This is a genomic window from Neisseria weaveri (genome assembly GCF_900638685.1).
Taxonomy (GTDB): domain Bacteria; phylum Pseudomonadota; class Gammaproteobacteria; order Burkholderiales; family Neisseriaceae; genus Neisseria; species Neisseria weaveri.
Map to the genome: position 1 here is coordinate 1,956,559 of NZ_LR134533.1, position 57,507 is coordinate 2,014,065.

Annotated in this window: 48 protein-coding genes and 3 tRNA genes (2 of these 51 cut by a window edge); 33 read left to right on the forward strand and 18 right to left on the reverse strand. The window is 48.1% G+C overall.

Annotated features, from left to right (window positions below; all coding sequences use genetic code 11):
• Window positions 1-1,226: the 5' portion of an NADP-dependent isocitrate dehydrogenase gene (gene icd, locus EL309_RS09405; RefSeq protein WP_004284814.1), read on the reverse strand. 13 nt of this gene lie to the left of the window's left edge; the window shows 1,226 of its 1,239 coding nt (coding positions 1-1,226); the start codon lies at window positions 1,224-1,226; its stop codon lies off the left edge, out of view.
• Between the two features lie 147 nt (window positions 1,227-1,373).
• Between icd and EL309_RS09410 the strand changes: the two genes are divergently transcribed.
• Window positions 1,374-1,931 carry a pseudouridine synthase gene (locus EL309_RS09410; RefSeq protein WP_004284813.1) on the forward strand — a complete coding sequence of 186 codons (558 nt, stop codon included), beginning with the start codon at window positions 1,374-1,376 and terminating at the stop codon, window positions 1,929-1,931.
• Window positions 1,932-2,011: 80 nt separating this feature from the next.
• On the opposite strand, the gene lgt is transcribed toward EL309_RS09410, so the two are convergent.
• Window positions 2,012-2,866, reverse strand: coding sequence for a prolipoprotein diacylglyceryl transferase (lgt, locus tag EL309_RS09415; RefSeq protein WP_004284812.1), 855 nt, complete (start codon window positions 2,864-2,866; stop codon window positions 2,012-2,014).
• A 317-nt stretch (window positions 2,867-3,183) separates the two neighbouring features.
• Between lgt and ilvD the strand changes: the two genes are divergently transcribed.
• Entirely contained in the window at window positions 3,184-5,046 is a 1,863-nt protein-coding gene (gene ilvD, locus EL309_RS09420; RefSeq protein WP_004284809.1) for a dihydroxy-acid dehydratase, read from the forward strand.
• A 204-nt stretch (window positions 5,047-5,250) separates the two neighbouring features.
• Here ilvD and EL309_RS09425 read toward each other — a convergent pair whose 3' ends face one another.
• Window positions 5,251-5,934 (reverse strand): ArsR/SmtB family transcription factor, encoded by a 684-nt coding sequence (locus EL309_RS09425; protein ID WP_081463205.1) that lies wholly within the window; start codon window positions 5,932-5,934, stop codon window positions 5,251-5,253.
• 114 nt (window positions 5,935-6,048) lie between these two features.
• Here EL309_RS09425 and EL309_RS09430 point away from each other — a divergent pair, with 114 nt between their 5' ends.
• The 4 genes from EL309_RS09430 to EL309_RS09445 all read left to right on the forward strand — a co-directional run bounded on the left by EL309_RS09430 (window position 6,049) and on the right by EL309_RS09445 (window position 8,780).
• The gene (locus EL309_RS09430; RefSeq protein WP_004284806.1) at window positions 6,049-6,951 is read left to right on the forward strand and encodes a DMT family transporter; all 903 of its coding nucleotides are present in this window, start codon (window positions 6,049-6,051) and stop codon (window positions 6,949-6,951) included.
• Between the two features lie 181 nt (window positions 6,952-7,132).
• Complete coding sequence (locus EL309_RS09435) at window positions 7,133-8,473, forward strand: deoxyguanosinetriphosphate triphosphohydrolase (RefSeq protein ID WP_004284803.1); 1,341 nt, start codon at window positions 7,133-7,135, stop codon at window positions 8,471-8,473.
• A 142-nt stretch (window positions 8,474-8,615) separates the two neighbouring features.
• Window positions 8,616-8,692 (forward strand) — tRNA-Arg (locus EL309_RS09440).
• 13 nt (window positions 8,693-8,705) lie between these two features.
• A tRNA-Glu gene (locus EL309_RS09445) sits at window positions 8,706-8,780 on the forward strand.
• 384 nt (window positions 8,781-9,164) lie between these two features.
• On the opposite strand, the gene EL309_RS09450 is transcribed toward EL309_RS09445, so the two are convergent.
• Window positions 9,165-9,863 (reverse strand): VIT1/CCC1 transporter family protein, encoded by a 699-nt coding sequence (locus EL309_RS09450; RefSeq protein ID WP_004284802.1) that lies wholly within the window; start codon window positions 9,861-9,863, stop codon window positions 9,165-9,167.
• A gap of 216 nt (window positions 9,864-10,079) precedes the next feature.
• On the opposite strand from EL309_RS09450, the gene EL309_RS09455 reads away from it, so the two are divergent.
• Together EL309_RS09455 and rho are read left to right on the forward strand one after the other, a co-directional pair.
• A complete protein-coding gene (locus EL309_RS09455) occupies window positions 10,080-11,762 on the forward strand; it encodes a glutamine--tRNA ligase/YqeY domain fusion protein (RefSeq protein WP_004284801.1) in 1,683 nt (560 codons plus the stop codon).
• Between the two features lie 395 nt (window positions 11,763-12,157).
• On the forward strand, window positions 12,158-13,426 hold the full coding sequence (gene rho, locus EL309_RS09460; RefSeq protein WP_004284800.1) for a transcription termination factor Rho: 1,269 nt from the start codon (window positions 12,158-12,160) through the stop codon (window positions 13,424-13,426).
• Window positions 13,427-13,548: 122 nt separating this feature from the next.
• On the opposite strand, the gene recN is transcribed toward rho, so the two are convergent.
• Window positions 13,549-15,219 (reverse strand): DNA repair protein RecN, encoded by a 1,671-nt coding sequence (gene recN / locus EL309_RS09465; RefSeq protein ID WP_004284799.1) that lies wholly within the window; start codon window positions 15,217-15,219, stop codon window positions 13,549-13,551.
• A 309-nt stretch (window positions 15,220-15,528) separates the two neighbouring features.
• On the opposite strand from recN, the gene EL309_RS09470 reads away from it, so the two are divergent.
• The 3 genes from EL309_RS09470 to EL309_RS09480 are packed head-to-tail and all read left to right on the forward strand — an operon-like array spanning window position 15,529 to window position 17,824.
• Window positions 15,529-16,353: an amino acid ABC transporter substrate-binding protein gene (locus tag EL309_RS09470; protein WP_004284798.1), complete on the forward strand. Its 825-nt coding sequence runs from the start codon at window positions 15,529-15,531 to the stop codon at window positions 16,351-16,353.
• Window positions 16,343-17,059, forward strand: coding sequence for an amino acid ABC transporter permease (locus EL309_RS09475; protein WP_040670026.1), 717 nt, complete (start codon window positions 16,343-16,345; stop codon window positions 17,057-17,059). Before EL309_RS09470 ends, EL309_RS09475 begins: the two co-directional genes overlap by 11 nt.
• A 9-nt stretch (window positions 17,060-17,068) precedes the next feature.
• Window positions 17,069-17,824 (forward strand): amino acid ABC transporter ATP-binding protein, encoded by a 756-nt coding sequence (locus EL309_RS09480; RefSeq protein WP_004284796.1) that lies wholly within the window; start codon window positions 17,069-17,071, stop codon window positions 17,822-17,824.
• Window positions 17,825-17,890: 66 nt separating this feature from the next.
• On the opposite strand, the gene lolA is transcribed toward EL309_RS09480, so the two are convergent.
• Window positions 17,891-18,511: an outer membrane lipoprotein chaperone LolA gene (gene lolA, locus EL309_RS09485; RefSeq protein WP_004284795.1), complete on the reverse strand. Its 621-nt coding sequence runs from the start codon at window positions 18,509-18,511 to the stop codon at window positions 17,891-17,893.
• A 364-nt stretch (window positions 18,512-18,875) separates the two neighbouring features.
• Between lolA and EL309_RS09490 the strand changes: the two genes are divergently transcribed.
• The 3 genes from EL309_RS09490 (at window position 18,876) to EL309_RS09500 (ending at window position 21,777) form a co-directional block, all read left to right on the forward strand.
• The gene (locus EL309_RS09490) at window positions 18,876-19,703 is read left to right on the forward strand and encodes a ferritin-like domain-containing protein (RefSeq protein ID WP_040670033.1); all 828 of its coding nucleotides are present in this window, start codon (window positions 18,876-18,878) and stop codon (window positions 19,701-19,703) included.
• A 66-nt stretch (window positions 19,704-19,769) separates the two neighbouring features.
• Window positions 19,770-20,417 (forward strand): HAD family hydrolase, encoded by a 648-nt coding sequence (locus EL309_RS09495; RefSeq protein WP_036494325.1) that lies wholly within the window; start codon window positions 19,770-19,772, stop codon window positions 20,415-20,417.
• A 169-nt stretch (window positions 20,418-20,586) separates the two neighbouring features.
• Window positions 20,587-21,777 (forward strand): amino acid aminotransferase, encoded by a 1,191-nt coding sequence (locus tag EL309_RS09500; RefSeq protein ID WP_004284789.1) that lies wholly within the window; start codon window positions 20,587-20,589, stop codon window positions 21,775-21,777.
• Between the two features lie 124 nt (window positions 21,778-21,901).
• Here the strand turns inward: EL309_RS09500 and EL309_RS09505 are convergent, their stop codons facing one another.
• Window positions 21,902-22,747 carry a 23S rRNA (adenine(2030)-N(6))-methyltransferase RlmJ gene (locus EL309_RS09505; RefSeq protein ID WP_004284788.1) on the reverse strand — a complete coding sequence of 282 codons (846 nt, stop codon included), beginning with the start codon at window positions 22,745-22,747 and terminating at the stop codon, window positions 21,902-21,904.
• 507 nt (window positions 22,748-23,254) lie between these two features.
• Window positions 23,255-24,382, reverse strand: a complete 1,128-nt coding sequence (locus EL309_RS09510; RefSeq protein WP_036494248.1) for an extracellular solute-binding protein — start codon at window positions 24,380-24,382, stop codon at window positions 23,255-23,257.
• Window positions 24,383-24,670: 288 nt separating this feature from the next.
• Here EL309_RS09510 and alaS point away from each other — a divergent pair, with 288 nt between their 5' ends.
• On the forward strand, window positions 24,671-27,295 hold the full coding sequence (gene alaS, locus EL309_RS09515; protein WP_040670060.1) for an alanine--tRNA ligase: 2,625 nt from the start codon (window positions 24,671-24,673) through the stop codon (window positions 27,293-27,295).
• 250 nt (window positions 27,296-27,545) lie between these two features.
• On the opposite strand, the gene EL309_RS09520 is transcribed toward alaS, so the two are convergent.
• The 4 genes from EL309_RS09520 to EL309_RS09535 all read right to left on the reverse strand — a co-directional run bounded on the left by EL309_RS09520 (window position 27,546) and on the right by EL309_RS09535 (window position 29,439).
• Window positions 27,546-27,860, reverse strand: coding sequence for a hypothetical protein (locus tag EL309_RS09520; RefSeq protein WP_004284877.1), 315 nt, complete (start codon window positions 27,858-27,860; stop codon window positions 27,546-27,548).
• Between the two features lie 325 nt (window positions 27,861-28,185).
• Window positions 28,186-28,261, reverse strand: a tRNA-Asn gene (locus tag EL309_RS09525).
• 85 nt (window positions 28,262-28,346) lie between these two features.
• Entirely contained in the window at window positions 28,347-28,907 is a 561-nt protein-coding gene (locus EL309_RS09530; RefSeq protein WP_004285375.1) for a hypothetical protein, read from the reverse strand.
• Window positions 28,900-29,439 (reverse strand): DUF2062 domain-containing protein, encoded by a 540-nt coding sequence (locus EL309_RS09535; protein WP_036494247.1) that lies wholly within the window; start codon window positions 29,437-29,439, stop codon window positions 28,900-28,902. Before EL309_RS09535 ends, EL309_RS09530 begins: the two co-directional genes overlap by 8 nt.
• Before the next feature lie 146 nt (window positions 29,440-29,585).
• Here EL309_RS09535 and aroD point away from each other — a divergent pair, with 146 nt between their 5' ends.
• A complete protein-coding gene (aroD, locus tag EL309_RS09540) occupies window positions 29,586-30,359 on the forward strand; it encodes a type I 3-dehydroquinate dehydratase (protein WP_004284871.1) in 774 nt (257 codons plus the stop codon).
• Between the two features lie 40 nt (window positions 30,360-30,399).
• Here the strand turns inward: aroD and EL309_RS09545 are convergent, their stop codons facing one another.
• On the reverse strand, window positions 30,400-31,782 hold the full coding sequence (locus tag EL309_RS09545) for a phosphomannomutase/phosphoglucomutase (protein ID WP_004284870.1): 1,383 nt from the start codon (window positions 31,780-31,782) through the stop codon (window positions 30,400-30,402).
• A 301-nt stretch (window positions 31,783-32,083) separates the two neighbouring features.
• Here EL309_RS09545 and gshB point away from each other — a divergent pair, with 301 nt between their 5' ends.
• The 5 genes from gshB to EL309_RS09570 all read left to right on the forward strand — a co-directional run bounded on the left by gshB (window position 32,084) and on the right by EL309_RS09570 (window position 36,016).
• A complete protein-coding gene (gene gshB / locus EL309_RS09550) occupies window positions 32,084-33,043 on the forward strand; it encodes a glutathione synthase (RefSeq protein ID WP_004284869.1) in 960 nt (319 codons plus the stop codon).
• Window positions 33,043-33,429, forward strand: coding sequence for a diacylglycerol kinase (locus tag EL309_RS09555; protein WP_004284868.1), 387 nt, complete (start codon window positions 33,043-33,045; stop codon window positions 33,427-33,429). Before gshB ends, EL309_RS09555 begins: the two co-directional genes overlap by 1 nt.
• 3 nt (window positions 33,430-33,432) lie before the next feature.
• Window positions 33,433-33,837: a diacylglycerol kinase gene (locus EL309_RS09560; RefSeq protein WP_004284867.1), complete on the forward strand. Its 405-nt coding sequence runs from the start codon at window positions 33,433-33,435 to the stop codon at window positions 33,835-33,837.
• Between the two features lie 145 nt (window positions 33,838-33,982).
• The gene (locus tag EL309_RS09565; RefSeq protein ID WP_036494243.1) at window positions 33,983-34,468 is read left to right on the forward strand and encodes a copper chaperone PCu(A)C; all 486 of its coding nucleotides are present in this window, start codon (window positions 33,983-33,985) and stop codon (window positions 34,466-34,468) included.
• Window positions 34,469-34,798: 330 nt separating this feature from the next.
• The gene (locus tag EL309_RS09570) at window positions 34,799-36,016 is read left to right on the forward strand and encodes an MFS transporter (protein WP_004284864.1); all 1,218 of its coding nucleotides are present in this window, start codon (window positions 34,799-34,801) and stop codon (window positions 36,014-36,016) included.
• A 188-nt stretch (window positions 36,017-36,204) separates the two neighbouring features.
• Here EL309_RS09570 and cadR read toward each other — a convergent pair whose 3' ends face one another.
• A complete protein-coding gene (cadR, locus tag EL309_RS09575) occupies window positions 36,205-36,612 on the reverse strand; it encodes a Cd(II)/Pb(II)-responsive transcriptional regulator (protein WP_004364961.1) in 408 nt (135 codons plus the stop codon).
• Between the two features lie 95 nt (window positions 36,613-36,707).
• Here cadR and EL309_RS09580 point away from each other — a divergent pair, with 95 nt between their 5' ends.
• Genes EL309_RS09580 through EL309_RS09590 form a run of 3 tightly spaced genes read left to right on the forward strand, consistent with a single transcriptional unit; the run spans window position 36,708 to window position 39,431 of the window.
• Entirely contained in the window at window positions 36,708-37,604 is an 897-nt protein-coding gene (locus tag EL309_RS09580) for a cation transporter (RefSeq protein ID WP_004283022.1), read from the forward strand.
• A 3-nt stretch (window positions 37,605-37,607) separates the two neighbouring features.
• A complete protein-coding gene (gene lspA, locus EL309_RS09585; protein WP_040669628.1) occupies window positions 37,608-38,120 on the forward strand; it encodes a signal peptidase II in 513 nt (170 codons plus the stop codon).
• Window positions 38,121-38,141: 21 nt separating this feature from the next.
• Window positions 38,142-39,431: an ISL3-like element ISPpu12 family transposase gene (locus EL309_RS09590; protein WP_004283026.1), complete on the forward strand. Its 1,290-nt coding sequence runs from the start codon at window positions 38,142-38,144 to the stop codon at window positions 39,429-39,431.
• Window positions 39,432-39,891: 460 nt separating this feature from the next.
• Here EL309_RS09590 and ppsR read toward each other — a convergent pair whose 3' ends face one another.
• Window positions 39,892-40,710, reverse strand: a complete 819-nt coding sequence (gene ppsR / locus EL309_RS09600; RefSeq protein WP_036494331.1) for a posphoenolpyruvate synthetase regulatory kinase/phosphorylase PpsR — start codon at window positions 40,708-40,710, stop codon at window positions 39,892-39,894.
• 499 nt (window positions 40,711-41,209) lie between these two features.
• On the opposite strand from ppsR, the gene ppsA reads away from it, so the two are divergent.
• Window positions 41,210-43,603, forward strand: a complete 2,394-nt coding sequence (ppsA, locus tag EL309_RS09605; protein WP_004284833.1) for a phosphoenolpyruvate synthase — start codon at window positions 41,210-41,212, stop codon at window positions 43,601-43,603.
• 146 nt (window positions 43,604-43,749) lie between these two features.
• Here ppsA and EL309_RS09610 read toward each other — a convergent pair whose 3' ends face one another.
• Window positions 43,750-44,901, reverse strand: coding sequence for an extracellular solute-binding protein (locus tag EL309_RS09610; protein ID WP_004284834.1), 1,152 nt, complete (start codon window positions 44,899-44,901; stop codon window positions 43,750-43,752).
• Window positions 44,902-45,218: 317 nt separating this feature from the next.
• Here EL309_RS09610 and rpsT point away from each other — a divergent pair, with 317 nt between their 5' ends.
• The 4 genes from rpsT to aspS all read left to right on the forward strand — a co-directional run bounded on the left by rpsT (window position 45,219) and on the right by aspS (window position 49,523).
• On the forward strand, window positions 45,219-45,482 hold the full coding sequence (rpsT, locus tag EL309_RS09615) for a 30S ribosomal protein S20 (RefSeq protein WP_004284835.1): 264 nt from the start codon (window positions 45,219-45,221) through the stop codon (window positions 45,480-45,482).
• A gap of 155 nt (window positions 45,483-45,637) precedes the next feature.
• Complete coding sequence (locus EL309_RS09620) at window positions 45,638-46,825, forward strand: phospholipase A (protein ID WP_004285468.1); 1,188 nt, start codon at window positions 45,638-45,640, stop codon at window positions 46,823-46,825.
• 91 nt (window positions 46,826-46,916) lie between these two features.
• On the forward strand, window positions 46,917-47,594 hold the full coding sequence (locus EL309_RS09625) for a DUF502 domain-containing protein (RefSeq protein ID WP_004284837.1): 678 nt from the start codon (window positions 46,917-46,919) through the stop codon (window positions 47,592-47,594).
• Between the two features lie 120 nt (window positions 47,595-47,714).
• Window positions 47,715-49,523 (forward strand): aspartate--tRNA ligase, encoded by a 1,809-nt coding sequence (aspS, locus tag EL309_RS09630; RefSeq protein ID WP_004284838.1) that lies wholly within the window; start codon window positions 47,715-47,717, stop codon window positions 49,521-49,523.
• 239 nt (window positions 49,524-49,762) lie between these two features.
• Here the strand turns inward: aspS and EL309_RS09635 are convergent, their stop codons facing one another.
• Window positions 49,763-51,289, reverse strand: a complete 1,527-nt coding sequence (locus tag EL309_RS09635; RefSeq protein ID WP_004284840.1) for a porin family protein — start codon at window positions 51,287-51,289, stop codon at window positions 49,763-49,765.
• A 184-nt stretch (window positions 51,290-51,473) separates the two neighbouring features.
• On the opposite strand from EL309_RS09635, the gene EL309_RS09640 reads away from it, so the two are divergent.
• The 3 genes from EL309_RS09640 to EL309_RS09650 all read left to right on the forward strand — a co-directional run bounded on the left by EL309_RS09640 (window position 51,474) and on the right by EL309_RS09650 (window position 55,695).
• A complete protein-coding gene (locus EL309_RS09640) occupies window positions 51,474-52,478 on the forward strand; it encodes a Slam-dependent surface lipoprotein (protein WP_050793686.1) in 1,005 nt (334 codons plus the stop codon).
• A 20-nt stretch (window positions 52,479-52,498) separates the two neighbouring features.
• A complete protein-coding gene (locus EL309_RS09645; RefSeq protein ID WP_004284842.1) occupies window positions 52,499-55,021 on the forward strand; it encodes a TonB-dependent hemoglobin/transferrin/lactoferrin family receptor in 2,523 nt (840 codons plus the stop codon).
• Between the two features lie 71 nt (window positions 55,022-55,092).
• Window positions 55,093-55,695, forward strand: a complete 603-nt coding sequence (locus EL309_RS09650; RefSeq protein WP_004284844.1) for a biliverdin-producing heme oxygenase — start codon at window positions 55,093-55,095, stop codon at window positions 55,693-55,695.
• 69 nt (window positions 55,696-55,764) lie between these two features.
• Here the strand turns inward: EL309_RS09650 and gloA are convergent, their stop codons facing one another.
• Window positions 55,765-56,175, reverse strand: coding sequence for a lactoylglutathione lyase (gene gloA / locus EL309_RS09655; protein WP_036494333.1), 411 nt, complete (start codon window positions 56,173-56,175; stop codon window positions 55,765-55,767).
• Window positions 56,176-56,446: 271 nt separating this feature from the next.
• Here gloA and EL309_RS09660 point away from each other — a divergent pair, with 271 nt between their 5' ends.
• Window positions 56,447-57,507: the 5' portion of a Re/Si-specific NAD(P)(+) transhydrogenase subunit alpha gene (locus EL309_RS09660; protein ID WP_004284847.1), read on the forward strand. Its footprint extends 475 nt past the window's final position; only the first 1,061 of its 1,536 coding nucleotides appear in the window; the start codon lies at window positions 56,447-56,449; the stop codon falls past the right edge of the window.

A 57,507-nucleotide genomic window follows, 5' to 3' on the forward strand; every position in this document is an offset into this window, starting at 1 on the left:
ATCATCGCTTTGCCGAAAGCAGAGCAAGAGATCTCGTTTGCACCGTCCATCAAGCGCGCGAAGTCGTAAGTGACTTGTTTGTCGCCAATGGCTTTTTCCATAGCTTCGATAACCAAATCTGCAGCTTCGAACCAGCCTAAGTGACGCAACATCATTTCGGCAGACAGAATCAACGAACCCGGATTAACTTTGTCTTGGCCGGCATATTTCGGAGCAGTACCGTGGGTAGCTTCGAAAATAGCGTATTGGTCGGAAATGTTGGCACCCGGAGCAATACCGATACCGCCTACTTGTGCAGCCAAGGCGTCGGAGATGTAGTCGCCGTTCAAGTTACAGCAGGCAATAACGTCGTATTCGGCAGGGCGCAACAGGATTTGTTGCAGGAACGCGTCGGCAATGGCGTCTTTAACGATAATTTCTTTACCGGTTTTCGGATTTTTGAATTTGCACCATGGGCCGCCGTCAATCAATTCGGCACCGAATTCTTTTTGAGCCAGTTCGTAACCCCAGTCACGGAAACCGCCCTCGGTAAATTTCATGATGTTGCCTTTGTGTACCAAAGTTACGCTGTCGCGGTCGTTGTCGATGGCGTATTTGATAGCGGCGCGTACCAAGCGGCCGGTACCTTCTTTAGATACGGGTTTGATACCGATGCCTGAAGTTTCGGGGAAACGGATTTTTTTCACGCCCATTTCGTTTTGCAGGAACGCAATCACTTTCTTGGCCGCGTCGCTTTCTGCTTCCCACTCGATACCTGCATAGATGTCTTCGGTGTTTTCACGGAAGATTACCATATCGGTTTTGCTTGGGTCTTTCAATGGAGAGGGAACACCGTTGAAGTAGCGAACCGGACGTACGCATTGGTACAGGTCCAATTCTTGGCGCAATGCTACGTTCAGAGAACGGATACCGCCGCCGACCGGAGTGGTCATCGGGCCTTTGATGGAAACGGAATATTCTTTCAACGCTTCCAAAGTTTCTTCCGGCAGCCATACGTTGTCGCCGTAAACTCGGGTTGCTTTTTCACCGGCATATACTTCCATCCAGTGGATTTTTTTCTCCCCGCCATAAGCTTTGGCTACGGCAGCATCAATAACGTCTTTCATCACAGGTGTAATGTCTACGCCGATACCGTCACCTTCGATAAAAGGAATAATCGGGTTGTTCGGAATAGCTTGGCCGGCTACGATTTTTTGGCCTTCTGCAGGTACTTTAATGTGACTCATGGTGTCTCCTGTCTTTATTGGGTTCTTCTAGTTGTACGGTATAAGCCGTAATTGCCTGCCGATTATGCTTGATTTTTTGTTGTTACGCTAGGGGTTAGTCGGCTTTGGCGGTAGAATAGGGCATATTTTGATAAATTGACATATGAAATGAACGATTTAATTGCTTTTAACAAGCCTTACGGCGTGATTTGCCAATTTTCTGCCCATGAGAAATACGGCACGCTGAAAGATTATATCCGGCAGCCCGGGTTTTATCCTGCCGGCCGGCTTGATACAGACAGTGAGGGTTTGCTGCTGTTGACGAATAACGGACGCTTGCAGGCTCAGATTGCGGAGCCGAAACACGGTAAAGAAAAAACTTATTGGGCGCAACTTGAAGGCGGATATCACCCTGAAAAATTGGTTTTGCTGACAAAATGTATGGATTTGGGGGATTTTATCACCCAGCCCGCCGAAGTCCGCTTGTTGGAAGCAGGAGAAGCGGAATGCCTGTGGCCGAGAAATCCGCCGATACGCGAACGTAAAACTGTTCCGGATTTTTGGGTGGAAATTAAAATCAGCGAGGGTAAAAACCGTCAAGTCCGCAGGATGACGGCCAAAGCCGGCTATCCGTGTTTGCGTTTGGTTAGGGTTGCGGTCGGTAAGCTGAATGTTTTTGATTTGGGCTTGGGTTTGGGAGAGTGGTCTTTCTGCAGCAGACCTTGATAATTGAAATCAGTAAGTGAAAAAACGGAGCGGATTTTTTTGTGAAAATCCGCTCCGTTTTTTTGTGTGTTGCCAATCGGTTAAACAGTATTTTTTTTGCTGCCGAAATAAACGAATCCGATTGCGCCTAACACAATCATCGGTACGCTCAGCCATTGTCCCATAGACAAGCCTAAAGTCAGCAGGCCGAGATAATCGTCCGGTTGGCGGGCGAATTCGGCGATAAAGCGGAAGATGCCGTAACCTGCCAGAAACAGCGAGGCAACTTGGCCGGTCGGGCGTGCTTTTTTAGAAAACAGCCATACGATAATAAACAGGGCAATGCCTTCCAAAGCAAATTGGTACAGCTGGGAAGGATGGCGAGGCAGCATGCCGTATTGGTTGAGCCATTCAAGCCATTGCGGGTTGTGGGCGGCTGCGGTTAAGTCTTCGTAATGTGCTTGGGGAAAGCCCATGGCCCAAAATGCGTTGATGTCGGTGACGCGCCCCCATAGTTCGCCGTTGATAAAGTTGCCGATACGGCCGGAAGCCAAACCTAAAGGAACCAGCGGTGCGACAAAATCGGCAACACGTAGAAAACCCAATTTGTGTTTGCGTCCAAACAGCCACATGGCGGCCAATACACCTAAGAAGCCGCCGTGAAAAGACATGCCGCCTTCCCACACTTTGAAAATATCGAGCGGATTGGTCAAATAATCAGAAAGTTTATAAAACAAAACATAGCCCAGGCGGCCGCCTAAAATCACGCCCAATACGCCCCAAGTCAGGAAATCGTCGAGCATTTCTTTGGTAAACACGGTATTGCCCTGATTGATTCGGCGGCGGCCCAGCCAGATAAACAGGATAAAGCCGACAATATAACTGAGCGCGTACCAGCGGATGGCCAACGGGCCGATACTGACGAGAACGGGATCGAATTGGGGATGAATAATCATGGGTAAAACAGTCCGTTAGTGATTTCAGACGGCCATTATAGTCAATCGCCCCGGGTTTTACTATGTTGTTGCCGGTCGGCGTTGGCGGTTTGCGTGAAAATGCGTTGGGCCGTATGGACTTTTGAAAGCTTGATAACATCGCTGCAAGGTTGTTTTGTTGCTTTCTTAATTGTTGACAATTGGTATAGAATAACGCATATCGAATGATGTCGAACCGGTTTTTATATAATCTATTCCGGTTAATCCGAATTTCTTTACAGAGGCCGTCTGAAATTTCAGACGGCCTCTCATAGAACCAAAGACAAAAGGAACACACCATGCCAGCTTACCGCTCCAAAACCTCCACCCACGGCCGCAATATGGCGGGCGCACGCGCTTTATGGCGTGCCACCGGCGTGGCCGAAGAAGATTTTGGCAAACCGATTATCGCCATTGCCAACTCGTTCACCCAATTCGTGCCCGGCCATGTGCATCTGCACAATATGGGCCAGCTTGTGGCGCGCGAAATCGAAAAAGCGGGCGGCTTGGCCAAAGAATTCAACACCATCGCGGTGGACGACGGCATTGCCATGGGCCACAGCGGTATGCTCTACAGCCTGCCCAGCCGCGATTTGATTGCCGATTCGGTGGAATACATGGTGAACGCGCATTGCGCCGACGCGCTGGTGTGCATTTCCAACTGCGACAAAATCACCCCGGGCATGCTGATGGCCGCCATGCGCCTGAACATTCCCACCGTGTTCGTTTCAGGCGGCCCGATGGAAGCGGGCAAGGTCATCGGCGTGGCCAACATTACCGACACCCGCAAGCTCGATTTGGTCGATGCGATGGTGGATGCCGCCAACGATGAAGTGTCTGACGCAGAAGTGGCTGCTGTAGAACGCTCCGCCTGCCCGACCTGCGGTTCCTGCTCCGGCATGTTTACCGCCAACTCCATGAACTGCCTTACCGAAGCCTTAGGATTGTCGCTGCCGGGCAACGGCTCGCTGCTGGCCACCCACGCAGGCCGTAAAGAACTGTTTTTGGAAGCAGGCCGTCTGATTGTGGAAATTACCAAACGCTATTACGAGCAAGACGACGAGAGCGTATTGCCGCGCAGCATTGCCACCAAAGCCGCATTTGAAAACGCCATGAGTTTGGACGTGGCGATGGGCGGTTCCACCAACACCGTGCTGCATTTGTTGGCCGCCGCCAGCGAAGCGCAAGTGGATTTCAAAATGGCCGACATCGACCGCATCAGCCGCCAAGTGCCGTGTTTGTGTAAGGTTGCACCCGCCACGCAGAAATACCACATGGAAGACGTGCACCGCGCAGGCGGCGTGATGGGTATTCTGGCCGAACTCGACCGCGCCGGCTGCCTGAAAACCGATGTTTCCACCGTTCACGAAAAAACCTTGAAAGACGCGCTGGCGAAATGGGACATCACCAACCCCGCCAACGAAACCGCACATCAGCGCTACAAAGCCGCACCGGGCGGCGTGCGCACCACCGAAGCCTTTTCGCAAAACCGACAATGGCCTTCGCTCGACCTCGACCGCGAAAACGGCTGTATCCGCAGTAAAGCACACGCTTATTCGCAAGACGGCGGCTTGGCGGTGCTGTTCGGCAATATTGCCGAGCGCGGCTGCGTGGTGAAAACCGCCGGTGTGGACGACAGCATTCTCACATTCACCGGCCGCGCGCGCGTGTTTGAAAGCCAAGACTCTGCCGTGGCGGGCATTTTGGATAATCAAATCGTTGCGGGCGACATCGTGATCATCCGCTACGAAGGCCCGAAAGGCGGCCCGGGCATGCAGGAAATGCTCTATCCCACCAGCTACCTGAAATCCAAAGGCTTGGGCAAAGCCTGCGCCTTGCTCACCGACGGCCGTTTTTCAGGCGGCACTTCCGGCTTGAGCATCGGCCACGTTTCGCCCGAAGCGGCAGAAGGCGGTGCCATCGGTTTGGTAAAAGAGGGCGACACCATCGAAATCGACATCCCTAACCGCAGCATCCGTTTGGCCGTTTCCGATGAAGAGTTGACCGTGCGCCGCAGCGAAATGGAAGCGCGCGGAGCCAAAGCGTGGAAACCCGAAAACCGCGACCGCCACGTTTCCGCCGCCTTGCGTGCTTACGCGGCCATGACCACTTCCGCCGACACCGGCGCGGTGCGCGATGTGAGCCAAGTCGAGCGCAAATAAGCGTTGAATGATGAAGAGGCCGTCTGAATTTTCAGACGGCTTTTTTTTCAGACGGCCTGTTCAGGTAAACCAACTTCAGTCGAAAAGGATGTTGAGATTTGATTGGCGTAAACCGTTTGCTCTGAAAAACCGTTGATGTGTTGTGTATATTGGTTTTGGCAGAAACAAGAGGCCGTCTGAAATTTTCAGACGGCCTTATGTTTATCAATAATCCGGTTTATCCGTATCGAATTGCTGCAGACGGTTGATGTAGGCTCGACCGGCTTCGGTCAGTTGCAGGAAACGTGTTTCGTGTGAAGGTTGGTATACATAGCCTCTTGCAACAAAAGCGGCCAGCAGTTCGTGGCCGAGCCAGCCTGAGATGTGGGGGCGTTTTTCGGTCCAGTCGGTGCAGGCGGCGGTGTAGGGCGGATAGTCTTTGTCGTCGATATCCAAGCCGGTAAGCCAGTCGCGACCGCTATCGGTCAGGTCGAAGCGGTTGTCGACTTGGTTCCATACGATAAATCGGGCTTGGCAGAGTGCTTGGCTGATTTCTACGGCAATTTTGCCTGCCATGTGCCCGTAGCAAACGCGTAGGGTGTGGCTGCCGTGTTTGGGGGAAGGTACGGTGTGTTGCGGTGCGAGCATGGCCAATTGCTGTAAGGCGTTCATGATGTCGGGATGGCTGATGCGGTATAGGCGGCTTCTGCCTTGCTGTTTCATGCTGATGAGGCCGCCGTGAAGCAGTTTGCTGAGATGTACACTGGCGGTTTGGGCACTGATGCCTGCAGCTGCGGCCAATTCGGTTGCGTTGAGTTCTCCGCGTCCGATTAGGGCGTCCAGCATCATGGCGCGGCTGGGGTGACCGATAAGGTGGGCGGTGTGGGTGAAGTGGTGGGCAAGAGACATGGTTTTCCTTTTTCAGACGGCCTTTGAGTCGCGGCTTTGTCGGTATTTTAAAGGATGTTGCTGGTTTGTTATTTCGTTTTGCAACGAAATAAGTAAGGGGAGGTTTGTGCTAGCGTGTGGCTGTTGTTGCTTGATAGAGGGGATGTTATGCGTTGGCTGTTCGGTGTGGTGTTCAGTTTGTTGTGGTCGTCTGCGTTTATTGCGGGTAAATACAGTTTGGTCTATCTGCCGCCGATTGATGTGTTGAGTTTGCGTTTTTTGTCGGCCGGAGTGTTGATTTTGGCGGTGTGTTGGGGGATGAGGCGGCAGGAAGCGTTTGCAGCTTGGTGGACGGATAAGCGTTTGTGGCGGGACGGCTGGATATTGGGCTTGCTTAATTATGTTCTTTATCTCGGTTTTTCTTATACGGGTTTGCAGACGGTGTCGCCGGAATTGGTGGTGTTGTTGGTGTCGACCATGCCTTTTGTGACGGCTTTTGCGGTTTCGTGTATTACGCGGAAGTGGTCGTGGCTGCAATGGCTGGCGATTGGCGTAGGATTTGTAGGTGTGTATATCGTGTTGTCGGTGAGAATGCCGCAAGTGCAGGGCGGTGTGGGGATTGTGTGGACTTTGCTGGGTATGCTGGCTTTGGCGGGGGGAACTTTGTTTTATCAGTTTTATGCGGTCCGCCATCATGCTTTGCCGTTAACCGGTATTCAGAATTTGTTCGGCGGTCTGATTTTGCTGCCGTTGTCTGCGCCGGAAAAATGGCCGGATGCGGTGGCCTTGCCGGTATTTTCGTTGTCGGTCGGTTATCAGGTGGTTGTGGTGTCGGGCGTGGCGATGTTGATGTGGTTTCGGTTGGTGCGTTGGTTCGGCTCGGATAATGCTTCTGCTTTCCATCTGTTGAATCCGATTTTCGCTGCTGTTTTGGCTTGGTGGTTTTTCGGTGCGGATTTGGGTATGGTCGATGCGGTCGGTACGCTGCTGGTGGTGTCGGCTTTGGGGTTGCTGAATCGGGAGAGGCGCAGGGTGTAGATGGCGTGTGGGCTGGATACGAGGCCGTCTGAAAATTTCATGTATGCCTCAGTAAGGCGAAACTTGTTTCACTGTTATTTTTCAGACGGCCTTGCGGTTTTGCAGGTGTGGTCAGCTGATATTTTGTCGCAGCAGGAAAAATAACGTATATTGTTGGTTTTCAAATGACTTGGGAATCGATATGAATTGGCAGCAGTTGCTCAGCACGCAGCGGTTTAAAGTGGAAAATGGTGAAATCATTGCAACACATACGCCTTCGACTCAAGAGGGTATGGATGCGTTGCGGACGGATTTTCATATCGATTATGACCGTGTGGTTTTTTCAGGCGCATTCCGCCGCTTGGGCAGAAAAACCCAAGTGCATCCGTTTGCCGAGCACGACCATACGCACAACCGCCTGACGCACAGTGTAGAAGTGGCCAGCGTCGGCAGAAGTTTGGGTAATCGGGTGGGCGTGATGTTGCAGTCGGGCGGTTTTCTGCCTGCAGGCAATACGCCTAGCGATATCGGAACGGCAGTGCAAGTCGCCTGCTTGGCACATGATCTGGGTAATCCGCCGTTCGGCCACACCGGAGAGAGTGCGTTAAGGGAATGGTTTAGAGACGAAAAGCATGCCCCTTATTTGCAAACATTAACCGAAGCCGAGCGCAACGATGTGCAGACTTATGAAGGTAATGCCCACAGCCTGCGCATTTTGGCCAGTTTGGAGATGTATCATAACCGCGGAGGAATGCGGCTGACTGCGACCACGATAGGCGCATTGTTGAAATATCCTTGGACAACGCTGGATCCGCGCGGCAAACATAAATTCAATATTTACCAAACCGAGCTGCCGTTTATCCGTCGCGTGGCAGAAGAATTGGGATTGATACAGCTATCGCCGGATTGTTGGACACGCCATCCGCTCTCTTATTTGATGGAAGCGGCAGACGATATCTGCTATGCCTTGTTGGATTTGGAAGATGCAGTAGAAATCGGTTTGCTCGATGAAATTGAAGTGGAAAGCGTTTTATCGGAGCTGACTTTTGTAGAAAATACATGGCATGCGCAATCAAGCCGCCAGCGTTGTGCCATGCTGCGCGGCATAGCCATCGGTAAAGCGGTGGATGACGTCGCCCAAACTTTTATGATGCACCAATCCGATTTTTTAAGCGGAGAATTTAAAGGCAAAGATTTATTGGCATTGTGCAGTCCGAAAGTCCAAAACACCTTGGAAAAAGCCAAAGAATTGGCCAGAACGAGAATTTTCCGCCATCAAAGCAAGTTGATAACGGAAATTGCCGCTTTCCCGTGTTTGGGTTCGATTTTAGATTTATTGATTCCCGCTGCCCATACTTTGCTTACTGGAAATAAAGTAACCGTCCGGCAATCGCTGGCACTTGATTTGTTGCAGGAAGATCCGATTCGGACCACAGACAGTCTGTATCAGGCTTATATGAAGATTCTCGATTTTGTCGGAGGTATGACCGATAACGCTGCCGCACGAATGGCAAGAGATTTGTCCGGAGTAGGGATGTTATAAACTTCATAATTAAATTATATTTAAAATCATATGTATGGAAAAATTTTTAAAAAAGATGCAGCAAAAAGGTAGACAGTAAACCGGATGTTCTGTATTATTCGGTTCTCTTGATTCACGGCACTAACGAAGCGCAGTGAGGCACGCACCCGTAGCTCAGTTGGATAGAGTATCTGGCTACGAACCAGAGGGTCGGGCGTTCGAATCGCTCCGGGTGCGCCATAAAATCAAGTATGCGCCCATCGTCTAGCGGTTAGGACATCGCCCTTTCACGGCGGTAACCGGGGTTCGATTCCCCGTGGGCGTGCCAGTTTACTAAAAAGCTCCAAGAATTTTCTTGGAGCTTTTTGCATTTTTACAGATGTTGAACTGCTTCCAAATTTGCTAAGTAGTAGTTGTCATAAAATCTACGGAGATTGGCGCTTTTGAATTATTATGTATATACAGTGAGTTTGAATTTTTCATATACATAAAATGACTGTTCAAGTCGTTTTTTGAATTGCATTAAAACGGGTTGGCGAATTTTTGCTGATTGATACTTATGCAGTAAGTCTTTTAAACAAGGCCTCAACCGCCTTTAGGCGGTTGGGTATTAAAATGCTGAATCTGTCGTATATTTTATATACGTATGATAAGGCCGTCTGAAAATTCAGACGGCCTTTTTGTCTTTTAGTGTATCAGCCAAACCTGGCAATTAATTAGCGGTATCAAAGAAATATCCGATTAAGCCTGTGCAGGTAAGGGCGAAAATACCCCATAGTGTGGTTCGGATGATGGCAGGGATTGTGGGTGCACCTCCGAGTTTGGCTGCCGAATAGCCGAGTAATGCAAGTCCGGTAACGGTGCTGATGGCGAGAGCGGGTATGACTGTGGATGGGGAGCTGATTATGGATATGGCAAGAGGCAATATTGCGCCTATGCAAAATGCCGTGGCTGAGGCGGCTGCAGCTTGAAACGGTTTGGCCTGCATGGTTTCGGTAATGCCGATTTCATCGCGTGCGTGTGCTTCAAGGGCGTTGTGTCGGGTTAGGGCTTGGGCAACTTGTTGTGCCAGTTGTTGATTTAGACCGCGCCTGCGGTAGATTTCTATGAGTTCTTGCAGCTCGCGCTCGGGATGGTTTTTAAGTTCGTTGTGCTCTTTATGCAGATCGGCTTTTTCGGTGTCGGATTGGCCGGATACAGAAACATATTCTCCTGCCGCCATGGAAATGGCTCCGCCGATTAAGGCTGCGGTGCCGGTGAGAAGCAGGGTGGAAGTGTGCGGATTTGTGGCTGCAATACCCATCATCAGGCTTGCGGTGGATATGAGGCCGTCGTTGGCTCCCAATATGCCTGCTCTGAGCCAGTTATTGCGGCCGCTGAAATGAGGTTCTGTATGGCTGGTGTAGTTCATGAAATGGAAGTCCTGTGTCGGGGCTGTAATCGGTTGAGGTATGTTTAAGTTTGGAGGTGGTTTGTAAATCTTAATTCCGTTCTGCTTGAAACGGAAGCTTGAATTTCGGGTACAATACGCCCAATTGACTTATTTTTCAGACGGCCTTTAGAGTATGAATTAAAGGCTGTATGAAATACTTATTTTTAAAAAATTATTGATAAAGTTGTATCGACTATGAATAAAGAACAATTTGCCGATAATCATTTTATCCGCACCATCATCGACGAAGACCTCAAAAGCGGCAAGCACACCGCCGTCCAAACCCGTTTCCCGCCCGAGCCGAACGGCTATCTGCATATCGGCCACGCCAAATCCATCTGCCTGAATTTCGGCTTGGCTTATGTTTACGACGGCCTGTGCAACCTGCGCTTTGACGACACCAACCCCGAAAAAGAAAATCAGGAATACGTTGATTCGATTAAAGAAGACGTAGAATGGCTGGGCTTCAAATGGGCGGGCGAGCCCCGTTATGCATCCGATTATTTCGACCAGCTGTTTGATTACGCCGTCGGCCTGATTAAAGACGGCAAAGCCTTTGTGGACGACTTAAGCGCCGAAGAAATGCGCGAATACCGCGGCACGCTTACCGAGCCGGGCAAAAACAGCCCTTACCGCGACCGCAGCATCGAAGAAAACCTCGATTTGTTCATGCGCATGAAAAACGGCGAATTCCCCGACGGCAGCAAAACCCTGCGCCTGAAAATCGACATGGCCGCGGGCAACGTAAACCTGCGCGATCCGGTGATTTACCGCATCCGCCGAGCGCATCACCACAACACCGGCGACAAGTGGTGCATCTACCCCATGTATGACTACACACACGCCATTTCCGATGCCATTGAAAAAATTACCCATTCGCTGTGTACGCTCGAATTTGAAGCCCACCGCCCGCTGTATGATTGGGTGCTCGACAATATCCCGATCGACAACCATCCGCGCCAATACGAGTTTTCACGCTTGGAGCTGCTGTATTCCATCACATCCAAACGCAAACTGAGCCAGTTGGTTTCAGACGGCTACGTTACAGGTTGGAACGACCCGCGTATGCCCACTATCTCCGGCATGCGCCGCCGCGGTTACACGCCTGAAGGCTTGCGCCTGTTTGCCAAGCGCGTCGGCATTTCCAAGTCTGAAAACGTAGTGGATATGAGCGTGCTCGAAGGCGCGATTCGCGAAGAGCTGGAAAATTCCGCCCCGCGCATGATGGCCGTCTTAAACCCGATTAAAGTGACGCTCACCAATTTTGAAGCCGGCAAAACCCAAAGCCGCAGCGCGCCTTACCATCCGCACCACGAAGAAATGGGCGAACGCGAAGTGCCCATCAGCCAAACCTTGTATATCGAAGCCGACGATTTCAGCGAAAACCCGCCAGCCGGCTGGCAGCGTTTGACTTTGGGCGGTGAAGTGCGCCTGCGTTACAGCTATGTGATTAAGTGCGACGAAGTGGTGAAAGACGAAAGCGGCAACGTAATCGAACTCAAGTGCAGCATCGACCACGATACCTTAGGTAAAAAGCCCGAAGGCCGTAAAGTAAAAGGCGTGATCCATTGGCTTTCCGCCGAACACGCCGTGCCGGTGCAAGTGCGCCTGTACGACCGCCTGTTTACCGAACCGCGCCCTGATGCCGTTCGTGGCGAAGACGGCGAATACCTGCCGTTTACCGATTTCCTGAACCCCGAATCCATGAAAGAAATCACCGCTTACGCCGAACCCGTGGCCAAAACTTTGGAGCCGGAAAGCCGCTGGCAGTTTGAGCGTTTGGGCTATTTCGTGACCGACCGCTACGACCACAGCAAAGAAAAGCCGGTGTTCAACCGCACGGTAGGACTGAAAGACACTTGGCAGGCTGCTAAGTAAGATCCAACCAATCTGTCTGCTTTTTGCTGCGTCAAGCGGTATTGTTTAGGCAGCCGGATTGATTATGGATAACTGATTGTAGAGGCCGTCTGAAAAACATCTTATTTTCAGACGGCCTTATATTGTTTTTTTAAAAGGACAAGATTTCACTTGTTGAGTAAACAATCAGCATTTATTAGCTTTTTTTCTTACTATCGTTAAACCTTATTGCCGATTTTTGGTCAATCTGATTGACATTCAAAGGTCAAGCTGTCTAAAATCCGAATCTGACAATTTTACTGTCTTTTCTTTCGACTTTATCTTTCGATAAATTCTCCGATTCTTTTCAGACGGCCGCAGTTTAATTTGCCGCTATTTCAATTACAAAATCATCATTCATTACATTATTAATTATTATGCACGTTTCTGAATTACAGACCCGCCATATTTCAAAACTATTGGAGTTGGCTGAAGAGCAAGGCATTGAAAATGCCAACCGCTTGCGCAAACAGGACTTGGTATTTGCCATTGTCCGCCAATTGATGAAGCAGGGGGAAGCTTTCAATTGTTCCGGCACTTTGGAAATTCTGCCGGACGGTTTCGGTTTTTTGAGAAGTTCGGATACTTCTTATCTGGCCGGGCCCGACGATATTTATGTTTCACCCAGTCAAATCCGCCGTTTCAATCTGCATACCGGCGATACCATTGAGGGTACGGTTCGTGTTCCTAAAGACAATGAACGCTACTTTGCTTTGGTTCGTTTGGACAGTATCAACGGCGACAAACCGGAAGTCTGTAAACATAAAATTCTCTTTGAAAACCTGACCCCTTTATTCCCGACCAAACAATTCAAACTCGAGCGCGATATCCGTGCCGAAGAAAACATCACCAGCCGGGCTATTGATTTGGTTTCACCGATCGGCCGCGGACAGCGTGCGTTGTTGGTAGCGCCGCCCAAGTCGGGTAAAACCGTGATGCTGCAGAATATCGCGCACGCCATTACGGCCAATTATCCTGAAGTGGAATTGATAGTTCTGCTGATTGACGAACGCCCGGAAGAGGTAACGGAAATGTCGCGCAGCGTGCGCGGCGAAGTGGTGTCTTCGACTTTCGACGAGCCTGCCACACGCCATGTGCAAGTTGCCGAAATGGTTTTGGAAAAAGCCAAGCGCATGGTTGAACATAAAAAAGATGTGGTGATTTTGTTGGATTCGATTACCCGTTTGGCACGCGCTTACAATACGGTTGTTCCGGCTTCCGGCAAAATTCTGACCGGTGGTGTGGATGCGAATGCGTTGCATCGTCCGAAGCGTTTTTTCGGTGCGGCGCGTAATGTTGAAGAGGGCGGATCGCTCACCATTATCGCGACTGCTTTGGTAGAAACCGGCAGCCGTATGGATGATGTGATTTACGAGGAATTTAAAGGTACGGGCAATATGGAGTTGCATCTTGACCGCCGTATGGCCGAAAAACGACTGTTTCCCGCTATCAATATCAACAAATCCGGCACACGCCGCGAAGAGCTTTTGGTGCCGAACGACCAACTTCAACGCATGTGGCTGCTGCGTAAATTCCTGCACCCCATGGATGAAATCGAAGCAACCGAATTTTTGGTTGGCAAACTCAAAGACTCTAAAGACAATGATGATTTTTTTGAGTTGATGCGCGGTAAAGCCGCTAAATAAATTCCGCTTTATTGTATATTGAGGCCGTCTGAAATTTTCAGACGGCCTTTGTTTAATTCATCAATACGGAGTTTGTATTTGATCCTTTCGGAAAGGAAAATCAATTGCCGGAATTGACACGCTTATTTGGCATGATTTGCCGCCAATTCCAACAATTCCGCCGCATGTTCGCGGGTAGTTTGGGTGATGCTTTCACCGCCGAGCATACGGGCGATTTCTTCGATGCGCTGTTTCGGAGCGAGAATAGTAATATCGCTTACGGTTTGTTCGCCGCTGTCATGCTTTTCTACTTTCCAGTGGTGTTCTCCGCAGCTGGCGACTTGGGGGAGGTGGGTAACCGCTAAAACTTGGTGCTGCTTGCCTAAAGCCCGCAATGCTCGACCGACCATTTCTGCAACTCCGCCGCCGATACCGGTATCCACTTCGTCAAAAATCAGAGTGGGAACGTGGGTGTATTGGCTGGTTACGACCTGCAAAGCCAAACTGATACGGGCTAATTCGCCTCCGGAAGCCACTTTGTTCAACGGGCGTAAAGCCGAGCCTTTATTGGCTGCAACCTGATATTGGACTTGCTCCAGTCCGTAGGCTGTGGGTGATGACGGATTGAGTGCGATGTGGAACTTGGCACCCTGCATGGCGAGATGCTGCATTTGGTCGGAGGTTTCTTCGGCCAAACGCAAGGCTGCCTGACGGCGCAGTGCGGACAGGTGTTGGGCGGCATTCATGTATTCTGCTTCTGTTTTTTGAACGGCTGCTTCCAATGCTTCTATATCGGCGGCAGCTTGCAGTGAATGCAGGCTGTTTTCGATTTCGGTCAGTTTTTCCGGCAGATTTTCAGGGTTGGTGCGGTATTTTCTGGCCATCGACATCAGTTCGCCCATGCGCTTTTCCTGCTCGGCCAATTCATCGGGATCCAATTCGGTCCGCGTGCGGACGTCGCGCATATTGGTGCAGACTTCGCTTAATTCGGCTTCAACGCTGGCCAGCATATTCAGGCTTTCGGCAAAGCGGGGTTCGATATTTTGCAATGAGCCCAATAATTTTTGGCATTGGTAAATGGCGGATTGGATGCCTTGGTCGCCGTTGATCATTTCTTCCACTTGTTCTGTGGTTTGCAGCAGTTCGGCGGCGTGTGCCAGGCTGTTGTGGCTTTGTGAAAGGGTTTCCCATTCGCCGGCATAGAGTCCCATAGGGTTCAATTCGTTAAATTGCCATTCCAAGCGTTCGCGTTCGACGGCAAGCGTTTCGGCTTGGTTGTGTGCTTCTTGCAGTTTTTTCTTAGCCGTCTGCCAGTTTTGGTAATGCTGTTTGACGGTTTCGGCCTGCTGTTTGCTGCCGGCGAAGGCATCCAACAGGTTGCGCTGCTCGGATTCGTTGTTTAGGGAGTGATGTGCATTTTGCCCGTGAATATCGATTAACTGTTCACCGATATTTTTGAGTTGCGCCAAGGTGGCCGTCTGATTATTGATAAAGCTGCGGCTTTTTCCTTTGATGTCGATAATGCGGCGTATGCTCAGTTCGTCGGCGCCTGCTTCAAGCAGGCCTTGTTCTTGTAGTTGCGCTTGTAATACAGGCAAGTGCGAAATGTCGAATAGGGCAGACAAATGCGCTTCTTTGGCGCCGTTGCGTATTTGGCCGTAGTCGGCTTTGTCGCCCAACAGCAGGCCGATGGCATCTAAGGTAATGGATTTGCCTGCGCCGGTTTCACCGGTTAAAACGGTAAAGCCGGTTTGGAAATTCAGATTCAGCTGTTCGACAATTACAAAGTCCCGTAATGAAAGAGCCAGCAGCATAAGCCTTCCTTTGCTAAGATAAATTTAAATTAAACTAAATTTTTTCTTATTATAGATAATGTTTTCTAAACTTCAAATAAGATTTTGTATCAGTCTATAAAAATTTCAGACGGCCTGATGTGTTCTGCAGACAAACTTCACTTTGAATAAGGTTTGAGTAAGACGGTTGACTGTTTCAATTGTGTGTCGTTGGTTTGAAGAAGAAATCAGTGAATCGGCTATAAAGATAGAAGTAATGGTTCTTTATCCGGATAGGTATATTGCCGTACAATACGTTTTTCGCTTCATAAGCAATATAGGAATAAGAGAATGTTAAAGAAAATCGTATTGGGCGGCATTGCTGCCGTTGTGTTGGCTGCTTGCGGCGGTGAGTCTGCTCAAACTGCTGCTTCCGCACCGGTTGAAGCCAAAGCAGGCGCATCTTTAATCGAGCGTTTGAACAGCAAAGGCGTGATTACCGTGGGTACCGAAGGTACGTATGCGCCTTTCACCTATCATGACCAAAGCGGAAAATTGACGGGTTATGATGTTGAGGTAACACGTGCGGTGGCAGAAAAACTGGGTGTTCAGGTTGAATTTAAAGAAACCCAGTGGGACGCAATGTTGGCCGGTTTGAAAGCCGGACGTTTCGATATGGTGGCCAATCAGGTGAGTCTGACTACGCCCGAACGTCAGGCAACATTCGATAAATCCGAGCCGTACAGCTGGAGCGGTCCGATGATGCTGGTGCGTCAGGATGACGACCGTATCAAGCAGCCTTCCGACATTAAAGGCTTGAAGGCAGCGCAAACCTTAAGCAGCAATTACGGCGAGCGTGCGGTTAAAGAGCAAGCGGAAGTGGTGCCGGTGGACGGTATGGCTCAGGCTTTGACTTTGATTCAGCAGAAGCGTGCCGACGTAACCTTAAACGATTCTCTGGCTTTGTTGGATTATCTGAAGAAAAATCCGAACTCCGGTTTAAAAACAGCTTGGCGTGCTCCTGCCGAAGAGAAGCTGGGTGCAGGTTTGATTTTGAACAAAAATCAGGATGAAGCGATGGCTAAAATTAATGGTGCATTGGTTGAGTTGAAACAAGACGGCACATTGAAAAAGCTGGGTGAACAATTCTTCGGTGAAGACATCAGTGTTAAATAATTTTTTAGCATCATTACCGTTTATGACGGAAGCACGCGCTGATTTGGTAATCAGCGCGTTTTGGCCTATGGTTAAGGCCGGATTTTTAGTGTCGGTGCCGTTGGCGGTGGCCTCTTTTATCATCGGCATGATAATCGCGGTCGGTGTGGCTCTGTTAAGGGTTATGCCGCAAGGCGGCTGGCTGCACCGCATCGCTTTGGTCTTGGCCAAAATTTATATTTCCGCGATACGCGGTACGCCGATTTTGGTGCAGATCTGTATCGTTTTCTACGGTCTGCCTGCTTTGGGTATTTTTATCGATCCTATCCCTGCGGCGATTATCGGCTTCTCGATCAATATCGGTGCATATGGTTCGGAAACCATCCGTGCGGCTATTTTGTCCGTGCCTAAAGGTCAATGGGAAGCCGGTTTTTCAATCGGTATGACGTATATGCAGACCTTCCGCCGCATTATTGCGCCGCAGGCGTTTAGAGTGGCGGTGCCGCCGTTGAGCAATACGTTTATCAGCCTGTTTAAAGAAACGTCGTTGGCGTCGGTGGTAACGGTGACGGAGCTGTTTCGCGTTGCGCAGCAGGTGGCAAACAGTGCTTATGATTTCCTGCCGGTGTATATCGAAGCCGGTTTGGTGTATTGGTGTTTTTGTTGGGTACTGTTTTTGGCACAGGCCAAAATCGAGAAACGCTTGGATCGTTATGTAGCGAAATAAGGATGGGGCATGATAGAAATACGCGGTATCCATAAAACTTTCGGTTCCAATCCGATTTTGCGCGGCATCGATTTATCCGTTGCCAAAGGGCAGGTTGTGGTGATTTTGGGGCCGTCCGGATCGGGTAAAACCACATTTTTGCGTTGTTTAAACGCATTAGAAATGCCGGAACAAGGGCAGATTCGTTTTGACGAACCGAATCCGTTGAATATCGATTTTGCTGCCAAACCGGGCAAAAAAGAAATTTTGGCATTACGCCGTAAATCCGGCATGGTGTTTCAGCAATACAATCTGTTTCCGCATAAAACGGCAGCGGAAAATGTGATGGAAGGTCCGGTTGCGGTTCAGGGTAAGTCGGTTGCAGAGGCGCGGCGCGATGCGCTGGCTCTGTTGGAAAAAGTCGGCTTGGGAGATAAAGTCGACCTTTATCCTTTCCAACTTTCAGGCGGCCAGCAGCAACGTGTCGGCATTGCCAGGGCATTGGCGATTCAGCCTGATTTAATGTTGTTTGACGAGCCGACTTCGGCTTTGGATCCTGAATTGGTTCAGGACGTGCTGAATACGATGAAGGAGTTGGCAAAAGAAGGTTGGACGATGGTGGTGGTTACGCATGAAATCAAGTTTGCTATGGAAGTGGCGGATGTGGTTGTGGTGATGGACGGCGGTGTGATAGTGGAACAGGGTGCGCCGGAAGTGTTGTTTGCCAATCCGCAGCATGAACGTACCCGGCGTTTTTTACAGCAGATTCGTGCCGAACATCAATGATGGATTGTTTAAAGACAATACGAAAAAGGCCGTCTGAAATTTCAGACGGCCTTTTCGGTTTTGTGTTTAGTTGCTTAATACGTCCACGCCTTTGGGCGGTGTAAATTTAAATAAGCTGCGTGAAAGGTTGGGCTTGGAATTGACGTTGTTGAAGCGGATGGTGGTTTCGTTGCCGAAGCTGTCTTTCAGCTGCATGGCAGACAAGGTGTCGCCTTTGAAACCGATACGGATGTATTGGTAGCCGGCGTTGTTCTTTTTCGGTTGCGCCAATACATAATCGATGCCGTCTTTCGCACCGTCTTCTTTCAAAGTGTAGCTGCTGTCCAAGGCCGTTTTGTTGGAAAGAATCGATGCCGGACTGTCACCGATGGTTTGGTTTTGCGGAGATTTGGTTACTTGCGCCAGATCGATGTCGTAAAGCCAAATGGTTTGCCCGTCGCCGACGATGGTTTGTTTGTAGGGCTTGGTGTATTCCCATTTAAACAGGCCGGGGCGCAGGATTTGAAATGTGCCCGATGTGGTTTGGGTTTTCTTTTTGTTTTTGACGGTTTGGCTGAAGCTGCCGCTCAGGCCGTCTGCATCTTCGTTGAATTTTTTCAGGGCATCGATGGCACCGGCGTGGCTGATACCGATGGCGGCAGCCAGGCCGAATGCGGTTAAGGTTTTCAGAAAAGTTGTCTGTTTCATCAATATTTTCCTCGTTTATGACGGGGCGACTGGGGTCGCTGGTGTTTTCTAGGGTATAAGCATTACCGGTGTGCAAACAAGCCCTTGGCTTGCAATTTAAATGCGGCAAACAGTAAATTTATTTTTAGCCTTTTGAAAAGTATGCGGCTTTTTTCATGCAGATTCTATGAGTTTTTTTGAGAATCTGTATTATTTTTGTATCGGAATTCAGGCAAAATAGGGCGGTTTTTCTTTTTTGCAAGTATCTGTACAGACGGTAGGCGTTTGGAAGGCCGGTAGATTTTGAGCAAATAGGCTTATATTGGAAATCGGACGGTTTGTGTTGCGGTGGAAAAAGAGCCTTTTGCGTTGGTGGTTGGTTGTGATGACAGAAAGTATATATACGATATTGGAATCGGCTTTATTGGCCGATCATCCTGATGAAAAATGCCGTTTGACCGAGAAGGCGGCGCAAGCGTGCCAAACGGAAAATGTGTGGGGCGGGGCGGAAGGCAAACCTTTGGATTTCCGTTTTGCCGGCAGGCCGGCAAAGCCCGAGTTGGTGCCGCATTCTGAGGTTCGTGCGCGGAAAATGTCGACGCCGGAAGGCTATGCCGCCATGCTGCATGCGATTTGCCATATCGAGTTTAATGCGATTAATCTGGCTTTGGATGCGGCTTACCGTTTCCGGAAGCTGCCCAAACAGTTTGCACGGGATTGGATTCGCGTTGCGGCGGAGGAAGCACTGCATTTTTGCTTGATGCGTGCGCGTTTGCGCGAAGCGGGATTTGATTACGGCGATTTCGAAGCGCACAACCATTTGTGGGACATGGCTTATAAAACGGCTTTCGATCCTTTGCTGCGTATGGCTTTGGTTCCGAGAGTATTGGAAGCGAGAGGTTTGGATGTAACACCGGGCTTGCGTGCCAAAATCGCGCAAAAAGGCGATCAGGAAACCTGTGCGGTTTTGGATATCATTTACCGCGACGAAGTGGGGCATGTGAAAGTCGGGAATCATTGGTATCAATATTTGTGCAGGCAGCGCGGTTTGGACCCGATCGGGCTGTTTAAAACATTGATTTCAAGATATGACCTGTTTATTTTCCGCGGCTATGTGAATCTTGAAGCCCGGGAGCAGGCGGGATTCAGCCGTTTCGAGCTGGCTATGTTGGAAGATTTCGAGTTGGAAATGAGACAGCAGCAGGCAGGGTGAATCTGTTAGAATAACAGGCCGTCTGAAATTTTCAGACGGCCTGTATTGATTGCTAAGGAAGCGGCGATGATTGAAGCGGTATTGTTTGATTTGGACGGAACATTGGCCGATACGGCTCTGGATTTGGGCGGCGCATTAAACACTTTGCTGCGGCGCAACGGTTTGCCTGAAAAAAGCATGGCAGAGATACGTACGGTTGCCAGCCACGGTGCCGGCGGTTTGATTCTGATGGGAGCCGGAATCGGTGCCGACCATCCCGAATATGCGCGTTGGCGGCAGGAATATCTGGCGGAATACGAACAATGCTTCGACCGCGAGACCGTATTGTTTGAAGGCATTAATGCGCTGATTGGCGAGCTGGAGCGGCGAGGCATCAAATGGGGCATTATTACCAATAAACCTCATACTTTCACCCACCGTCTGGTACCGAAATTGGGTTTTGCCGTCGAGCCTGCGGTCGTGGTCAGCGGCGATACCTGCGGCGAAGCCAAGCCGAGTACCAAACCGATGTTTTATGCTTGCGGAAAGATCGGCGTGAATCCGGAAAAATGCCTGTATGTGGGCGATGCCGAACGCGATATGCAGGCCGGCAGAAATGCCGGTATGAAAACGGTATTGGTCGATTGGGGTTATATTGCCGCGACCGATCAGACGGAAACCTGGCCTTATGATTACCGCATAGGTACGCCGTCGGAACTGTTGTCCTGTCTTTAAAAAGAAGTCGGCCGTCTGAAAACAATCCTACTGTTTTCAGACGGCCTTTATTTTGCGGCGGTGCCGTTGTTTTCGGGATTCCGCTGTTTTCATTTAACGGTTAAAGGCGTAAGATTACGCTTGAAAATTACGTCTGTTTGTTTAATTTTTTATTTTGAAAGGTGTGTGTATGTTTGAACATATTCAGGCTGCGCCGGCAGATCCGATTTTGGGTTTGGGTGAAGCATTCAAAGCGGAAACCCGTGCGGAAAAAGTAAACTTGGGTATCGGCGTTTACAAAGACGCCCAAGGCCGGACTCCGATTGTAAAAGCGGTTAAAGAGGCGGAAAAACGCCTGTTGGAAACAGAAAACACCAAAAACTACCTGACCATCGACGGCGTGGCCGAATACAACGCGCAAACGCAAAAACTGCTGTTTGGTGCCGACAGTGAAATCATCGCTTCCAAACGTGCCAAAACCGCGCAAAGTCTGGGTGGTACCGGTGCTTTGCGCGTGGCTGCCGAATTTGTCAAACGCCAAACCAATGCAAAAAACGTGTGGATTTCCGCTCCGACTTGGCCGAACCACAATGCCATTTTCAACGCAGTAGGCATGAATATCTGCGACTACCGTTACTACGACAAAAACACCCACGGTTTGGATTGGGACGGTTTGATTGAAGATTTGTCCAAAGCCGAAGCGGGCGATGTGGTTTTGTTTCACGGCTGCTGCCACAACCCGACCGGTATCGACCCGACGCCCGAGCAATGGGAAACTTTGGCGAAAATGTCTGCCGAAAAAGGCTGGCTGCCCCTGTTTGACTTTGCTTATCAAGGATTTGCAAACGGCTTGGAAGAAGACGCCTACGGCTTGCGCGCGTTTACCAAACTGAATAAAGAGTTGCTGGTAGCCAGCTCTTATTCCAAAAACTTCGGTATGTATAACGAGCGCGTGGGTGCGTTTACCGTTGTTGCCGCCGATGAAGACACGGCCAACCGCGCCTTCAGCCAAGTGAAAACCATCATCCGCACCCTGTATTCCAACCCTGCTTCACACGGTGGTTCGACCGTGGCGCTGGTGTTGAAAGACGAAGGTTTGAAAGCGCAATGGATTGCCGAATTGGACGAAATGCGCGGCCGCATTAAAGAAATGCGCCAAAAATTCGTGGATTTGCTGAAAGAATACGGCGCAGAGCAAGATTTCAGCTTTATCATCGAACAAAACGGCATGTTCTCGTTCAGCGGCTTAACGCCTGAACAAGTTGATCGCTTGAAAGACGAATTTGCCATTTACGCCGTGCGTTCCGGCCGTATCAACGTGGCAGGTATTACCGAAGACAATATCCGTTATCTCTGCCAAAGCATTGTGAAAGTATTGTAATCGTTTGAATAAAAGCAAAAGGCCGTCTGAAAATTTCAGACGGCCTTTTTATATAGGTTTGCCGGTTTTACCGGTATGGCATTGCCGATTGTTTTGGCAGTGAATTATTGGACGGCATACGGTTTTACTTGATTTGGAAGTCCAAAACCGTTTTTGCTCCTTCGTCTTGAGCCAATGCCGTTTGCAGAGCGGGCAGGGCGGATTGCAGTTGCTCGGCAAGCAGGTAGGGCGGATTGATCACAAAGATACCGCTGCCGTGCATGCCGAAACCGTCTGCGCGCGGCGTATGCACGTGCAGCTCGGCATTCAGATACTGATCGGGCGACAGCTTTTTCAGCTGCTCCGGCAGCCTTCTGCTTTCTTCGCGGCTCAGGCAGGGATACCACACCAGATAGCAGCCTGACGCAAAACGTTTTTGTGCTTCCTTAAGCGTATGGATGACGCGGGTGTAGTCTTGTTTTTCTTCGTAAGGCGGATCAATCAGGATAACGGCGCGGCGGCTGGCCGGCGGCAGCAGGGAAATCAGGCCGTGATAGCCGTCTTCTTGGCGGATTTGGCCTTTGCGCCCCAAACAGGCTTCCCGCATATTGTGTTGCAGGTATTGGAAATCGGCGGGGTGCAGCTCGAACAGCCGCAGTTTGTCGCTCGGACGGGTCAAAGCCTGTGCCAGCCAGGGCGAGCCGCAATAGAGTTGTTTGTCGGGCAGAATGCGGTCGATTAAGCTGAGAAAAGACGATACGGTTTCGGGCAGGTTTTGCATGTTTTTCAGACGGCCTATGCCTTGTTTGAACTCGCCGACTTTTTGGGCTTCGCGGCTGCGCAAATCATACAGTCCGGCGCCGCTGTGCGTGTCGATATACCAATAAGGCTTGTCTTTGCGGTTGAAATACTCCAAGACCAGCGACAGGGTCAGGTGTTTGAGAACGTCGGCGTGATTGCCTGCGTGAAAAGCGTGGCGGTAACTAAGCATGATATTCGGATTCAACGGGATTAATCGGTATGGCCGCCTGTATTGTACGGATTCGCTTTAGGAGATGAAAGTAGGCCGTCTGAAAATTTAAAGCAAACAGCTTGGGTTTTACTTTTATATTTTCAGACGGGCTCAAATTTCAGACGGGCTCAAATTTCAGACGGGCTCAAATTTCAGACGGGCTCAAATTTCAGACGGGCTCAAATTTCAGACGGGCTCAAATTTCAGACGGGCTCAAATTTCAGACGGGCTCAAATTTCAGACGGGCTCAAATTTCAGACGGGCTCAAATTTCAGACGGGCTCAAATTTCAGACGGGCTCAAATTTCAGACGGGCTCAAATTTCAGACGGGCTCAAATTTCAGACGGCCTCAAATTTCAGACGGCCTCAAATTTCAGACGGCCTCAAATTTCAGACGGCCTCAAATTTCAGACGGCCTCAAATTTCAGACGGCCTTTAAATTTTCAGACGGCCTAATTTTTAGACGGCCTTAAATCAAATTTAAAGCTATTGGGGTGGCGAGTCTTTGATTTCCTGCCATTTTTCAGTGATATAGATAAATTTTTGCGGCGTAACCGGTGCCATGATAAAGCTGTTATAGAGATCTTCGTCGTTGGGGAAAATGGTGCGCAGGTTTTGATATTCTTTCGACATCAATTCTTTGGCGGGCATGCTGGTGGGTGCGGTGGCGGCGAAGTTGCCGTTTTTTGCGGCAATCTCCGGCTCTAAAGCGTAGTTGATGTAATGGTGTGCATTGAGCACGTTTTGGGCATTGGCGGGAATGGCAAAAGAGTCGACCCAAATGCCGACGCCTTCGGCCGGCATCATTACTTTCAGCTCGCCGACGCCGTTTTTCTGTGCTCGTTTCTGCGCCATGTGCAGGTCTCCGGCATAGCCGACGACAACGCAGGCTTTGCCTTCAGCCAGTGTGTCGGCGGCGGTTTGAGCTAGAAAATCCTGAACATGGGGGCGGTTGCGCTTCATCAGGTCGGTGGCTTCCTGCAGGTCTTTGTTGTGGCGGCTGTTGGGGTTTTTGCCTAAGTAGTTGAGCGCGAGCGGAAACATATCGGTAGGGTTGTCCAAATAAACGATGCCGCAGGATTTCAGTTTTTCGGTGTATTTGGGATTGAATACCATATCCCATTGTTTGAAAGGAAGGTATTGGGTTCCCAGCGTTTTTTTGACTTGCTCCGTGTTGATGGCGAAAGTGGTCACGCCCCAAAAGAAAGGAACGACGTGTTCGTTGTTGGGGTCGGCTTTCGCGATGAAGCTTAGAATTTGGGGATTGATGTATTTATAGTTCGGAATCAGGCTTTTGTCGATTTTACGGTAGGTGTCGGTACGGATGTGGTTCAAAATCAGGTTGTTTGAAGGGGCAATCAGGTCGTAATCGAGCTCGTTGCTGCCGATGGCTTCGTCGAGTTCGTTGTCGGTGTTGAAATGATTGTATCTGACGCGCACGTTGTAGCGTTTTTCGAAGTCGGTCAGGGTTTCCGGAGCCAGGTAAGACTGCCAGTTGAAAATTTTCAGCTCCGAGGTTTCTGCGTATGCCGGTTCCGGTGGTTTTTTGCTGTCGTCGCCACAGGTAGCAAGCATCATCAGTGCCGCAGTACAGAAAGGAATGGGTTTTCTCATCATTTCTAATGTTTAAGTTTGTTTTGTTTTTGTAAAAGTTATGTTGTTTATTATAAAACATAGTGTTAGTTTTAGATAGCCGGTTAAACGCCTGAAGCCAGAAAATTCGGAAAATGCCGCCTGAATTGTTGCTTTATGCAAAATTTATGGATTGGATAGCAGGGCTGAGAGTAGGCGCAAAAACAAAACTACGGTAAGATATTGCCGAATTTTATCCTGTTTTTTCAGACGGCCTCGATATAGCTCGGCAGGCCGTCTGAAACATTTTAACTTAGTGCAGAAACGATCATGAAAACCACTGAATTACGCCAAAAATTCCTCAAATTCTTCGAAAGCAAAGGCCACCAAATCGTGCGCTCCTCATCACTCGTGCCGCACGACGACCCCACCCTGCTCTTCACCAACGCAGGCATGAACCAATTTAAAGACGTATTCTTAGGCTTCGACAAACGCCCTTACAACCGCGCCACCACCGCACAAAAATGCGTACGCGCCGGCGGCAAGCACAACGACTTGGAAAACGTAGGCTACACCGCCCGCCACCACACCTTCTTTGAAATGATGGGCAACTTCTCGTTCGGCGACTACTTCAAACGCGATGCCATCCATTTCGCTTGGGAATTCCTTACCTCTCCCGAATGGCTGAACCTGCCCAAAGAAAAACTCTTGGCCACCGTTTACGCCGAAGACGACGAAGCCTACAACATCTGGCTCAACGAAATCGGCATGCCGTCTGAAAAAATCATCCGCATCGGCGACAACAAAGGCGAACGCTACGCCAGCGACAACTTCTGGCAAATGGGCGACACCGGCCCCTGCGGCCCCTGCTCCGAAATTTTCTACGACCACGGCGACCACATCTGGGGCGGCCCTCCGGGAAGCGATGAAGAAGACGGCGACCGCTTTATCGAAATCTGGAACTGCGTATTTATGCAGTTCAACCGCGACGAACAAGGCAATATGAACCCGCTGCCCAAGCCGAGCGTAGATACCGGTATGGGCTTGGAGCGCATGGCCGCCGTGATGCAGCATGTTAACAGCAACTACGAAATCGACCTGTTCGGCAACCTGCTCAAAGCCGCCGCCCGCGAAACCGGCACCGAATTCAGCATGGACGTGCCCAGCCTGAAAGTGATTGCCGACCACATCCGCGCCTGCTCGTTCCTGATTGCCGACGGCGTGCTGCCGAGCAACGAAGGCCGCGGCTATGTGCTGCGCCGCATCATCCGCCGCGCCGTGCGCCACGGCTACAAACTCGGCCAAAAAGGCGCGTTCTTCCACAAACTCGTGCCCGATTTGGTGGCCGAAATGGGCGAAGCCTATCCAGAATTGAAAGAAAAGCAAGAAGCCATCACCGAAGCCTTGCGCCATGAAGAAACCCGTTTCGCCCAAACCCTCGAAACCGGTATGGCTTTGCTGGAAAACGCCCTTTCAGACGGCCGCAAAATGCTGGACGGCGAAATCATCTTCAAACTTTACGACACTTACGGTTTCCCTTACGACCTTACCGCCGACATCTGCCGCGAGCGCGGTATCGACATGGACGAAACCGGTTTCGAGCGCGAAATGGAAGCCCAACGCCAACGCGCCCGTGCCGCGCAAAGCTTCAAAGCCGACACCCAGCTTGCCTACGACGGTCAAGATACCGAGTTCAAAGGCTATACCGAGCGCAAAACCGAAGCCAAAATCCTCGCCCTTTATAAAGACAGCGAACCCGTAAACGAATTGAACGAAGGCGAAACCGGCGCGGTTGTGCTGGACAACACCCCGTTCTATGCCGAAAGCGGCGGCCAAGTGGGCGATGTCGGCTTGATTAAAGCAGACGGCAACGTATTTGAAGTGCGCGACACCCAAAAAATCAAAGCCGCCGTATTCGGACAATTCGGCGTCGTATCATCAGGCCGTCTGAAAGTGGGCGACACCGTTACCGCCGAAATCGACAACGATATCCGCGATGCCAACATGCGCAACCACAGCGCCACCCACCTGATGCACAAAGCCCTGCGCGACGTATTGGGCACACATGTAGAACAAAAAGGCTCGCTCGTTACCGCCCAATCCACCCGCTTCGACATTTCCCATCCGCAGCCCGTTACCGCCGAAGAAATCGCTGAAGTGGAGCGCCGCGTCAACGCCGCCATCCTCGCCAACGTAGCCGTAGATGCTGACATTATGAGCATGGAAGACGCCCAAAAAGCCGGCGCCATGATGCTCTTCGGCGAAAAATACGGCGACGAAGTACGCGTACTGAAAATGGGTGATTTCTCCACCGAATTGTGCGGCGGCACACACGTTAAACGCACCGGCGATATCGGCCTCTTCAAAATCATTTCCGAAGGCGGCATCGCCGCAGGCGTGCGCCGCGTCGAAGCCATCACCGGCCTGAACGCCCTGCAATGGGCGCAAAACCAAGAGAGTTTGGTTAAAGACATCATCGCCGAAGTAAAAGCCCAAACCGAGCGCGACGTATTGGGCAAAATCCAAGCCAACGCCGCCCAAACCAAAGCGTTGGAAAAAGATTTGGCCAAAGCCAAAGCCGAGCTTGCCGTACACACCGGCGCAAAACTCTTGGATAACGCCAAAGACGTGGGCGAAGCCAAGCTCGTGGTGGCCAAAATCGAAGCCGACGCAGCCGCCTTGCGCGAAATCGTTACCGACCTTACCGGCAAATCCGATAAAGCCATCGTACTGCTCGCCGCCGTAAACGACGGCAAAGTTTCCCTGTGCGCAGGTGTTTCCAAACCCTTAACCGCCAAAGTGAAAGCAGGCGACTTGGTGAAATTTGTCGCCGAGCAAGTAGGAGGCAAAGGCGGCGGACGGCCGGATTTGGCGCAGGCCGGCGGTACGGATGCCGCTAAATTGCCCGATGCTTTAAATAGCATGAATGATTGGGTTAGCGGTAAGTTAGCTTGATTTCGGTTTGATTGAGAAAGGCCGTCTGAATGTTTCAGACGGCCTTTTGTTTGGATAATTAAAGATGGGTTAGGGAAGAATCTGTCGTTAAATGTGGATTGAGGCTCGTATCCGATTCCATGCAGCAAATAATCTTATCGGATTCGAAAATCGGGTCTATGTTGGTTTAAGAATGTTAGATAAGTAGCCGATAGGTAAGGTGGAGATATTCCTGCCTTACCTATGGAGTGATCAATACAGGCCGGTGATGTTAGTCGTCGCGGTCTCGGTCTTTATTGCGTTTGCGTCGATCGTCATCGCGATCGTCATCATTGTCGCGGTCTCGGCGGTCGTTTCTGTCGTTATCGCGGTCGTCATCGTCGTCACGGTCTCGGCGGTCGCTTCTATCGTTATCACGATCATCGTCGCGGTCGTTATCTCTGTCGTTGTCTCGGCGGTCGTCGCTGTCGCGTTCGTATTTTTGACCGCGTTCGCTGCGGTCGTTGTCTTCGTCGCCGAATCCGCAAGCGTTCAGGCTGAGGGCGGCGGTGAGGGCAAGAAGCAGTAATTTAATGTTTTGTTTCATGGTTTTTTCCGTTGTGTTGGCGTGTGGAATGATGAATCCGTTATTTTGAAAGTTATGGATTCGGTTGCTTAGGATTATAAGGGTAAGCGGCGGTATGTGATATATAAATATTTATCGGTGTTTTTTATACTGTGTATGGAAAGGCCGTCTGAAAAACAGGCCGTCTGAAAATTTCAGACGGCCTGTTGCTTGGGTGTGTGAGGGTTAAGTGGTTGTTGATGGAAATATCAGTATGAAACCATGCAGGTTGGGGTGCCGGTGTTTTTATCATAAACGGCTGATAGAAAAGGAAAAAGCCTAAGCGTTTGCTTAGGCTTTTAAAATCTGGCTCCCCGACCTGGGCTCGAACCAGGGACCTGCGGATTAACAGTCCGTCGCTCTACCGACTGAGCTATCGGGGAAGAAGTGAGCATTATATATTTTGACGGATTTTTGTCAATGCTTGTGAATAGGTATTTGAGGGTGTTTTATTTAGTTTTTTGAATTTTAATTGAATTTAGTTTGCCTGTGTTTTTGTTGGTTGCGGTAAAAATAGGCGGGAAGCAGGTTTTTATTGCCGGGGTTACAGAAAAGGTTGTTTAAGGCTGTCTGAAAAGCCGGGAGATCGGGGGCGAGATGGGGGAGGTTTAAGTGTGTGGCGGCGTAGTAATAGGCGATAAAGTCGGCTTGCTGCTCCATGTTGAGTTGGGAGATGCAGCTGAGTTTTTTGGGGTTGGGATAGCGGTAGCAGCGTTGTCTGAAGTAGCCGCCGCGAAGGGCGGTGATTAAGCCGCCAAGCCAGGTTTTATAGCCGTTTTGGTATTGCCAGACATGGGTGATTTCGTGGATGAACCAGATGTGATAGTTTGCCTGTGCTTGGGTAAAGTCTTCGGGACAGTGTTGGGCGGGGAAATAGATGTGTCCGTTGGGTGAAACGGCTTGTTTGTGCCATGGAAAAAAAGGCAGGCCGCGATAGATTTTGATGCGTGTGTAGTCGAGGCCGTCTGAAAAAATCAGGCGTGCGGCTCGGATTTCGTTTTCTGTAAGTCTTCTCCAGCGTTTATTCACGGTTTTCCCTGCGTTTTTTCCAGTGGTATAGGGTATGGAGTTTCCAAATGCCGAGTACGGCGAAATAGCCGGTAATGGCAAGGGTGCTGCTTAATACGGGTACGCCGACGAGTAGGGGTTTGCCTGCGCCTAAGAGCCAATGCCAGGATTCTTGCAGGAATTGGCCGCTACTGAGCGAGGGAAAGGTAAGGGTGTCTGCGCTGTCGATGCCGAGTATGAATTTGCCGATTTTGTAGGCAAGGTAATATAGCGGCATATAGGTAAGGGGATTGGTGTAGAGTGTGGAGAATATGGCTAGCGGGAGGTTGGTGCGCACGAGATAGGCAACAATCAGGGCGCTGATCATTTGGGTGGGGCCGGGCATGAGGCCGCAAAATAAGCCGACGGCAACGGATAAGGCGGCCTGTCTGCGGTTGAGTGTCCAAAAATAGGGTTTGTCGAACATGGGCGCAAACGGTTTGGTCCAGCGAGACGAGAAGATTTGTTCGCGGTTGGGGAGTTTGTGGCGGTATGATTTTCGGTTGGCGGGCATGGTGTTGTTTGTTGTGTGTGGTTTGCTTGGGGATATGGTTGCTTTTCCGGTATTTTAAAGTGCGGTTTGCGGCTTGTTCACAATCGGGGGGATAACCGATATGATGGGACTCTTTTAAACTTGGTTTTTCGGTTGGTAGGGAAAAGATGGAAATGAATCGTGTGTCTGTGCGGAATGTGGTTTTGGGTGAGGGTAAGCCTAAGGTGTGTGTGCCTTTGGTGGCGCGGACCGAAGGGGAGTTGACGGAGCAGCTGAAAAGTTTGGCCGGATTAAATTTCGATGTGTTGGAGTTTCGGGCTGATTTTTTGGATAGGGTGGAAGAAACCGGTTTTGTGTTGGCATGTTGCCGTTTGATTCGGAATGCGTTACCTGATGTGCCGTTGCTGTTTACGTTTCGGCGTGTCGAGGAGGGGGGCGAACATCCTTTAGAATCGGCAGCGTATTTCGGATTGCTGCACCAAGTGGCGGAATCGGGCTTGGCGGACTTGCTGGATGTCGAGTTGTTTACGGATGAGGCGCGTATTGCGGAAATCGTCTCGGCGGCACGGCAGCATGGTGTGAAAGTGGTTTTGTGCAACCATGACTTTGATAAAACGCCGCCTAAAGATGAAATTGTGCGTCGTTTGCGCAGAATGCAGGATTTGGGTGCGGATATTTGCAAAATTGCGGTCATGCCGCATTCGGCAGCGGATGTGTTGGTGTTGCTGGAGGCAACGCAGATGATGTTCAACTGTTTCGCCAAGCAGCCTTTGGTAACGATGTCGATGGGACGTTTGGGGATGGTGAGCCGTTTGTGCGGCGAAGTCTTCGGTTCAGCCATGACATTCGGGGCGGCAGGTAAAGCTTCTGCACCCGGCCAAGTGGCTTTGGACGATTTAAATCTGATTTTGGATGTGTTGTCTGATAAAAAGGCCGTCTGAAAATTTCAGACGGCCTGTGAGAGATATGCTGGCAATGGAATTATAAAGTCCAAGTTAAATCGGGATTGCTTTCAATCACTGCTTTAAATTGGTTTTGAATCCGCGCGATGGCTTCTTCGCTGTCGGCTTCAAAGCGCAGCACCAATACCGGCGTGGTGTTGGATGCGCGCATGAGGCCGAAGCCATCGGGGAATTCTACACGCAGGCCGTCGATGGTGATGATGTTTTCCGCGCCGTCGAAGCGGGCGGTTTGAGCCAATTCTTCAATCACTTTGTGGCCGTTGCTGCCTTCGGGTAAATCGATGTTCAGCTCGGGCGTGGAAATGCTTTGCGGCAAGGCATTCAGCACAGCGGAAGGGTTGTCGCCGGCGGAAAGGATTTCCAACAGGCGGCAGCCGGCGTAGAGGCCGTCGTCGAAGCCGAACCAGCGTTCTTTAAAGAATGTGTGTCCGCTCATTTCGCCGGCCAGTAGTGCGCCGTTTTTCTTCATGGATGATTTGATGAAGCTGTGGCCGGTTTTTTCCATAATCGGTTCGCCGCCGTGTTCTTTTACCCACGGGGTCAGCAGGCGGGTGGATTTCACGTCGAAAATCACTTTTGCGCCGGGATTGCGGCTTAACACGTCTTGGGCAAACAGCATCAGTTGGCGGTCGGGGTAAATGATGTTGCCTTCTTTGGTAACCACACCCAATCGGTCGCCGTCGCCGTCGAAAGCAATGCCGATTTCCGCGTTGCCGGTTTTCAGTTCGTTAATCACATCTTGCAGGTTTTTCGGTTTGGCAGGGTCGGGATGGTGGTTGGGGAAAGTGCCGTCCACATCGCAGAAAAGCTCTGTTACGGTACAGCCGAGGGCGCGGTATAAATCGCCTGCATATGCTCCGGCTACACCGTTGCCGGCATCGATGACGATGTTCATCGGGCGTTTGAGTTTAATGTGGCCGACGATATGGTTACGGTATTCGGCAGAGATGTCTTTTTCGGTAACTTTTCCTTTGAGGCCGTCTGAAACAAAACGTTTGTTTTCAATGGTGGCCAGCAGCTCTTGAATGGCCTCGCCTGCCAGCGTGTCGCCGCCGAGCATCATTTTGAAGCCGTTATAGTCGGGCGGGTTGTGGCTGCCGGTAATCATCACGCCGCTGCCTTCGCATTCGCGGATGGCGGCAAAATAGAGCATAGGCGTGGCAACCATGCCGACGTTCAATACATCTACGTCGCTTTCGGTTAAGCCTTTTGAAATGCTTTCCATCAGTTTGGGGCCGCTTAAACGACCATCGCGTCCCAAAGCAATTTTTTTGATGCCTTTTTCGGCTGCTTTGGCCGCAATGGCTTTGCCGATTAAGTAGGCTGCTTCTTTGGTGAGGGTTTTGCCGACGATGCCGCGGATGTCGTAGGCTTTGAAAATATCATGGGCGATGGTTGTCATAAAAAATTCCGTATCTAAAATTTGTGTTGAAGGATTGGTTTTAAATCGACATCAGATACTGAACAGGTTTCTGTGTGGATTTTGTATGCTTGTTTTGATTGGTTTTATTTTTGCTGATGTATATAGTTTTGGTGATTACAATCACTAAATTTGAATAGGAAAGATTTTATCACATTGTAATTTTTCGATTGTATTTTCATTAGCGCATGGATTGGTACGCGCAGTTTCCGGCGTGCCGTTTTGTTTTCAGCTATGGGGAAAGCAAGGTATGATAACGCTCTCTCTACACCGGGATTCAGTTATGAACATTTTATTTATTGCCGACCCTTTGGCTTCGTTTAAAACCTATAAAGATACGACTTATGTCATGATGAAAGAAATGGCACGGCGCGGATGGCGTTTGTCGCATACTTTGAGTAGCGGTTTGTCGGTTGCAAACGGCCGGGTAACCGCATTGGCGGCACCGTTCGAATTTGTCGGTGCGAAAGATGATTATGATAAGGATTGGTTTGTTGCCGCCGATTCTTTTCAGACGGCCTTAACGGATTATGATGCGGTTATCATGCGTACGGATCCGCCTTTCGATATGCAGTATTTATATGCAACGCAACTGTTAACGCTGGCCGCAGAGCAGGGGGCGAAAGTGTTTAACAGTGGTCAGGCAATGCGTGATTTTAATGAAAAATTGGCTATTTTGAATTTCAGCCAATTTACCGCTCCGACTTTGGTGTCGACACGTTCGCAGGAGGTACGTGCATTTTTACAGCAGCACGGTGACATTATTGTGAAGCCGTTGGATGGCATGGGCGGTATGGGCATTTTCAGGTTGAGGGAAGATGACCCGAACATCGGCAGTATTTTGGAAACACTGATGCGTTTGGATACCAAAACGATTATGGCGCAGCGCTATATTCCTGAGATTGTGAAAGGAGACAAGCGTATTTTGGTTATCGGAGGCAAGGTTGTGTCTTTTGCTTTGGCTAGGATTCCGCAAGGCGGCGAAACACGGGGCAATCTGGCTGCAGGCGGGCGTGGTGTGGCTCAGGAATTGAGTGGCAGAGATCGGGAAATTGCAGAGTCTTTGGCGCCGGAATTGAAGCGCAGGGGCATTTTGTTGGCCGGTTTGGATGTGATCGGCGATTATTTGACCGAAGTCAATGTAACCAGCCCAACCGGTTTTCAAGAAATTATGAAGCAGAAAGGTTTTGATGTGGCTGCCGTATTTGCCGATGCTGTGGCTGAGTGGTCAAAGGCGCATTAATGGACAGGCCTGAAACTTATGCGGAAAGCATGAAGGGTAAAACAGGTGTAAAGCGTATTGCTGCCGCTTTGAAATATTCGGCCGACGGTATCCGTGCCGCCTGCCAAGAGCAGGGGTTCAGACAGCTGTTATGGATTCATGCCGTTTTAATGCTTTGCCTTTTTTTCGCCGGTTTTACTTTGCCGGTTAAGATGGTGTTGATTTTGGTTTCCGCATTGTCGATAGTGATCGAATTGGTAAATACGGGTATAGAGGCAGCAGTCGATCATACTTCGCAAGAAATGCATGTTTTGGCGAAGAAAGCGAAAGATGTCGGTTCGGCTGCGCAATATGTAACGCTGGCTGTGGTTGCGCTGTTATGGTTGGTGGCGTGGGTAGGAAGTTGAGAGATGGAAGACAAGCATTTTGCCGAACAGGTAAAAGGGAAAAGGGGATTAACCAGAATCCGCAATGCGTTTGGTTATTCGAAAGACGGCTTGAGTGCCGCTTACCGTCATGAAGATGCTTTCAGACAGTTGGCATGGTTAAACGGTATATTGCTGGTGTTGATGTTTGTTTTGGATTTCGGGCCGGCAACGAGAATGATGTTGTTGACGGCATCGTTTATTACATTGATTACCGAACTGATCAATACTGCTATTGAAGCGGCAGTTGACCATACTTCCAAAGCCAAGCATGAATTGGCAAAGCGTGCGAAAGATGCCGCATCGGCCGCCCAGCTGCTTGCTTCGGTTTTATTGGCGGTTTTATGGTTGCTGGCATTGTGGCGCGAATATGGTTTGAATTTGTTTTAAGTCAATAAAACTCTATCGGTGTTAGGTATGATGGGGGAAAGTATCGGTTTTTCCCGATATTGCCGTATTTTGTTTTAATCAAACAGATGTTAAAACGGTATTGAAGATTCAAATTTTTTGGTAACGAAATGAAAGGATGTATGAAATGAAAAAATTACTGGCTGCAGTTTTGTTAACCGGTTTTTGGCAGGCAGCATCGGCTTCCGGTATGGATATCGATCATCCTTGGGCACGTGCTACCGTTGAAGGCATGAGCATGGGCGGAGTGTTTTTGACCATTGAAAATGAAACCAAACAAGATGATGTATTGGTTGCGGCGTCTTCTCCCGTCAGCCAAAAAGTGGAGCTGCACAACCACATCAACGATAACGGCGTGATGCGTATGCGTGAGGTTGAGGGCGGTATTCCTTTGCCTAAAGGCCAAAAAGTTATGCTGAAACCGGGCAGCTACCATGTGATGCTGATGGGTTTGAAAAAGCCTTTAAAAGTAGGCGATGAATTTCCGTTAACCTTGAAATTCAAAAATGCCCAAGCAAAAACGGTAACGGTTGAAGTGGAGAATGCACCGAAGGGAATGAAACATGGCCATGATCATCACGGTCACAGCCATGATCACGACCATACCCATTAAGTTGAAAAAAATTTTGGTGAAATATTCGGACTAGAATATAGATTTTTTACGACAGAATCGAAACAGGTTTTTGGTTATTAACCGCCGTCATAATGGTGTTTTAATAAACAAAAGCCTGTTTGTTTTTTGTTATTCCGCTTATCTTAAATTAGCGGTATACAGATGTTCAGATTGAAATGCGGAGAGTAAATAAAAATAAAAAGGACGTCTGAAATTTTCAGACGGCCTTTCTGTTCAATTATCCGTTTATATAACAATATTTCGATGATGCCTAATATTGTTTACAATTGGTTTTCGTAAAAAACAAAAAAATGTGAAATAGAGGAAAGTATGCAGACTGTTCAGGAAAACAGCCGTTATCTGTGGATGGTGGTATTGGCCGCTGCAGTGGTATTGATGATTACCATGGGTATCCGTATGTCGCTGGGGCTGTTTGTCCAGCCTATGGTTAACAGCACGGCTTTAAGTATCGCTTCCATCAGCTTTGCCATGGCAGTGTCGCAGTTGGTGTGGGGAATGTCCCAACCCTTGACCGGTGCGTTGGCAGACCGCTTCGGTGCCAAGCCTGTGCTATATTGGGGAACATTGCTGTTGGTAGCCGGATGCGTTGCCGTGCCTTTGTTGCCGGGTATTTGGGGGCTGACATTCAGCATGGGTGTTATGTTGGCTTTGGGAGCGGGGGCAGGCAGTTTTTCTATTCTGATGAGCCTGGTGGCAAACAAGCTGCCTCAAAATATGCGCGGTACGGCATCCGGCGTGGTCAATGCGGGCGGTTCGTTCGGCCAATTTTTGTTTGCTCCGTTGGTGCAGGGTTTGATTTTTTTACCGGCGGTAGGTTGGAAAGGTGCAATGTATGCTTTGGGTGCGGTCAGCCTGCTGGTGTTGCCGTTATCGCATTTTTTGATGAAAGGCAGTACGGGACGTAAAGCGGCGGTAGTTTCAGACGGCCAAACGCTCAAGCAGGCTTTGGTGCAGGCTTTTAAAGACCGAAGTTATATTTTGCTGCATTTGGGATTTTTCACTTGCGGTTTTCATATCGCGTTTTTAGTAACGCATTTGCCGTTTGAAGTGGCTTTGTGCGGTTTGCCGCCGCGTGTAGCGTCATGGTCGCTGGCATTGATCGGCATTGCCAATGTAGTGGGGAGCTTGGCTGTCGGTTGGTGTGTCGGCAGATGGTGCAGTAAATATATTTTGTTTTGGATGTACGGTTCGCGTGCGCTGCTGATATTGGTTTATTTGTCCGCACCAAAAACAGATATGACTTTTTATCTTTTTGCCGTCGGGTTGGGGCTGACTTGGCTTGCAACTGTGCCGCCGACTGCTGCGATTGTAGGCAAGCGTTTCGGCTTGCGTTATCTGGCGACTTTATTCGGACTGACGTTGCTGTCTCATCAAATAGGAGGTTTTTTCGGTGCTTATTTGGGCGGTATCGCGGTAACGGCATTCGGCGATTACGGTTGGATGTGGTATGCGGATGCTGCATTGGCAACGGTTGCAGCTTTGTTAAATTTGCCTATTCAGGAAGATAAAGTGCTGAGAAACGGGTAGCTTTGAACAGGGATTGCAAGTTTGATTGGATTTATAGAAGAGGCCGTCTGAAAATTTTCAGACGGCCTTTGATAGTTTTTAATGTTGTAATTAAATTTTAGGGGTAAGCGGATTAAATGGTTGATCTTACCTTTGCATGAGAGTGAGACAGACCGGCATCTCATCGGATTATCTGGTTGATGCTTCACCTACTGCTGGTGCATGTTTCCTTCGCTAATTCCAGCAAGAACCCCACACGCCTCAACTTCCCGGTCATCGTTGCAACTCGCTCTCAGTGAAACGAGTTGTTTCTCAAGCGCTTGCAGAGCGGTTATCTGCGACCGCACATGAGAGATGTGATCATCGAGCAAGGCGTTGACGGCGGTACAAGGCTGATGAGGGTCATCCTGATAGCTCTGTAGTTCGTGAATCTCAGCCAGTGACAGGCCTAGGATTCTGCAGCGACGGATGAAGGCCAGCCCCTCACCATGCTTCTCGGTATAGACACGGTAACCGTTGTCCTGCCGATCAGGCGGCGGCAACAAGCCCTGCTGTTCATAGAAGCGGATCGTCTGTGTTTCGACCCCTACCAACTGCGCCAACTGACCAATGCGCATCAGCCTCCTCCCCAACGGATTCTTTACTCTATTGACCTTATAGTAGCTTTATAGTTTAAAATGGTACCACAACATTGTTCAAGTGGAGTCGTATCATGAGCAAATCCTGTGGTGGCGCCTGTGGCGGTGATGCAATGTCCGCAGCGGATACCGATATACAGGCCTCCTCCGAGGCGCTAGGGAAATGGGTCAGTGTTTATGCCGTGCCGAAGATGGACTGTCCATCAGAAGAGCGAATGATTCGCCTAGCCCTGAACGGCTTTGAGGAGGTTCGGGCGCTGTCCTTCGACTTGTCGAACCGCCGGCTGAAGGTCGTGCATGACGGCGAGGTCGAGCCCGTCACCTCGAAACTGAAGACCTTGGGGCTAGGCGCCTCGCTTCAGGAAACCGTCGCTGCAAATCCGGAGACCATCAAGGCCGCCGAGTTTTCGGCAGCTTCTGCTAAGCAAGAATCCGGGACCCTGCGCTGGTTGCTCGGCATCAATGCACTTCTGTTCGTGGTGGAAATGACTGCCGGTCTGATCGCCCGGTCCACCGGCCTGATTGGAGAATCCCTGGACAATTTTGCCGATGCGGCGGTGTACGGGCTTGCCCTTTATGCGGTTGGACATAGCGTGAAAATGCAGGTACGTGCCGCGCATCTTGCTGGTGTACTGCAACTGATCTTGGCTGTGGGCGTGCTCGTAGAGGTGGTGAGACGCTTTGTATTCGGTAGTGAGCCTGAATCGCTGGTGATGATGGCTATCGCATTCGTCGCATTGATTGCCAATACCAGTTGTCTGCTGCTCATATCCAAACATCGGGAAGGTGGGGCGCACATGAAGGCAAGCTGGATATTCTCGGCCAACGACGTGGTGATCAACCTGGGGGTCATCACCGCCGGCGCCCTGGTCGCGTGGACCGGTTCCAATTATCCGGATCTGATTATCGGCACCATCGCGGGGGGCATTGTACTTAACGGTGCCAGACGCATTTTGGCGTTGAAGGGTTAAATAATGCTCATTATTGGCAAAAAGCTCTCGCCGTATGCCCTATTGTCCATATCGGGCCTGCTGGCAGCGTCTGATCAGGCTGTAAAGTGGCTGGTGCAGCAATCAATGGCCTATGGCGAGTATGTTTCGGTGACCCCGTTCTTTAACTGGGTGCACCTATGGAACACCGGTGCCGTATTCAGTCTTTTTGCGAATGGTGGAGGCTGGCAGCGCTACTTTTTTATCGGAATCACGGTAGTGGTCTCGATTTTTCTGATCAAGCTGATCCTTGAAAATCGTCATAAAGGAGAAGCCATCGCTTACAGTCTTATCCTCGGTGGCGCCATGGGTAACCTGATTGACCGGGTCTTTCGCGGCTATGTTGTGGATTCCTTTGATTTCTATTGGCGAGACTGGCATTGGCCGGCCTTCAACCTGGCTGATATTGCAATTGTCCTCGGTGCCTTACTTTTCGTTTCCAGCAGCTTGTTGGGTAAAAAAGCAAACACCAATGCCGAGTCGGATGGATCTGACTGACACCTACGCCTATACAACACCATGACCGAACTTCCCGACAACATCCTTCACCTGCCGCAATACCAAGTACTGGGCTGCAAATCAACCGACGACGAAATGCACTTCCAGGTGGACGTGCCCGATCCCATCGCCTGCGAGGAATGCGGCGTGCAGGGTGAGTTCGTACGGTTCGGCAAGCGTGACGTTCCCTATCGTGATCTGCCCATCCACGGCAAACGGGTCACTCTCTGGGTGGTCCGCCGCCGATACACCTGCCGGGCCTGCAAGACAACATTCAGGCCCCAGCTACCGGAGATGGTGGACGGATTCCGTATGACACTGCGGCTGCATGAGTACGTGGAGAAGGAATCCTTCAACCACCCCTACACCTTTGTGGCGGCACAGACCGGCCTGGACGAGAAGACGGTGCGCGACATCTTCAACGCCCGCGCCGAGTTCCTGGGGCGCTGGCACCGCTTCGAGACGCCCCGCATCCTGGGCATTGACGAGCTATACCTGAACAAGCGCTACCGCTGCATTCTGACCAACATTGAGGAGCGAACCCTGCTCGACCTGCTGGCCACCCGCCGCCAGGACGTGGTGACCAACTACCTGATGAAGCTGAAAGACCGGCAGAAGGTCGAGATCGTCAGCATGGACATGTGGAACCCCTACCGGGCAGCGGTCAAGGCTGTGCTGCCCCAGGCCCGTATCGTGGTCGATAAGTTCCATGTGGTGCGCATGGTCAACGATGCCCTAGAGAGAGTGCGCAAGGGCCTCAGAAAGGAGCTGAAACCGTCCCAGAGCCGGACTCTCAAGGGAGACCGGAAAATCCTGCTGAAACGCGCTCACGAAGTCTCAGACCGGGAGCGCCTCATCATGGAGACCTGGACAGGCGCGTTCCCGCAACTGCTGGCCGCCTACGAGCACAAGGAGCGCTTCTACGGCATCTGGGACGCCACCACACGGCTCCAGGCAGAAGCCGCCCTGGACGAGTGGATAGCCACCATCCCGAAGGGCCAAAAGGAAGTCTGGAGCGATCTGGTCAGGGCAGTGGGAAACTGGCGCGAAGAGACCATGACCTACTTCGAGACGGACATGCCCGTCACCAACGCTTACACGGAGTCCATCAACCGACTGGCCAAGGACAAGAACCGTGAAGGGCGCGGTTACTCCTTCGAGGTGATGCGGGCACGAATGCTCTACACCACGAAGCACAAGAAGAAGGCACCGACTGCGAAGGTCTCTCCTTTCTACAAGAAAACCATCGGTTACGGACTGCCGGACTTCGCAGAGGAACTCAACTACGGAGTCGATCTATCAACCATCTGAGGGTGGTATCAGATTGATGGGGTGAAGGTGCCCCATCAACCATTAAATCCGTATACCCAATTTTAGTTGGTTTTTAGGTTGTCAGAGCAGCGTATTAATCAGTGTTTTTTCAAAACCGCTGTGGTATGGCTTTCGGCAGTTTTTTGCGGTGTGTTGAAAACGGCCCGCTTAGCGGCTTGAAAAATGGTTTGACGTCTTCTGTGTTGCATGAATACTCCTTATATTAGTATTTATTGTTAATAACTTATTTAGTGTCGGTTACTATATAGCCTTAGAATGCATAATACGGTCATTGTTGTGATAAGTTATGTTTTTTTTTGGTAATAATTGATGTTTCTGGGAGATAATTGCGATCGGATAGATTACTGAAGACAATTTTTTAGTGGTTAATTGCGTAGGCAATAAAAACGCCCCGAGATTTTTCTCAGGACGTTTTTTGTTCGGTATGGGTTGGTAATACTTAGAAGCGTCGTTGCAGGCGGCATGACTGCATGATTTGCGCAGCCAATTCTTCGACAGATTTATCCGTTGTATTGGTGCAAGGGATATTATGTTGTCTAAACATATTCTGTGCGTCGGCAACTTCACGTTTGCAGGTGGCAAAACTGGAATAATTCGAATCCGGACGGCGCTCTTGACGGATGGCCTGCAATCGCTCCGGCGCAATGGTCAGGCCGAAGATTTTGTCTTTGTAAGGTTTCACCATTCTGGGTAATTCGGTGCTTTCCAAATCATCGGGAGTCAGAGGGTAATTGGCGGCTCGGATACCGTATTGCAATGCTAAATACAGGCAAGTAGGCGTTTTACCGGAGCGTGAGACCCCCATCAGGATTACATCGGCATCTTTTAAATCTTTTCCGCTGATTCCGTCATCATGATTTAAAGAGAAGTTAACCGCTTCCATACGTGCATCGTAGCGCTCCGTATCAGTGATACCGTGGCTTCTGCCTGCTTTGTTTCTTGCCGCCAAACCGAGTTCACGCTCGATAGTGCCCAAAAACGCATCAAAGAAGCTTAAATGTAAGCCATTACAGGTTTTGATAATTGCACGGATTTCAGGGTTAATGATGCTGGTAAAAACCAAAGGCTTCAGATTGCTTTGCTCGAAAGCTGCATTGATGATTTGTAGCATTGCCCGTGCTTTTTCAGGGGTATCTACAAAAGGATAAGTTGCGTGTTTGAAAGTAACGCCTTCGAATTGATCCAATAATGCTTTACCCATACTTTCTGATGTCAAACCGGTTCTATCAGAAATAAAAAAAGCAGTCCTTCTGGCCATGATTTGCGCTCCTAAGCGTGAAATTTATTGGGCTGGTTTTGTGTTGTAACAGATGAATCGTTAATGAAAATTGCAAGGAGTTGCAACTTAAGTTAATTTGCAAAATCAAATGAATATAAACATATCATAAAAAGTAAATTTTGAACAATTCAAGCTGCCTGTAAAACATTACATCAAGTTACAAGTGAATATAAACAAGCAAAATACACATTTTATTTCAAATAAAATAAAAATTTGGAATTATATTTTAAAATATAAACCTTGTTAGATGAGGTTTTATTTGTTTGATGGTTGTTAACTACATGATTAAAAAGGTATTAATGGTAAATTTGATGTTGTGTAGTTAAATTTCATGTGGATTGTGCAGGCCTGACAAGCAATTTTTAAAACTGCTGTCGTAGTTTTTTTGATTCAAAAAACATGACACTGAATAATTGAGTGGTTAGAATACGCCTGCAAGATTTACTCTTTTTTAACTTGTTCACAATTGGATTAAGAAATGGCTGCAAATTACGTTATTTGGTTTGAAAATCTGCGAATGACCGATGTAGAAAGCGTTGGCGGTAAAAATGCTTCTCTGGGTGAGATGATTAGTCAGCTTACTGAAAAAGGTGTACGTGTTCCCGGAGGCTTTGCAACAACAGCAGAAGCGTATCGCGCATTTTTGGCACATAACGGTCTGAATGAGCGTATTTCTGCAGCCTTGGCTGCATTGGACGCTGAAGATGTCACAGAGTTGGCTCGTGTCGGCAAAGAAATCCGCCAATGGATTTTGGATACGCCTTTCCCGGAGCAACTGGATAATGAAGTGAAACAAGCTTGGGATAAAATGGTGGCTGATGCCGGTACTCCGGACATTTCCGTTGCTGTTCGTTCGTCTGCTACTGCAGAGGATTTGCCTGATGCGTCTTTTGCCGGCCAACAAGAAACATTCCTGAATATTAACGGCTTGGAAAATGTTAAAGATGCGATGAAACATGTATTCGCCTCTTTATATAATGATCGCGCGATTTCTTACCGTGTGCATAAAGGTTTTGCGCATGATGTGGTAGCTTTGTCTGCCGGTGTTCAGCGTATGGTTCGTTCAGACAGCGGTGCAGCCGGTGTGATGTTTACTATTGATACGGAATCAGGCTTCGAAGATGTTGTATTTGTAACGTCTTCTTACGGCTTGGGTGAAACCGTTGTTCAAGGTGCTGTAAACCCGGATGAGTTTTATGTTCATAAACCCACTTTAAAGGCTGGAAAACCTGCGATTTTACGTAAAACTTTAGGTTCCAAGTTAATTAAAATGACCTTTACCGAGCAAGCTCAGGCAGGTAAATCGGTACAAGTGGTTGATGTTAACGAGGCAGACCGCAAGCAATTCTCTATTTCTGATGAAGAAATTACAGAGCTGGCTCAATACGCGTTGATTATTGAGAAACATTACGGCCGACCAATGGATATTGAATGGGGTCGCGATGGGGTTGACGGTAAATTGTATATTTTGCAGGCTCGGCCAGAGACGGTTAAATCTCAAGAAAAAGAGAGCGGAAACCGTAGTTTGCGTCGTTACAACATCGCTGAAAAATCGGAAGTGTTGTGTGAAGGCCGTGCGATTGGTCAAAAAGTCGGCCAAGGTAAAGTGCGTTTGGTTAAAGATGCGTCGGAGATGGACAGCGTTCAAGCCGGCGATGTTTTGGTTACCGATATGACTGACCCGGACTGGGAGCCGGTTATGAAGCGTGCTGCGGCGATTGTAACCAATCGTGGCGGCCGTACTTGCCACGCGGCAATTATCGCCCGGGAATTGGGCATTCCTGCAGTGGTTGGATGCGGTGATGCAACCAGCGTACTTTCAGACGGCCAAGAAGTTACAGTGTCTTGTGCCGAAGGTGATACAGGCTTGATTTATGCAGGCCTGTTGAATGTAGAAGTTACAGATGTTGCTTTGGATAATATGCCGCAATCACCTGTTAAAATTATGATGAACGTCGGTAATCCTGAGTTGGCATTTAGTTTTGCAAATCTGCCTAGCGAAGGTATCGGTTTGGCACGTATGGAATTTATCATTAACCGTCAAATCGGTATTCACCCTAAAGCTTTGTTGGAGTTTGATAAGCAAGATGATGGTTTGAAAGCGGAAATTACAGAGCGTATTGCAGGTTACGCTTCTCCCGTTGCATTTTATGTAGATAAGATTGCAGAAGGGGTAGCTACTTTAGCGGCTTCTGTTTATCCGCGTAAAGTGATTGTCCGAATGTCTGACTTTAAATCTAACGAATACGCGAACTTAGTGGGCGGTAATATTTACGAACCTCACGAAGAAAATCCTATGTTGGGTTTCCGAGGTGCGGCCCGTTATGTATCTGAAGATTTTAAAGAATGTTTTGCATTGGAATGTCAGGCTCTGAAACGTGTGCGTGATGATATGGGACTGACCAATGTGGAAATTATGATTCCATTCGTGCGCACGCTAAGTGAAGCTGAGTCAGTTGTTAAGGCATTAAAAGAAAACGGCTTAGAGCGTGGTAAAAACGGTTTGCGTTTGATCATGATGTGTGAGCTGCCAAGTAATGCTTTGTTAGCAGAACAGTTCCTCCAGTATTTTGATGGGTTCTCTATCGGTTCTAACGATATGACTCAATTAACTTTGGGTGTAGATAGGGATAGCGGTGGTCCGATTGCAAGTACCTTTGACGAACGTAACCCTGCTGTAAAGGTCATGTTGCATTTGGCTATTTCAGCGTGCCGTAAGCATAATAAATATGTAGGTATTTGCGGTCAGGGTCCTTCTGATCATCCGGATTTCGCTAAATGGTTAGTTGAAGAAGGAATTGAAACTATTTCTTTGAATCCTGACACTGTGATTGAAACATGGTTGTATTTAGCTAAAGAGCTGAATAAATAATCATATATTTAATCTTAAACTAACTAAGATCCAGCTTATTTTAAATGTAAGCTGGATCTTTTGTTTTTAGAGGATAAGTATTTTCCCTATGGAATAATAAAAAACGGCCAATTTATTGGCCGTTTGATAAATTATGCGAATTTAGATTAATGGGCGGCTACTTTAACTTTCTGCCATAAATTTACAGTCAGTTTTTTAGCATCATCACTCATTTGTGGCATCACAAACCCATCTTTCATATCTTGCTCATTAGGGAAAATCGATCGAGTTGCAACTAAGGCAGGATCCATTTTTTCGCGAGCAGGAAGGCTGGCAGGGGCAAAGGTAACGTAATTACCATTTTTAGCAGCAATATCAGCATCTAAAGTATAGTTGATATATTTGTGTGCGTTCGCGATGTTTTTGGCATCGGCAGGAATAAGCCAAGATTCAATCCAAAAGCCCATGCCTTTTGGTGTCAACACTTCTACGCCAACATTGTTTTTTACTTCTTTGGAGCGGGCTTTAGCCATGTTTAAATCTCCACCGTTTCCGGCTGCCAGACAGATGTCACCACGGGCTAATTCATCGATAACAGAAGGGCTAAAGCGTTTGATATCCGGACGAATAGCTTTTAAAACTTCAGCGGCTGCTTTGATGTCATCAGGATTGTCGCCTTTAGGATCTTTGCCCAAATAGTTCAAAACAATCGGGAACATTTCACTGGGCGTATCCCATAAAGCAATACCGCAAGATTTTAATTTATTGGTATATTCAGGTTTAAATAATAAATCCCAACCGTTTTCAGGAAGGTTGTTGCCTAAAATTTCTTTGCCTTTGGCAGTAATTGCTAATGTGTTTACCCCTGAAAAATATGGCACGGCATATTCGTTACCCGGGTCTGCAGATTCCAACATTTTCAACAGTTCAGGGTCTATATTTTTGTAATTGGGGATTAGCTCTTTGTTAACCTTTTGATAGGCACCAGCTTTAATTTGTCGTGGAAGAAAAGCGATACCAGGTACAACCAAGTCATAACCTGATTTTCCTGTCAGCATTTTAGCTTCTAGGGTCTCATTATTTTCATACAAGTCGTATGTCAGGTTTAAATTGTTTGCTTTTTTGAATTCTTCGACAGTACTTTCATCTACATAGTTTGACCAGTTGTAGATGTTGAGCGTGTCGGTAGCGGGCACTTCACCGGCATTGGCAGCAGTTGCAGCAGCATCTGCTTGAGGTTGGGCTGTTTTTTGCTCGCTTTGTCCACCGCAAGCTGTTAAAGCTAATGCGGTTAACATTGTTAATAAAGATTTTTTCATACGGGTTTTTTTCCTGATGAAAGAGTTATTAAGTAATTAAATTATCAAAATTACCACCCCACAAAACCCCGGTGGTAATCCGTAATTATTGTAATAGAAGTGTTAATAAAAATCAAAATGATATCTAAATATGGATAGGATGCTTTACTGTGTATATTGTTATTGGAAGTGAACATATTCGGTTTTAGTGATTGTCGTTTCCAAGATAAAAAATACTGTGGGAATGAAAAAATACTGATAAAAACTTGCATATAATCAGCTAAGTCTTTAAAATCGAACGTTTACGAAATTTTGATTTTCATCAGGAGATTTTATATATGGCCAATAGCGCACAAGCCCGTAAACGTGCTCGCCAAGCTGTTAAACAACGTGCTCATAATGCCAGCTTGCGTACCGCTTTCCGCACTGCAGTAAAAAAAGTATTGAAAGCTGTTGAAGCCGGTGACAAAGCCGCTGCACAAGCAGTATATGCTGAATCAGTTAAAGTGATTGACCGTATCGCCGATAAAGGCGTATTCCACAAAAATAAAGCTGCTCGTCATAAGAGTCGCTTGTCTGCAAAAGTTAAAGCATTAGCTTAAATTATTGCAGTTAACCTAAATCATTTGAAAATACCCCGATGAAACGGACGAGAGTTTGTTTTCGGGGTATTTTAATTTCTTGGCTTTTTCGCTATAAAATGAAAAATAAAATAATTTAAGACTGGTTTTAGTCCCATTATTATGGATTTTGTTTTATGAGAAATATCATGAAAGTACGCAATGTATTTATGGTTGTAGGGGGTAGCCTATTGGTGGAATATGCTTTCGCTAACGGGGCTGATGCAGCTTGGCAATGCACCTTGTTACAGGATAATACTGCCCGTTTGGCATGTTTTGATCAGGTTTATGGTGCGCAGCTTCCTTCTAGGCAAATATTTCACCAGGAAAATAAAAGAAAGCAGCCATCTAAATCTATTGATTTAGTCAAGACGGTTGATGCAAGCTTGAGTAACCAAGAAGCAACAATCGTATTTAGCGATATTAGCCAGACTAAACAACAGCAAGAAAGCGGTGGTTTTGAAAAGGCTGATGTTCAGCAGAATATTGTTGCCGACTCTTATACTCCTTTAAGCATTATGTACGATTTGGACCAAAATGATTCAAGAGGACTGTTTTCTGTGAGGGAACATGAACCTATGTATTTAATTCCTTTTTGGTACAATCGGGCCCCTAATTTTCATCCGGAAACTTCTGCAAGAGGAAGAACCGAAGCGGCGAGATTTTCAGAACAGAGACGTTTGGAATCGAAAATGCAGGTGTCTTTCAAAACCAAGCTTTGGGAGGATGTTTTTAAAACAAGGGCTGATCTCTGGTTTGGATATACACAAAAGTCTGATTGGCAAGTTTATAACCAAGGTACTAAATCGGCGCCATTCCGCAATACGGATTACTCTCCTGAAGTTTTATTAACTCAACCGGTTAAGTCAGATTTGCCCTTGGGTGGAAAGTTACGTGTTTTAGGTTTGGGCTTTGTACATCAATCTAACGGCCAAAGCCGGCCGGAGTCTCGTTCCTGGAATCGAATGTATGCCATGGCAGGCATGGAGTGGGGTAAGCTTACAGTGATTCCTAAAGTATGGCTCAGAACATTTGATCAAAGCGGAAAAGAAGACGATAACCCTGATATCAATCACTTTATGGGTTATGGAGATGTTAAATTACAGTATCGCTTTAATGATAAACAAACTTTGGCTTCGGTAATCCGCTACAATTTGAAGACAGGAAAAGGCTCTGTTGAGGCAGGTTATACATTCCCATTAAAAGGCAAACTGAAAGCTTATGTCCGCGGTTTTCACGGTTATGGTGAAAGCTTGATTGACTATAATCATAAGCAGACAGGTTTAGGTATGGGGTTAATGTTTAATGACTGGGACGGCATATAAATGCCAATTTGATTTTGCAGATACATTTCTTATTATTTCAACACGTATTATAATACTCCGTTGGCGTCAATAATTAATTGGATACTGGTGTATGGCAGACAATGTGGCTCCGGGCGGTAAATTGGCAAGGGCTCTAAAAAAGTACCTGATTACAGGGGTGTTGGTATGGTTGCCGATAGCAGTTACCGTTTGGGTGATTACTTATATTATATCGGCTTCGGATCAGCTGTTTAATTTATTGCCCGCTCATTGGCAGCCGAAATATTTTTTAGGTATTGATGTCCCCGGTTTAGGAGTAGTGGCAGCTGTTTTTATTCTGTTTGCAACAGGTGTGTTTGCTGCCAATGTATTGGGTAAACAGATTATTTCCGCTTGGGATAAGTTCTGGGGAAAAATTCCGGTAGTCAAATCTATTTATTCAAGCGTGAAAAAAGTATCTGAGTCGTTATTGTCTGATAACAGCCGTTCTTTTAAAACGCCTGTATTGGTACCGTTTCCCCAGCCGAATATATGGACCATTGGCTTTGTGTCCGGCAGCTTGTCCGAACATATTGTAAAAGCCTTGCCTGATGAGGATTTTATTTCAGTTTATGTACCGACTACGCCCAATCCTACGGGCGGATATTATGTGATGGTAAGGAAGCATGATATCCAGGAGTTGGATATGAGTGTTGATGAGGCTTTGAAATATGTGATTTCGTTGGGTATGGTAATGCCGGACGAGGCTGTCAAATCCAAAATACTGTTGCAAGACAAAACGGCGGTTTGATTTACTGAGAATAAAAATACCCGGTTCGATATTTTGAGTGTTGGCGGTATTTTAAAATAAGTAATTTTTCAGACGGCCTTGCTAATCAATTTCAAGATGAAAAAATAAAAAGGTGAATTTATGCGTACCAACTATTGTGGCTTAATCAGCGAACAATATTTAGACCAAACCGTTACCGTGAAAGGCTGGGTGCATCGCCGCCGCGACCACGGCGGTGTGATTTTTATCGACTTGCGCGACCGCGAAGGCATCGTGCAGGTGGTGATTGACCCCGACACACCGGAAGCCTTTAAAACCGCCGATTCAGCCCGTAACGAATACGTGTTAAGCATTACCGGTAAGGTACGCAACCGCCCCGAAGGGACGGCCAACGATAAAATGATTTCCGGCAAGATTGAAATTTTGGCGAAAGAAATCGAGATTTTAAACACTGCCGCCACGCCTCCCTTCCAAATCGACGACGAAAACATCAGCGAAAACGTGCGCCTGACCAACCGCGTTATCGACCTGCGCCGCCCGCAAATGCAGCGCAACCTGCGCCTGCGCTACCAAGTAGCCATGGGCGTGCGCCGTTATTTGGATGCACAAGGCTTTATCGACATCGAAACGCCGATGCTGACCCGTTCCACTCCCGAAGGCGCGCGCGACTACCTCGTGCCCAGCCGCGTGCATCCGGGCGAGTTTTTCGCTTTGCCGCAATCTCCGCAGCTGTTCAAACAACTGCTGATGGTGGCCGGTTTCGACCGTTATTACCAAATCACCAAATGCTTCCGCGATGAAGATTTGCGTGCCGACCGCCAGCCCGAATTCACCCAAATCGATATTGAAACCTCGTTCTTAAGCGAGAACGAAATCATGGACATCACCGAAGGCATGGCCAAACAGGTGTTCAAAGACGCATTGGGCGTGGAATTGGGCGATTTTCCACGTATGCCGTTCTCCGAAGCCATGTTCTACTACGGTTCCGACAAACCCGATATGCGCGTGTCGCTCAAATTCACCGAGTTGACCGACTTGATGAAAACCGAAGAATTCAAAGTATTCCGTGCTGCAGCCGACATGAAAGGCGGCCGCGTGGTGGCTTTGCGTGTGCCGAACGGTGCGAAATTAAGCCGAAAAGACATCGACGAATACACCAAATTTGTCGGCATCTACGGCGCGAAAGGCTTGGCTTACATCAAAGTCAACGACGTGAGCAACATCACCAACGGCGAAGACAGCGGCCTGCAATCTCCGATTGTGAAATTCCTGTCTGAAAACTGCCTGAAAGAAATCATTGCCAAAACCGAAGCGCAAAACGGCGACATCATTTTCTTCGGTGCCGACAAAGCCAAGATTGTGAATGAAGCCATCGGCGCATTGCGTATCAAAGTCGGCCACGAACACGGCGCGGAAAACGGCTACTTCGTGGACGAGTGGAAACCGTTGTGGGTGGTTGATTTCCCGATGTTTGAATACGACGAAGAAAACGACCGCTATGCCGCCATGCACCATCCGTTTACTTCGCCGAAACAAGGCCATGAAGATTTGATGGAAAGCGATCCCGAAAACTGCTTGGCGCGTGCCTACGATATGGTGCTGAACGGCTGGGAAATCGGCGGCGGCTCTATCCGTATCCACCGTGCCGACATTCAGGAAAAAGTGTTCGCCGCCCTGAAAATCACTCCGGAAGAGCAGCAAAACAAATTCGGCTTCCTGCTGGACAACCTGAAATTCGGTGCGCCTCCGCACGGCGGTTTGGCGTTCGGTTTAGACCGTTTGGTCACTTTGATGACCGGTGCCGAATCCATTCGCGACGTGATTGCTTTCCCGAAAACCCAGCGCGCACAATGCTTGCTGACCAATGCGCCGAATGCGGTTGACGAGAAACAACTGCGCGAGTTAAGCCTGCGCTTGCGTGCGAAAGCGACTGAAAACAAAGAAGCATAAGATTCTTTAATTGAAAAAACCGAGGCCGTCTGAAAATTTTTCAGACGGCCTGTTTTCATTATATATATGGCTTAAAAGAGTTTTTCATGTTTATGGTAAGATTTGTATTTTGAGAGTAGCGATTTTAGATTTCTTAATCGTTAGCAGTCATAGTTAATAAAGAGACATAAGATTCCGGGCTTGGGAAAATAAGGCCGTCTGAAAATTTCAGACGGCCTTTATTGATGAGATTATCCTGTTTAAAAGTTTTTTTCTACGGTAACGGATAGGTTGGTATTTTTTCGAGTTGCCCATGCTTGATTACTGTTAACCGTGTAGCGGTGAAAGTTTAATTTGGGTTTAAAGCCTTTATAAGACAGTTTGTTGTGGCTTAAGCTGATATTCCATGTTGTTTCTTTGTTTCTTTGTGATTCGTTGCTTAAGCTGGCAATGCCTTTGTAATTGCGTTTGGCTTGGGTGTAAAAAATACTGCTCTCGAGTCCGCCGGTATGTTTCCAATGTTGGATCCATCCCAAGCTGAATGCATGACGGTTATAAGCGGCGTTGTTTTGCTTAGAGTGGATTTGTTTGTGTTTGGGAATGAAGCGGTTGAATTGATAGCTGCCGATTAATAGCATATCGGGTGTGATTTGATACGCTAAGGATGTATAGAAGCTGTCTTGCAAACCGTTATTCAATTTGGCTCTGTTTGCTTCTCTATAGTCTACAGCATATCGCTCGAATGAATATTGACTTTGCATTTTGTTGGAATGGGTATGGGTGTAAGCAATCTGTGCGCCTATTCCATGGTTAAGCATATAAGGCAGAACCCGCTTTGACTTTTTAGGTTTGCTGCTGAAGTCGTCGCTTCCGCCAAATTGGGCTTGGTAAAAGGGCTTAATCGATAAAGAGTGTCGGTAATCCTGCCATTGCCAGCCCAGATGGATTCTGGAAAAAGCATGGTCGTATTCGGATTTTTTATCCAGGAAATAGCTTGTTCCGTTGATATGACTTTGAAAGATTAAGTTATGGTTTGTTTTCAGCGGCATGAGCTTGCTTATACCCAAGTGGTAGGAAAGGCCTGTTGCTGAAACAGGTGTTTCTGTTGAACATACGCGGTTGCTTATGCAGTATTTCGGGGGAGCATCGTTGATGTTTGATTGGCGGGTAGGGGTCAGTCCAGCATTTAGTTGCCAAGCAGTGGTATTTCTTATGGTGTTTTGAAACCGTGCGATATTGTATTTTACATTTTTAGGGGTTTCCGGTTGGGAAAAAACGGTGTTGAAGTGATTGAGAGATTCTGACCATTGCTTGTCTTCAAACTGCATGGCAGCAAGATCCAACCTGATTCGCGGATTTTCAGGGATTTCTTGTAATAAGTTGTTATAGATTTTAATGGCGGATTTATAGTCTTTTTTCAGATATGCGAGCGTTCCTGAGGCTTGTTGCCGCATCGCAGGATTTTGATGTTGTTCAGGCAGCATGGCGTAGGCTTCAGAAAGAGAGGTCAGTAAGTCTTGCTGCTTGGTATCGATGGCTTGTTGCATTAGAGCAGTCAGCAGCTCCGGATTTTGGATTAAATCTTGATTGGTAATGGTGGGTACAGTGGTTTGATTGGCAGAATGTTCCTGCGCTTGGGTAGTTTGGTGCGATTGTTTTTGCAACGTTTCAACCCATTGCTCTTGTTGTATTTGTTCTGATTGCTGATCAGTGGGTGGATGGATGATTGATGCGGTAGTTAAATTTGATATCGGGATTATTATTAAGGTTAATAATATTTTTTTCATATTAGTATTTGTTTCTAAAAGTTTTTGAATCTATTTATAAAGTTATCTAATCGACTTGTAAAAAAATGTTATTAAATAATTGATAAACGCAATAATATCATCTATCATAGAAAATAGTAATAATTATCGTTAAATTGGGAAATTTCGTAATTTTTAAAAATTTCTATTTTTGAAAGTGGATGCTATGAGTAAAAAAATATTATGCCTTTTGCCTATTTCTTTGTTGGCGGCATGTGCCGGAGGCGGAACCGCTGAACCAAGTACGCCTTTTGCTATTCCGGTTTTAAAAGAAACAAAGATTGTAAACGATAAATCTGAGATTTCGTTTGAAGCAGGTGTTTTGCATGCTGATGATAGCAAGCTGGTAACGCTTCATACTTTGGATGATCCGAAGCAGGCGAAATTGCGGAAGTTGGATATACATCATCATGGTAATTTCGGTCCAAGAGTTGATGATGCTTTTGTTTATCAGACACCCGATGGGAAGTTATTCAGATTCGGTACTTATAACACGCCTATACTTCAGGACGGCTTTTCTCCGAGCTACACTCTTAAAAATTCTCATGAGGGCCAGGCAACAGAAAATGGCGGACGTTTGTTTGCCTGTTGCTCTTTCCAATGGAGGCAGGCATCTGCGACGAGATTGGACAACGTCGGTTACGGAGCATGGATTGATCCGAACGGTAAAGTCGATTTGTTTGTCGGCGGTGTGCCTGCAGATGTAGCGAAAATGCAAGGTGCTTGGAATAATGAAGGCAAGCCTAAAGGTACGGCAATCTATGAAGTATGGGGTGTTCGTGAGAAAGGCGGAAAATTTGTGACTTCTTCATACACCGGCTTCTCAACTCCGACTGATGGCAAATATCCTCGTGGCAAGCCTGAGGCTTCTTATATTTTAGTTAATTTTAATACCAATAAATTAGGCGGAACCATTTTGGGTAATCAAGATTATGGTCCGGATGTTGTGATGGGTAATGTTGATATTGTCGGTAATAGTTTTAGTGGCTCGGCTAAGTCAGGTGGAGTTAACGGCAATGTTGAAGGTAAGTTTTTTTCTTCTGATGGTAAAGAGATTGGCGGCAAAGTGGTATTTGACCAAAGCCGTTCTTTAGATACCGTATTCGGCGGCATGCGTGATAAATATAACCCTAGTGATGAATCGCTTGATTTACCCACTATCGCCAAATAATTGTTACAAAGGAAAGTAAAATGTCATTTCCGTTTAAACCGGCTTTTTTAGCATTAATGGTTGCTCAGGTTTATCCTTTGGCGGTTTACGCCGAGACTGCTCCGCAAAATTCTAGTACACCTGAAGCTGCCAATACCACTACTTTGGAAGCAGTAAAAGTACGTGGTCAGCGTCGTGTTCAAAATTTGGGAGAAGAACGTGTCCGCCGTAAAGCACTGGATGAGAGAATGGTGCAAGACGAGCATGATTTGGTTCGTTATGATCCCGGTGTAACCGTTGTAGAAGGCGGTCGTGCCGGCTCCAACGGCTTTGCTATTCGTGGTGTGGATAAAGACCGTGTTGCTATTAATGTGGACGGTTTGGCGCAGGCTGAAAGCCGTTCTTCAGAAGCATTCCAAGAGTTGTTTGGTGCTTACGGCAACTTCAATGCAAACCGAAATGCAGCTGAAATTGAACATATTTCAGAAGTAACCATTACCAAAGGTGCGGATTCTTTAAAATCCGGTAGCGGTGCGTTGGGTGGTGCGATTAATTACAAAACCAAATCTCCAAGCGATTATTTAAACGATGAGAAAAATTATTTCTTGGGCTTGAAAACCGGTTATGTAGGAAGGAATAATCAGCGTTTCAGCAGCATGACTGCAGCAGGGCGTTTCAAAGGTTTTGAGGCTTTGGGTGTGTACACACGAAGAAAAGGTGATGAAACCAAAAATAATGCTAAATCGTTGGTATATGAAGTTAAAGACACCAATAAAGTGTATAACCCGGCTGACCCAAGTATTAGTATGACTGATATCCATTATCCTGATCGGATTAAATCATATGGTAAGTTAAGAAGTTTACCTGATCCGCAAAGATGGAATGCCGAAAGCGTGTTGTTGAAAGGCGGCTACCGTTTTGGTTTTAGTGATAAGGATGAAAACTATTTCGGTGCGGTTTTTGAAGAAAGCAGAAACGACAGAAAAACCGAAGAGCTGTCTAATTTGTTTGCCTCAGATTTCTCAGGTAATGCGAGTGCGGATACCCGTAACCGTCAAGATGTTAGTTATAGAAAACGGGTTGGTTTTGAATTTGAAAACCGTATTAATGATGTTGCTTGGTGGCCTTGGGATGAAATCAAATTCCGTTGGGACAAGCAAGATATCTTAATGAATACTTGGACATGGGATTTACCGACTAATTATGCTTTAAAAGGCATTAACAGCGAAGTTTACCATTCGTTCCGTCAATTGAAACAATATAGTCAGCAAAGCCGAATAGATGCAGAGAAAACCATTGAGTTTGATTCTTTCCCTTTGGCATGGGCTATGCAGTACGGATTGGGTTGGGGTAAAGGCAGTAATGAGAATGACGACCAAACTTATTTTGCCAGACTGCATGATAGAAATATTATGACTTCAAGCTCGGGGCAGCGTACTTTCTTGACCGAGAGTGAATCAAAAAACAGAAATTTATACTGGAATCATATTTTCCGTTTCGGTGGACAGCAGCAGTATAAATTGAATTTGGGTTGGCGGCACGACCGCGTTCAAAGTAAAGCCTTGGATAATCCGACTTATCCGCAATCGTTGAAATTATTGGTGCCCGGTTTGGGAAACGGTACAACGCATAAAGGCAACAGCTACAGCCTTGGTTTCGACTGGCGTTTCCATCCAAACTTTAACTTTTTGGCCAAATACAGCAGCGGCTTCCGTGCACCGACTTCTGACGAAAACTGGTTGCTGTTCCCTCATCCGGACTTCTATTTATTGGCCAGTCCCAAGTTGAAGCATGAAACTGCGAAAAACTACGAATTGGGTATTGCCGGTAGCGGTAAAGCCGGTGAATTCCGTTTGTCCGGTTTCAAAACCAAATACCGTGACTTTATCGAATTGGCTTATTTAGGTCCGTCTAACTTGACTACGCGTATTGCCATGCTGTCAAACGGCGACAAACTTTTGGGTGCGCCGGTATGGCAAAACGTAAACCGTGCTTCGGCTAATGTAAACGGTATCGAATTCCAAGGTAAATGGAATTTGGACAGTATTGGTTTGAGTAAAGGTATGCATACAGGTTTGGTGGCCAGTTATATCAAAGGTAAATCCAAGCATGAAAACGGTAAGAATTATCCGATTAATGCTTTGGCGCCTTGGTCGGCAACTTGGTCGCTGGGTTATGACGCACCGTCCAAACGCTGGGGGCTGACGACTTTTGTGACCCATACCGCAAGGAAAAAACCTGAAGATACCATCCGCAGTTCGGACGAACGCGATGAACCGTTCCCATTTGCACGCCACAGTGGCAACTATACTTTGTGGGATATGGCAGGCTATTATAACTTCGGCAAACACGTTACTTTGCGTGCGGGCGTGTACAACATTACCAATAGAGAGTACTATTCGTGGGATTCCCTGCGCAGTATCCGTGAATTCGGTACGGTTAACAGGGTGGACAACTGTAACGTCGGCAACGGTCCGCAACACGCAACTTGCGCGCATGCCGGTATCACACGTTTCAGCGCACCGGGACGTACGTTTAACGTAACACTTGAAGCGCGATTCTAATATCTGGTTTTTCAGACGGCCTCTAACTGAAGAGGCCGTCTGAAAATAATGTACTGTAAAAAGGAAGAGACATGACTACAGAATTAACATTTGCACAACGTCTGAAAGAAGAAAACCGCACTACGCATGACAGCGTGGACAATTTGGTTATGTCCGTAGAGCCGTTTGTCAGCAATGAAAACTATACCAAGTTTTTGAAACTGCAATCTGTTTTTCATAAAATTGTTGACGATATCTATAAAGATGAAGCGTTAAACAAAGCGATTCCCCAATTGGCAGACATGGCGCGTTATGATGCGGTTGTTCAAGATTTGAAAGACTTGAACAGCGAGCCCTATCAATTTTCCGGCAATCTGCCTAAACCCGAAGGCAATGAAGCCATCGGTTGGCTTTATTGTGCGGAAGGTTCAAACTTGGGCGCGGCGTTTTTGTTTAAAGATGCGCAAAAATTAAGTTTTAATGCCGACAATGGTGCGCGCCACTTGGCTCCCCATCCCGACGGCCGTGGCCAACACTGGCGTGAGTTTGTGGTTTATCTGAATAATTTGGGTTTGGATAAAGCTGCTCAAGATGAGGCGATTAAAGGCGCGAAAGATGCATTTGCATTCTATAAAGTGATTTTGCGTGAAATCTTCGGCTTGCCAGAAGGTGCAGAAGCACCAGTCAAAGCATAATTTGATTGCTGTTTAATATGGAAAGGCCGTCTGAAATTTTCAGACGGCCTTGTTTATTTGGTTTTTTATTTATTGATATTGGACAGAATCGTTACCGCTTTTTTTCTGGATAAATTCAATTTTGTAACCGTCAGGATCTTCAACGAAAGCGATGACGGTGGTGCCGTGCTTCATCGGGCCGGCTTCGCGGACAATGTTGCCGCCTTTCTGTTTAACCAAATCACATGCTGCGTAGGCGTCGTCCACTTCGATGGCGATGTGGCCGTATGCGTTGCCTAAATCGTAGCTTTCCGTATCCCAATTGTGGGTTAATTCTAAAACGGTAGTGTCCGACTCTTCGCCGTAGCCGACAAATGCCAATGTAAACCGGCCTTCCGGATAGTCTTTTTTACGCAGCAGTTTCATACCTAAAACGTCTTGATAAAAAGCCAAAGATTTTTCCAAATTGCCGACGCGCAGCATAGTATGCAGCATTCTCATGGTGGTATTCCTCAAATGTTTTCATGGTTTGTTTTATTTTAACAGTTAATTTTATTTCGGTGGTGAAAAAGGGAGGTAAATTGTTTTGAACTTGAGATGTTTATGCATATCAAACGGTTATTGAAATTTAGATTTCAGCTTCGGGAAAAAAGTTGTCATGCTGTCTGTAATTGTATATAAATATAACCATTAAGAAATGATAAGAATTTTTGTAGTTAAATTACATTTTAGTAAAGTTTTGTTTGATTAACTTTCGATAAAGGAAGTCGAGATGAGGATTGGTATTCCGAAGGAATCTCTGCCCGGTGAAACCCGTGTTGCGTGTACCCCTGCAACCGTAACCCAGCTGCAAAAACTGGGTTTTGAAGTTGTGGTGGAACGCGGCGCCGGTTTGGCGGCGAGTTTGGATGATGCGGCATATGAAGCTGCCGGTGCGCTTGTGGCGGATGCAGCGGAAGTATGGTCTAGCCCGCTGATTTATAAAGTCAACGCACCTTCTGAAAGCGAAGTAGGCCGTCTGAATGCAGGCCAAACGCTGGTGAGCTTCTTATGGCCCGCACAAAATCCCGAGTTGGTGCAAAAGCTTACCGATAAAAAAGTGAACGTGCTGGCTATGGATATGGTGCCGCGTATTTCGCGTGCACAGGCGTTGGATGCGCTGTCGTCTATGGCGAACATCAGCGGCTACCGTGCCGTAATTGAAGCGGCGAATGCGTTCGGCCGTTTCTTTACCGGCCAGATTACCGCTGCGGGCAAAGTGCCGCCGGCGCAAGTGCTGGTGATTGGTGCGGGTGTAGCCGGTTTGGCGGCGATTGGTACGGCAAACTCGTTGGGCGCGGTGGTTAAAGCGTTCGACACCCGTTTGGAAGTGGCCGAACAAATCGAATCAATGGGCGGCCAATTCCTTAAGCTCGATTTCCCGCAAGAGTCGGGCGGCAGCGGCGACGGTTACGCCAAAGTGATGAGCGAAGAGTTTATCGCGGCGGAAATGAAACTGTTTGCCGAGCAAGCCCGACAAGTGGACATCATCATCACGACGGCGGCCATTCCGGGCAAACCTGCGCCGAAGTTGATTACCAAAGAAATGGTGGAAAGCATGAAGCCGGGTTCGGTGATTGTCGATTTGGCGGCGGCTACCGGCGGCAACTGCGAATTGACCAAACCGGGCGAGCTGTTCGTTACCGATAACGGTGTGAAAATCATCGGCTACACCGATATGGCCAACCGTTTGGCCGGCCAGTCCTCACAGCTTTACGCCACCAACCTTGTGAACCTGAGCAAACTGTTAAGCCCGAATAAAGACGGTGAAATTGCGCTTGATTTCGAAGATGT

What these genes read in the sequence shown, in the direction of transcription:
- EL309_RS09410 (WP_004284813.1), top strand. Translation starts at nt 1,374, where the DNA reads ATGAACGATTTAATTGCTTTTAACAAGCCTTACGGCGTGATTTGCCAA.
- lgt (WP_004284812.1), bottom strand. Translation starts at nt 2,866, where the DNA reads ATGATTATTCATCCCCAATTCGATCCCGTTCTCGTCAGTATCGGCCCG.
- ilvD (WP_004284809.1), top strand. Translation starts at nt 3,184, where the DNA reads ATGCCAGCTTACCGCTCCAAAACCTCCACCCACGGCCGCAATATGGCG.
- EL309_RS09425 (WP_081463205.1), bottom strand. Translation starts at nt 5,934, where the DNA reads ATGTCTCTTGCCCACCACTTCACCCACACCGCCCACCTTATCGGTCAC.
- EL309_RS09435 (WP_004284803.1), top strand. Translation starts at nt 7,133, where the DNA reads ATGAATTGGCAGCAGTTGCTCAGCACGCAGCGGTTTAAAGTGGAAAAT.
- EL309_RS09450 (WP_004284802.1), bottom strand. Translation starts at nt 9,863, where the DNA reads ATGAACTACACCAGCCATACAGAACCTCATTTCAGCGGCCGCAATAAC.
- EL309_RS09455 (WP_004284801.1), top strand. Translation starts at nt 10,080, where the DNA reads ATGAATAAAGAACAATTTGCCGATAATCATTTTATCCGCACCATCATC.
- rho (WP_004284800.1), top strand. Translation starts at nt 12,158, where the DNA reads ATGCACGTTTCTGAATTACAGACCCGCCATATTTCAAAACTATTGGAG.
- recN (WP_004284799.1), bottom strand. Translation starts at nt 15,219, where the DNA reads ATGCTGCTGGCTCTTTCATTACGGGACTTTGTAATTGTCGAACAGCTG.
- EL309_RS09470 (WP_004284798.1), top strand. Translation starts at nt 15,529, where the DNA reads ATGTTAAAGAAAATCGTATTGGGCGGCATTGCTGCCGTTGTGTTGGCT.
- EL309_RS09480 (WP_004284796.1), top strand. Translation starts at nt 17,069, where the DNA reads ATGATAGAAATACGCGGTATCCATAAAACTTTCGGTTCCAATCCGATT.
- lolA (WP_004284795.1), bottom strand. Translation starts at nt 18,511, where the DNA reads ATGAAACAGACAACTTTTCTGAAAACCTTAACCGCATTCGGCCTGGCT.
- EL309_RS09490 (WP_040670033.1), top strand. Translation starts at nt 18,876, where the DNA reads ATGACAGAAAGTATATATACGATATTGGAATCGGCTTTATTGGCCGAT.
- EL309_RS09495 (WP_036494325.1), top strand. Translation starts at nt 19,770, where the DNA reads ATGATTGAAGCGGTATTGTTTGATTTGGACGGAACATTGGCCGATACG.
- EL309_RS09500 (WP_004284789.1), top strand. Translation starts at nt 20,587, where the DNA reads ATGTTTGAACATATTCAGGCTGCGCCGGCAGATCCGATTTTGGGTTTG.
- EL309_RS09505 (WP_004284788.1), bottom strand. Translation starts at nt 22,747, where the DNA reads ATGCTTAGTTACCGCCACGCTTTTCACGCAGGCAATCACGCCGACGTT.
- EL309_RS09510 (WP_036494248.1), bottom strand. Translation starts at nt 24,382, where the DNA reads ATGAGAAAACCCATTCCTTTCTGTACTGCGGCACTGATGATGCTTGCT.
- alaS (WP_040670060.1), top strand. Translation starts at nt 24,671, where the DNA reads ATGAAAACCACTGAATTACGCCAAAAATTCCTCAAATTCTTCGAAAGC.
- EL309_RS09520 (WP_004284877.1), bottom strand. Translation starts at nt 27,860, where the DNA reads ATGAAACAAAACATTAAATTACTGCTTCTTGCCCTCACCGCCGCCCTC.
- EL309_RS09535 (WP_036494247.1), bottom strand. Translation starts at nt 29,439, where the DNA reads ATGCCCGCCAACCGAAAATCATACCGCCACAAACTCCCCAACCGCGAA.
- aroD (WP_004284871.1), top strand. Translation starts at nt 29,586, where the DNA reads ATGGAAATGAATCGTGTGTCTGTGCGGAATGTGGTTTTGGGTGAGGGT.
- EL309_RS09545 (WP_004284870.1), bottom strand. Translation starts at nt 31,782, where the DNA reads ATGACAACCATCGCCCATGATATTTTCAAAGCCTACGACATCCGCGGC.
- gshB (WP_004284869.1), top strand. Translation starts at nt 32,084, where the DNA reads ATGAACATTTTATTTATTGCCGACCCTTTGGCTTCGTTTAAAACCTAT.
- EL309_RS09555 (WP_004284868.1), top strand. Translation starts at nt 33,043, where the DNA reads ATGGACAGGCCTGAAACTTATGCGGAAAGCATGAAGGGTAAAACAGGT.
- EL309_RS09560 (WP_004284867.1), top strand. Translation starts at nt 33,433, where the DNA reads ATGGAAGACAAGCATTTTGCCGAACAGGTAAAAGGGAAAAGGGGATTA.
- EL309_RS09565 (WP_036494243.1), top strand. Translation starts at nt 33,983, where the DNA reads ATGAAAAAATTACTGGCTGCAGTTTTGTTAACCGGTTTTTGGCAGGCA.
- EL309_RS09570 (WP_004284864.1), top strand. Translation starts at nt 34,799, where the DNA reads ATGCAGACTGTTCAGGAAAACAGCCGTTATCTGTGGATGGTGGTATTG.
- cadR (WP_004364961.1), bottom strand. Translation starts at nt 36,612, where the DNA reads ATGCGCATTGGTCAGTTGGCGCAGTTGGTAGGGGTCGAAACACAGACG.
- EL309_RS09580 (WP_004283022.1), top strand. Translation starts at nt 36,708, where the DNA reads ATGAGCAAATCCTGTGGTGGCGCCTGTGGCGGTGATGCAATGTCCGCA.
- lspA (WP_040669628.1), top strand. Translation starts at nt 37,608, where the DNA reads ATGCTCATTATTGGCAAAAAGCTCTCGCCGTATGCCCTATTGTCCATA.
- EL309_RS09590 (WP_004283026.1), top strand. Translation starts at nt 38,142, where the DNA reads ATGACCGAACTTCCCGACAACATCCTTCACCTGCCGCAATACCAAGTA.
- ppsR (WP_036494331.1), bottom strand. Translation starts at nt 40,710, where the DNA reads ATGGCCAGAAGGACTGCTTTTTTTATTTCTGATAGAACCGGTTTGACA.
- ppsA (WP_004284833.1), top strand. Translation starts at nt 41,210, where the DNA reads ATGGCTGCAAATTACGTTATTTGGTTTGAAAATCTGCGAATGACCGAT.
- EL309_RS09610 (WP_004284834.1), bottom strand. Translation starts at nt 44,901, where the DNA reads ATGAAAAAATCTTTATTAACAATGTTAACCGCATTAGCTTTAACAGCT.
- rpsT (WP_004284835.1), top strand. Translation starts at nt 45,219, where the DNA reads ATGGCCAATAGCGCACAAGCCCGTAAACGTGCTCGCCAAGCTGTTAAA.
- EL309_RS09620 (WP_004285468.1), top strand. Translation starts at nt 45,638, where the DNA reads ATGAGAAATATCATGAAAGTACGCAATGTATTTATGGTTGTAGGGGGT.
- EL309_RS09625 (WP_004284837.1), top strand. Translation starts at nt 46,917, where the DNA reads ATGGCAGACAATGTGGCTCCGGGCGGTAAATTGGCAAGGGCTCTAAAA.
- aspS (WP_004284838.1), top strand. Translation starts at nt 47,715, where the DNA reads ATGCGTACCAACTATTGTGGCTTAATCAGCGAACAATATTTAGACCAA.
- EL309_RS09635 (WP_004284840.1), bottom strand. Translation starts at nt 51,289, where the DNA reads ATGAAAAAAATATTATTAACCTTAATAATAATCCCGATATCAAATTTA.
- EL309_RS09640 (WP_050793686.1), top strand. Translation starts at nt 51,474, where the DNA reads ATGAGTAAAAAAATATTATGCCTTTTGCCTATTTCTTTGTTGGCGGCA.
- EL309_RS09645 (WP_004284842.1), top strand. Translation starts at nt 52,499, where the DNA reads ATGTCATTTCCGTTTAAACCGGCTTTTTTAGCATTAATGGTTGCTCAG.
- EL309_RS09650 (WP_004284844.1), top strand. Translation starts at nt 55,093, where the DNA reads ATGACTACAGAATTAACATTTGCACAACGTCTGAAAGAAGAAAACCGC.
- gloA (WP_036494333.1), bottom strand. Translation starts at nt 56,175, where the DNA reads ATGAGAATGCTGCATACTATGCTGCGCGTCGGCAATTTGGAAAAATCT.